Raw genomic sequence first — 56446 nt, 5'->3', positions numbered from 1 at the left:
CGAGGATGTTTCGACACTGCTTCATTGAATTTTTTCATTATTTCGGTGTTATGTTTGGCAGGGATTTCCGGGTCTGCGACACTGCCTCTTGCCAGGACATTATCGGCAGCAATCAGTGCTCCCGGTTCGGCCACTTCTATACAGCGTTCCAGGTAGTTCTCATAATTTCCTTTGTCGGCATCAATGAAGAAGAAATCGAATCGCCTGTTCTCACCCGCCAGTTTTTCCAGGCTGTCCAGAGCAGGGCCTGTCAAATAGGAAACCTGGCCGCCAAACCCTGCTTTTTCAAGATTGCCGCGGGCGAGTTCTGCGTACTGATCCTCCAACTCAAGCGAGGTCAGTTTGCCTTCAGCGCCAAAGCCCCTTGCCAGGCAGATTCCGCTGTATCCCCCAAGAGCCCCGATTTCCAAGACATTTTTGGAGCCTGAAATGGACACCAGCATGGTGAGAAGTTTTCCGGATGAGGAGGAGACCGATATGGACGGCATCCCCTTTTCTTCTATGGATGCGAGCACCTCTTCCAATAACTCATCCTGATATCCAAACAGTGAATCGATATAATGGTTGATTTGTTTCATCCGTTATCATTCCTTTCTTGGTGAGCGTATCTTTATTAAAGACTGTTTTTCACATATATTGCTATTTTCGGTACAAAGGTTTTACTCTCGAAAAAAACGAGCAGCTCTTTTCTTTCCTTCTCACCGGGGTTTTTTAGACGATATACAAGGATGTTAGTTGAAATTTATATTGAATAGCAACAAAGTTTATGAAAAGAGCCTTATTAGACTTCTACCATGTTTCCCTTCGTTGTAATCATTTCAACTTTTTCTTCAATCGGGGTCCTTGGCCTTGCTTCCGGCACCTTCTCCGGATATCCGGTATGGATCAGGCCGACGATTTTTTCACCAGGCTTGACTCCGGCCTGGTTCCTGAAGAATGGCGAGTGGATGAACGGGCTTGTTTTCCAGATGGTTCCGATGCCCTTTTCCCATGCCGCCAATTGGAAATTTTGAATGAAGGCACTGACTGCGGCATAGTCTTCTTCCCATTCTTTCTGGCGCGGGTCTTCATTCATGACGACCAGCATGGATACCGGGGCGTTCATGATATTTTCCCTGATCATTTCCGGTGTTTTCTTTTTTCCGCCAGGATTGTTGATGATCGCTTCTGCAAGCTGCTCACGGCCGTCTTCCATGAATAAAATAAATCTCCAAGGTTCCCTGAGCCCATGGTTTGGTGCCCATGAGGCTGTGTTCAAAAGCTCAAACAAAACTTCTTGCGGGACGGCATCGCTTCTAAACCGTTTAATGGACCTGCGTCCTTTGATTGCTTCAGTGATACTCATATTTGTCATGGTCATTAATCTCCTTTTTTTCATCGGATAAAACAAATACCCATCAAGAAATGGGCATTTGTCTAAAAGAATTTACTGCTCAAGGCCTGCTTTCACTTCATCCACCTGCTGGGCAACTGAAGTCAAACCGCCGCCGGAGAGGTACCATACTGTCGGATCCAGGTAGATCATTTTTCCTTCTTTCGCAGCATTGGTTTTGTTCACGAGGTCATTATTGAACACTTCGCTGGCTTTCGCTTCTTCGCCGATTGCCTGGTCGCGGTCGATGATGAACAGGTAGTCGGGATTCTTCTCAGCAATGTATTCGAATGTAACATTCATGCCATGTGTGGAAGCTTCGATTTTTTCATCAGCCGGCTTTACACCAAAGACATCATGGACGAGACCGAAACGGGATCCGGGACCATAAGCGCTTACTTTCCCGCCTGTTGTCAGTGTAAGCAGACCCTTTTTGTCATCCGCTTTAGTCATTTCCTGAATTTCCGCTATCTTGTCATTGATTGCTGCAAGTTCTTCCTCAGCGGCATCTTCCTTGCCGAAGATTTCACCAAGAAGCTCCACATTATGAGTGAAGGACTCCATGTATTTTGCGTTATCGACACCGATGAATACAGTCGGAGCAATCTTATTCAGCTCTTCATAGGCAGCAGATTGTCTGCCGGAAATCAAGATCAATTCCGGCTCCATACCGTAGATGGTTTCGAAATCAGGTTCTTTCAAACTGCCGACATTTTCGTATTGATCATCTTCATATTTTGATAGATAGCCAGGGAGTGAGCTCCCTTTCGCCACACCTGCTACGTCAACGCCGAGCTTATCCAAGGTATCCAGTGCACCAAAGTCAAACACAACGACATTGTCAGGATTTTTGGGTACAACTGCTTCACCAAGTTCATGCTTCACGGTGATTTCTGCTTCTTCCGTATCCGTTGAGGATGTTGCTGATTCTGTACCTGTTTCTACGCTTTCTGTATCACCGGATGCTTCCTCGTTAGTACCGCAAGCTGCCAAGACGAACATCAGCATCGCTGCCATTAATAAACCTAGTAGACCTTTCTTCATGTATACCACTCCTAAAAATATTTTTTTGATATATGTTTAAATTATTTTAGATGGCCGGTTTCTGCAGGCTGCCGCTTCAATCTTCTCTGCTTACGGGGGCCATCAAAATATTTAAGACCTAAGTAAAATAGACACAGATACGGTTGCCGTTGATTTCTTCAATATGAAAATCCATCCCGAAGACTTCTTTCAAGACTTCATTGTTGATGATCTCCTCGGTTTTGCCTTCCCGGATGACTTTGCCGTGCTTCATTGCGACGATATAATCCGAATAACAGGAGGCAAAATTGATGTCATGGATGACGATGACAATTGTCTTTCCCAGGTCATCACTCATTTTCCTCAACGCTTTCATGATCTGGACGGAGTGCTTCATGTCCAGGTTATTGAGGGGCTCATCCAGCAGGATGTATTCGGTGTTCTGTGCCACGACCATCGCGATGTATGCCCGCTGAAGCTGGCCCCCGCTTAATTCATCGATGAACCTTCCCTGCAGTTCTTCCAATTCCATATACCGAATCGCTTCATCGACGAATCCTTCATCTTCTTTTGTCAGCCTGCCCTGAGAATAAGGGAAGCGGCCGAAGCTCACCAATTCACGGATCGTGATCCGCACATTCACGTTATTGGACTGCTTCAGAATCGAAATCGTCTTGGCGAGATCATTGCTTTTATAAGAAGTGATCTCTTTTCCTTCCAGGAGGACGGATCCTTCATTCCTGGGAATCAGCCTGGACACAATGGACAGCAGGGTGCTCTTGCCCGCCCCGTTCGAACCGATGAACGAGGTGACCTTCCCTTTTTGGATATTGATCGAAACATCTTCAACCACCTTCTTTTTTCCATAAAGCTTTGAAATGTTTTTCACTTCTACCATGATTTATTCTCCTTCAGCAGCAAATAAATGAAGTATACGCCGCCAATAAAGTTGATGATCACGCTTACAGTTGTCGAGAACGTGAAGACTCTTTCGACAATGAACTGTCCCCCCACAAGCGCCACAATGCTGATCAGAATCGAACCGGTGATCAGGACAGAGTGCCGATAAGTTTTTAAAAACTCGTGGGCGACATTGACGACGAGCAGCCCCAAGAATGTGATCGGCCCTACGAGCGCAGTCGAAATTGCCACAAGGATCGCAACGACAATAAGCAGGCGCTGGACGACAAAGTCGTATGGCACACCCAGGTTCACTGCCTGGTCCCTGCCCAGGGAGAGGACATCCAGATACTTGATGAACCGGAAGAAATACAGCGTGACCAGGAGCAGCAGGATGACCGACACCCACAGAAGATCTGTATTTACATTGTTAAAACTCGCAAACATTGAATCTTGCACGACGAGAAATTCATTTGGATCGATGAGCAGCTGCATGAAGGATGAAATGCTTCCGAAAAATGTCCCCATGATGATGCCGATCAGCAGAAGGAAGTAGATGTTCCGTCCTTCTTTTTTCATAAAAATGAACCGAAATAAGATGAAGGCGAACAAAACCATCAGCCCTACAGACAAGAGGTAGTGATACCCCCTGCTCATCATCGCAAGCGTCGCTCCCCCGAAAACAAATACGATGACCGTCTGGATCAGCATGTAAAGAGAGTCAAGGCCGATCAAGCTCGGTGTCAGGATCCGGTTGTTCGTTATGGTCTGGAACACCACGGTTGAAAAGGCAATGCAGCTCCCGGTCAGGATGATGGCAAAGATTTTGACAGCCCGCTTCGGAAGGATGTATCCCCAATGCTCGCCGATATCCCAGAACAAGAACAGCGCGGATAGCGTTATAGATAAGATTAAGAGAATGATAAGTTTTGGTTTATAGCCCATGCGCTCTTCTCCTTATCAGTAAGTAAAGGAAAATCCCGCTCCCGATGACACCGACAGTCAAGCCGATCGACACTTCATACGGGAAGATGATGACCCTGCCGAAAATGTCGCAGATCAAAACGAACACGGCACCCAGGAGCGCTGTATGATGCAGGCTCTTCTTCAGATGATCTCCCTGGTAAATCGTCACGATGTTCGGAATGATCAAACCCAGGAATGGCAGGGAACCCACTGTCAGCATGACGCATGAAGATACAAGAGCGACAATGACCAAGCCGATATTCACTACCTGTTTAAAATTGAGCCCGAGGTTCGTCGCAAAATCCTCGCCCATCCCGGCAATGGTGAAGCGGTTTGCAAATATGTAAGCCAGAATGACAGCAGGGATGCTGATATACAGAAGCTCATACCGGCCTTTGATGATCATGGAAAAATCACCGTGAAGCCAGGACCCGATGCTTTGGATCAGGTTGTATTTGTAGGCAAAGAACGTTGTGATCGACCCGACGATGTTCCCGAACATCAATCCGACAAGCGGAATGAAGATGGCATCCTTGAACTTGATCTTGTCGAGGATCTTCATAAAGACAAACGTCCCCAGTAAGGCAAAAACAAAAGCGACGGCCATTTTCTCCAGCATTCCGGCAGCCGGGAAAAGTATCAGCGCCACCAGGATCCCGAGCCTTGCAGAATCCATCGTCCCCGCAGTCGTCGGGGATACAAACTTGTTCCTGCTGAGCTGCTGCATGATCAACCCGACGATACTCATCGCCATCCCTGCAATCAGAATGCTGATAAGCCGCGGAAACCGGCTGATCATTAAGATTTCAAGCTGATCTTCGCTGAGATGGAAAATATCCAGCGGAGAAACGTTGGACACCCCTACAAATAAAGAGGTGATGGACAGGATCACCAACATGACCACTAAATAAATTAATTTCATACTCTTCTCCACATCTATTCATGATCTTGTTCTAATCATTAATGATAATCATTATCAATAATGATTATAAAAAAATTAGTGATCACTCACTAATCATTACTTGATTTTACCAAGTATCTTGCTTTCGAGTAAATGATAACAATTATCATTATCACTTGTCAATAACTAATTGGAAAAACTTTTCACTCTTTTCCAGATTTTCTGATTATGAAAAAACCCTGGAACGGCTTTGTACAAACTGCCGTTTCAGGGCCTTTTCATGATGAATGGTTTCGGGATTTGTCTTTCCGCAGGGATCAGAAGATTCGTTGAGCGGCGTTAGAAGAATTGGATTTTCGTAGGAATTGAGGATTTCTGCTGCTCCATGGAACCCATGGCATCATCAGCAAAATAATACTTTGACGCTTCCCTCCCTCTGAGCGGTGTTCAAGCAGTTGCAGATGAATTTATTGATCTGCTTTCCATCCCAATCGTCTGCCCCGTTTCTTGACGCAGAGTGGGTTCCATATATCTTTTTCCAAGAGGTAAAAGCCTTCTCGATCTGCAGAGATGAATAGTCCAGGCTCCTTCCCGACCCGCTGACCCCTGCATTATATGCGTGGGCATCAAGCAGCTCATACAAAACCACCGCATTGTAATTCCCCATACTGAAGCGTGCATACGCAACTTCCTCTCCTGCTTTATTGCATCCAACCATTTCGTGACTCATCAATCATCCTCCTTGATTTTAAATTTTTGCATAGAAAAAAAGAGTACTGTAATTTTGGCTATCACCCCTTTCAGGTACTATCAAAAAGAGAGTTAAAAAGGAAAGGCAAACAGACTTGGAAGGTGGGATAAAACGGAATGCACCCCTGGTTTGGAAAGGGTTTGGAAGTTTGCATTGAGAGGTGAAAAACGGCGGCGGATGAAACAAAAACTGTAACGAGGTTAAGATAATTGTTGCATAATTTATCCAGCTTGTCAGCAACTATCATTCGACAAACTGGAACCGGAGGGGGGCTTTCTTGGGGCTGGAGTTTATCTGCCTAGCGCGAGATTTTTTTAATAGGGATTGGTGTCCGAATCACCTCCGGATTCGGACTCTTTTCCTGCTTTTCCAGCCATTTTGTCCGAATCACTGCCGGATTCGGACTCTTTTCCTCTTTTTCCTGCTTTTTTGTCCGAATCACTGCCGGATTCGGACTCTTTTCCTGTTTTTCCAGCCAATTTGTCCGAATCACCCCCGGATTCGGACTCTTTTCCTGCCTTTCCGGGCCAATTTGTCCGAATCACCCCCGGATTCGGACTCTTTTCCTTTTTTTCGGGCCATTTTGTCCGAATCACCCCTGGATTCGGACTCTTTTTCTGCTTTTCCAGCCATTTTGTCCGAATCACCGCCGAACCTTCGGACTTCACCTGGATTTCTGCCCGACCCGGAATCCTTCCAATCTTGAGTCCTTCTCACACTCCCCCCACCAACACGGCCTTTACAACAGCCAACCGAATATCACCGTAGAAACGGCCACCATGACTATGGCAATCAGGATTTCGCAGGGCAGGGCCTGCAGCCGCTCCTTCATGTTCATGAAGAGACTCTCTCGTGATATATGGAAGAGCGGCCCATGAGGAAGGAAGTCGAAAGCGGCAGCGCCAGCGTTGATCATGGCCGCGCTGGCCAGGGCCGTGACCCCATGTTCCAGCAGCATGCCTCCAAATACGTTGCTGGAAATAGCCGAAGATGAAGTTGCAGAGGCGGTGGCCATCGACATGAACGCCCCTGAGAGAGGTGCAATGAAAGATACAGGCAGATGGAACATTTCCAGTCCGCTCCTGATCATATCATTCAGCGATGAATGGACAATGATCCCCGCGAGTGTCCCAGTCCCCAAAATGACAATGGCGATGCCGGACATCTTTTGGAGTCCGCTTGAGATATGGGGCTTCAATTCTTTGATCTTTCCCATCACGAGAAGACCGAATATCCCCCCAGCAGGCAAGGCAACTAACGAATCGATTTTAAGACCAAACAAAGGCTGCAAGGAAAGCAGCAGGATCGTGAACAAGGGACCGGAAACCGCTCCCCAAAGGGATGGTTCGTCTTTTTCATCCTGCTTTTCTTTTTCCGCCATCGTCACCCGGCTTCCCTTTTTACTCACCTTCTTTGCAATAAAATATGTAACCACTGCCCCGGCGGCAGCCGGACCGATTCCAGCTGCCATCACGGACGTCAATGGCAGCGAAAAGCCATCTGCGGCCGCGATTGTACTCGGATTGGGTGAAATGACATTTCCCGCCCTTCCTCCGCAGATGACGGCAATCAAAATACTGATCCGGGATATTCCCGTTCGTTTTGCAATCAATAAAGCAATCGGCGAAACCGTCAAAACGGCTGCCGCAATAAATACACCGACTGCTGTCAGCACCATCGAGGATAACGTGATCGCCAGCAGCGCTCTAGTCTCGCCCAGCTTAGACACGATTGTATTGGCAATCACCTTGGCTGCACCGGATTCAATCAGCACACCCACCAAAACACCTGCGGCTAATATGCGCAGGACGGCCGGAGTCAGCAGCTGGGCGCCGCCGATCATATAGTCAATTGTGACCGGCAGATCCAGACCTCCTATGATCCCGCCTGCACAGGCACCTGCCATCATTGCATAAGCAGGATTGATCTTTCTAAAAATCAAAATGATGGTCAGTCCCATCGCCAGGAATACACCCAAAATACTAACTTGTAACTCTATCATGTTCACCGCCTTTTGCATCCAGAACTCATAAAGATGTTAATACATACCCTTTTTCAACAAATGATACTGTGATTCCTTCCTCTTTTTTCCTGTACGGAAATACTCCGCCATCACGAATAGAGCGCTGCCGAATCCAAGTCCGGCAGCGCTGCTGATTTTGTTGATTCTTTTATTCATGGCTCGCATTTCTCAAGCATTTTTCACACTGGTTAAAATAAGCAAACTGGCTGTTATCAATCATCTTGCCGCAATCTGAACATTCCTTTGAACCCTTTTTAAGGTTATGGCCTTTCATAGTGAATTCCTCCTTTAAAATTTTCCTTTTCCTTGTGCAAAAATCCTGGTGATTTCCACAAAAAAGAATTTAGAATCAAGTTCAAGTACATGATACTGAGGCAATCTGGATAAAAGTGCCTTAAATTAGGTTTTCAAGGACATCACACCAGCTAAAGTCCACCAAAACTGCCTTGAACTCCTCTTTCAAGGACATCTCACCAGCTTAAATCCAACAAAACTGTCTTGAGAACTTCTTTCAAGGACATCTCATCAGCCCAAATCCAACAAAACTGTCTTGAGAACTTCTTTCAAGGACATCACATCAGCCTAAATCCACCAAAAGTGTCTTGAGAACTTCTTTCAAGGACATCACATCAGCCTAAATCCAACAAAACTGCCTTGAACTCCTCTTTCAAGGACATCACATCAGCCCAAATCCACCAAAACTGCCTTGAACTCCTCTTTCAAGGACATCTCACCAGCTTAAATCCCCCAAAACTGTCTTGAACTCCTCTTTCAAGGACATCACATCAGCCCAAATCCCACAAAACTGCCTTGAACTCCTCTTTCAAGGACATCACATCAGCCCCAACCCGGCAAAAGTGTCTTGAGCTCCTTCGATCACCCAGGCTTCAACTCTGAAATTGAGCCGTCTCCGTCGATCCTTTCAGTGCAGTTGTCGAGGAGGTGCCGCCTGTGATGACTTGGGTGACTTCATCGAAGTAGCCGGTACCGACTTCCCTTTGGTGCCGGGTTGCGGTATAGCCGTGTTTTTCTGCTGCAAATTCTGCCTGCTGGAGTTCGGAATAGGCGCCCATCCCGCGGGTTTTGTATCCGCACGCGAGTTCAAACATTCCGTAGTTCAAGGCGTGGAAGCCGGCAAGTGTGACAAACTGGAACTTGTAGCCCATTTTTCCGAGTTCGATTTGGAAGGTTTCTATGGTGTCTTTGTCGAGGTTTGCTTCCCAGTTAAAGGATGGAGAACAGTTATAGGCAAGCAGTTTTCCAGGATATTTTTCATGGATGGCATCCGCAAAGGCTTTTGCTTCTTCGAGGCACGGCTTGGATGTTTCACACCAGATCAAATCGGCGTATGGCGCATAGGCAAGACCGCGTGCGATGGCTTGCTGGATGCCTGACTTTGTGCGGAAAAAGCCTTCCTGCGTCCGTTCACCCGTTATGAATGCAGCATCCACTGGATCGATGTCGCTAGTGATTAAATCTGCAGCATCTGCATCTGTACGGGCGACCAAAATCGTCGGCACCCCGGATACATCCGCAGCAAGGCGCGCGGAAATCAGGTTTTTGACTGCTGTCTGGGTTGGAAGCAGTACTTTACCGCCTAAGTGCCCGCACTTCTTTTCTGATGACAATTGATCTTCAAAGTGAACACCTGACGCTCCTGCTTCAATCATGCTTTTCATCAATTCAAATACATTCAGCTGGCCGCCGAATCCCGCCTCCGCATCGGCTACGATCGGGGCAAAGTAATCAATATTCCCTTCGCCTTCCATGTGCTGTATCTGGTCGGCCCGGGTCAGGGAATTATTGATGCGCTTGACTACCTGCGGGACGGAGTTGACCGGGTACAGGCTCTGGTCCGGATACATCTGGCCGGCCACATTGGCATCTGCCGCCACCTGCCAGCCGCTTAGATAAATCGCCTTCAGTCCGGCCTTCACCTGCTGGACGGCCTGCCCCCCAGTCAGTGCGCCAAGGGCATTGACGAAAGGTTCTTCATTGATGAGTTTCCATAATTTTTCCGAGCCTTTTTGAGCCAATGTATGCTCGACCTTCAGCGATCCCCGCAGACGCAGCACATCCTCAGGTGAATAAGGACGCTCCACCCCTTTCCATCTTGGATTCAGTTCCCAATCTTCCCTTAATTCCTTTGCCTCACTTGCCTTATTCATTCTTCCAGCCCCTTATTTTCTTAATTTACTGTATTAATACAGTTATAGTTTAATTGGGTTTATTATATAACAACAAAATCTATTATACAACAGTTTATTTTTAAAAATTCAGAATTTATTTTCATCTTTGATTCCTTTAATATCAATATTTATGGCTTAACACCTGTTATATAACAAATTAATACAAAAAACTGCACCTGTAATTATCAGGTGCAGTCTTCATTTCATTTCATTACTTTCTTCGCACTGGCTTTCGCTTCTAACCTCCGGCGGTGCAGGATTGGTTCAGTGTATCCATTGGGCTGCTTGTATCCTGCAAAGATTAATTCGGCAGCGGCCTGAAACGCAACCGAGTTTTGGAAATCCGGCGACATTGGCTGGTAATGCGGATCGCCTTCATTTTGCTTATCGACCACTTCAGCCATGCGCTCCAAGGTCTCTTTTACCTGCTGTGCGGAACACACATTGTGATGCAACCAGTTGGCCACATGCTGGCTGGATATCCGTAGTGTCGCACGGTCTTCCATAAGCCCCACATAATGGATGTCCGGTACTTTTGAACAGCCGATTCCCTGATTCACCCAGCGTACAACATACCCGAGGATCCCCTGAATATTGTTATCGAGTTCCTGCTGAATGTCTCCCTGTGACCATGCTGGCTTTTCCACGACCGGGACCACTAACATTTCCTCTCTATTCCCGGACCTTTTCTTCAAATCCTTCTGGACCTGTCTCACATCAAGCTGATGATAATGGAGGGCGTGCAGTGTGGCAGCTGCAGGAGATGGGACCCAGGCTGTGGTGGCTCCCGCTTCAAGGTGGACAATCTTCTGTTCCATCATTTCGGCCATCCGGTCAGGCATCGCCCACATTCCTTTTCCGATCTGGGCCTTTCCTTGGAATCCGGCAGCCAGTCCGGTATGAACATTGGACCACTCGTAAGCCTGCAGCCATCGAGTTGTTTTCATCTCATTTTTCCGGCACATGATCCCCGCTTCCATGGATGTGTGGATTTCATCACCTGTTCTGTCCAGGAATCCTGTGTTAATGAAAGCTACCCGATCCTTCACTTCTTTTATACAGTTTTTCAAATTCAACGATGTCCGCCTCTCCTCATCCATGACCCCGATCTTCAGTGTATACCGCTCAAGTCCCAATAAATCTTCAATTCGATTGAAAAGCTTATTGGCAAACGCCGCCTCCTCCGACCCGTGCATCTTCGGTTTGACAATATAAACGGATCCCTTGGTTGAATTCTTGAAATCACCCTTATGAAGAAGTTCATGTTTTGCGATCAGACTGGTGATCACCCCATCCAGGATCCCTTCAAGAATCTCGTCGCCATTCTGGTCCAAAACAGCATTTGTTGTCATCAGATGGCCGACGTTCCTCACAAACAGAAGAGAGCGTCCGCGCAATGAAAAGGGGCTCCCAGTCATGGAAGTATAAGTTCGATCCGGCTCAAGTGAACGGACGACAGTCCTGTCCCCCTTCTGAAATGAAGTGGTTAATGTTCCGGTCAGCAGTCCGAGCCAGTTACGATAAACCTCCACCTTATCTTCCGCATCCACGGCCGCAACGGAGTCTTCACAATCCATGATGGTCGTTACAGCAGACTCCATGACGATATCTTTCACCCCTGCTTTGTCCCCGCTTCCAATCGGATCATTTCGATCGATGACCAATTCAAGATGAAGATTGTTGTTTTTCATCAGCAGCACACTCGGATCTCCAGGCGTACCGTTATATCCGGTTAACTTCAGGGGATCCATCAATTCAGCCATACTTCCATCCTCAAGATGTGCCTGCAGCTTGCTGCCAACAATCCGATAATTCACCACCTCGCTATGCGATCCTGCTGTAAGCGGTATAGTGTCATCAAGGTATTGTTTAGCAAACGCGATGACCTCTTCTCCCCGTCTGGGATTGTAGGATGCGCCACGTTCATACCCTCCCTCTTCAGGAATGGCGTCCGTCCCATAGAGTGCATCATACAGGCTTCCCCATCTGGCATTGGCAGCATTGATTGCATAACGCGCATTATTCACAGGGACCACCAGCTGCGGTCCTGCCTGGATGGCAATTTCGTCGTCCACATTTTCTGTCGCAATCGCAAAATCTTCTGCCTCAGCTTCCAGATAATTAATTTCCTGTAAAAATCCCCGATACTTTTCCTGATCAAATTGAGGATTCCCCAGGTGCCATTCATTCAAGCGCATTTGAATATCATCCCGCTTCTGCAAGAGAGCTTTATTCTCAGGAGTCAGCTCCTTTACAAGCTTTTCGAACCCAATCCAAAAGTCCTCGACCCCTGAACCCGGCAGGACTTCAGAATTGATAAAATCATAGAAAACACCCGCCACTTTAAACTCCCCGCAATTAACGTAGCCTTCCATTCCGTTTCCTCCTTTGTTATAAATAAATCCATTCTGTTTTAATACAGTGTTGTTATACTCCAAAACTATTATATAACAGAGTGAATTTTCAGACAATATTAAAATACAAAAATGTCAGGTGAAACAATTGTCTTCTTCCGAAAGACAAACATCTTTCATCCCATCGGGTAATACGTTAAACTAATGGAAAATTCATACTCCGAAAGCAGTGATGTTGTGAGGCTTAAAATACAAATCCCTTTCTTCCTGTTGGGTCTGATCCTTTTCAGTTACGGGATAGCTGTGGCCATTAAAGTGCAATACTTGGGCGTCCACCCTTGGGATGTCCTGAACCTCGCCCTTCATGAACGATGGGGTTTGACCATTGGCACATGGAGCGTCCTGGTTGGCATCGTGCTTGTCCTTGTTTCACTGGTGATTGACCGAAGCTATATTAATGTGGGCACTTTTTTCAATGCGATTATGGTCGGGCCGATGGTAGATCTTTTTCTGTGGCTGGATGTCCTTCCCCAGCCGTCCATACTTCCGTTGGATATTCTGATCCTCTTTAACGGAATTGTCATTATGGGAATCGGCGGGGGAATGTATAATGCATCCCGGATCGGCGCGGGGCCAAGAGACGGCTTCATGCTTTCGATTTCCGACAAGCTGGGATACTCCATAAGCAAAGTCCGAATAATCGTTGAAAGCGCAGCCCTCCTAATCGCTCTTTTGCTTGGCGGACCGGTTTTCATCTTCACCTTCATCTTCACTTTTATACAGAGTCCTATTTTTCAAATCTCTTATAAAATATGTACGAGATGGATCGAGGCACTTTCACGGATTACTAAGAAGTATGAGAGTTCGTATTCTGAGGAGAAGAGGCAGCGCCGTCTTCCTTGACTGCTGCTTTTGACTTGTTCAAAGCGGGATACAAAAAAGGCCCTAGTTTATTAAAAACTTGGCCTTTATCTTTTCAGGTTCTTTTTGAAACACAATATTCGCTTGCTCCAGTTAAAAACAAGACCATAATAACTCTGTTTTTGTTAAATCTTTATTACCTTCTTATTTCGTTAGCGCCACCGTTGGTTGCACAACATAATTTCAATGATGGTCTATTTAGTCTTTGGGGTTAATTTTGATCCTTCCATTTCTTCAGGAGTGGAACTAAGTCATCACCGTGTATTTCTTCGGCAGTCTTTCCATCTAATGAATAACAACAACCGCCGATGCCCTCACCGACAGGATTTGAAATACCTCCAATTACCTCACCATTGGAGATAAACACCCTTACCTCAACTTTCTCAGTAAAACCTTCCTGATGTCCGTAAATTTCACTCAAAGGGTGATTCTTAACGACAAATGCTTCCTGGGCTATCTCTTTTCCTATATATGGTTCAGGCGAAACGGGTTGAACTGACCACATTGAATTGTGTGGGATATCGCCTAGTTCTGCTCTGGTAAAAGAGTAATCCTTGTTACCTTCATAAGATTCTATATCATAACCTTGGTCTAAAAGATATTGCTTCGCCAACTCACCGTCAGAATCCATTTGAGGTCCACAGCCAACAGGAAAAAAGATTACAGTAAAAAATATTAATCGCTTCATATTTACTCTACTCCGCCTTTAAGAGTTAGACGAATACCAAAATAATTAAGTTTCCGATATTCCATTAACCTGCAATAATTGAAGATAGGCAATAACTGGTGATCAAGTAGTTGATGTACAGTTATTGCCCCTTTTTAAAATAAACAACTTATACATAAAACGTTAAATAATACCTGAGTTTTTTGAAAGAACTTCTCTCGGTGGGTACTTTGTTAAACATGAAGGTGAAAATTCTATTACACCTTTTTCTCAAAAAAATAATATTCACTAAATACTGGATCATCTCCTGGTACAAAATTCACCTTAATAGTGTCCCCTTGATCCATGTATTTTAACTTTCCTTTGATTTTCTCAAGAGCATCTAACCTCAAACTATTATATATAGATTGAACCTTTTCTATGGGAATAATTTCATTAAAGAGTTCCAAGCGAGCTTCAGAACCAGATTGCTCAAACATTAACTTTTTAACATCCTCATTAGAATCAAAATGTTCAATAATATTTTGTATTGCCTCCTTATCATTGAGCTCCATTGAAAGCATTTTTAGTTTCTTTTTAACAGGTTTATTTTCTATTGCATTTTCTAAAATCTCTATCCATTCCCAATCGCTTTCATCTAATTCTTCAGGTATACTAAATTGTAAATTATAGTATTTCTCAATTTTGTATAACCTTTCAATAAACATATGATCTTTCTCCAGGTTTTCGAAGTCCCCCTCAAAGCTGAAGTTGGGAGCAATGATAATATCTTTATCTGCTTCAAGATTCTTAAAAGCTATAATTCCTTTATCATTAGATACCTGCATTAAGAATTTTAATAGTAAACGATTGGCTTCCACATTAGATCGGAAATCCGGTTTGATTTTCACATTTATTTTAGCTTCCGTTGACTTTCCATACTCCTTGTCAGTATCCCAATACAGAGGGAGCTTTAAGGTAATAAGTAATTTTGAATTATTTTGACTGCTATTATCAATTAATATAAATTTACCATCTTCTTTACCGGAAACACCCATTTCAAGATAATCTACAATAGAAGTATCTGATTCCCCTTTGAAATAAAATTTCATTTTCATCGGCTCAGGTAAGGCCTTTGGAACAATTACCCACTTGCCATTCTCAAAAGATTGATCCAAGTTTGGAGTCTCAACCATTTGATCACCTAACCAGGTTGAAAAAGACTGCATATTAATTTCAATTTCTTCTTGTTTATAATATGCCTCTTCTATCACATCACGAATATCTATATGCTTTTGCTTTTCGTGATTAGCTAGTTTAAAGCGGCCACTATAAGAAAGCGGATATTTCTCATATGCTTCTTTTGTTAAAGCCTCATGTTCCAAAACTGTAGTATTACCTACGCGAGCAGGTTTATAACGATAGTGTGGGAACAAGGGATGCTTAGTTCCTACAAAATCAAGAAGTTTTTTAATTCTATCAGCTACTTCATTATGTCTACCTTCATTTGCCAAACGCTCTATTTCATCATAGATAGATACAGTAATGTGAATATCTGAATTTTGTACAGCCAAATTAGTTTGACCTCTTTGTTTAATTAAACTTTTTTCTAACAAGCTACTTGTCTCCCTTGTTTTCATTTTTAGTATTTATGTTGATTGAAGAGTCCATGAAAGCTGTGTTTGTGCGTCCCTTTTGCTTTATACTTTTTTTATTATTTTTAATTACTATTTTATAAGTTATTGCGCCACCTATTAATAATGCTGCGATAATGCTTGCTAATATTGATAAACCAAAGTCACTAAGTGTCATTTTATGCCCCCCCTAAAGGTTAATTTCTAATACCAATTATTTCAAAACTAGTTATTTTCAGCAAGTGTGTTTTTCCATTTAATGGCCCTTTAAAGGAACACCCCGACATAAAGCCGCTCCACCCAAAAAACAAATCACCGATTAATTCTAAAGGCATTAGACCAAAACAAAACCCCCTCAGATCAACTTGAGGGGGTTTCACTATTTATATTTAGTTCTCTTCAATCTCTTTACGATTCTTCTTCAACATTTTAGAAAGAAGCTCATATACGATCGGCACGATCAATAATGTTAGGATCGTTGATGATGTGAGACCGCCGATTACGGTGATGGCCAGCCCTTTGGAGATGAGGGCAGATCCGGCACCGCCGAAAACCATTGGTGTCATGGCGCCTATTGTGGCAATGGCTGTCATCAGGATTGGACGAAGTCTTGTCGCTCCTGCTTCAACAATTGCATCACGCAGCGGCATTCCATCGCGTTCCATATGGATGATACGGTCCACGAGTACGATTGCGTTCGTTACAACGATACCAATCAACATCAGGAGACCCATCATGACCGATACGGAAATGGTTTCGCCTGCAATATATAGTCCTGCGAAGGAACCGATCACAGCAAATGGAAGCGAGAATAGTATCGCAAATGGTGCCAATCCTTCACCGAATGTTACAACAAGGATGAAGTAAACAATCAGAACGGCTGCAAGCATTGCGATTCCAAGCTGTGTAAATGTTTCCTGCATATCTGCCGCAACACCCGCGACTCCAACTTCGACACTTTCCGGCAGATCAAGCTTATCAATCTTCTTGTCTGCTTTGGAGGTTGCTGCCGAAACATCGTCCGTCGTCACAGTACCAGAAACCGTTGCGTAGTACTCCCCTTCACTCCGGGACAAGGTGTTATACGTTGTACCCTCTTCTGTCGTGACCAGTTCAGACAGCGGCATCGTCGTGCCCGTTGCAGTAGGGATTGGTGTTTCCAGCAATTCATCAATGGATTTTGCATCCGTCTTTTCTTCACGCTGGACGATTACATCTATTTCTTCACCGTCATTTTCCACCGTTGTCAGTACTTCTTCAGAGCCTGAAGCGGTCAATGCCCCGACGATTTGGCCGGTTGTGAGTCCATACTGCATGATATTTTCATGATCCACATTCAATACATGCTCTACATATGGATTTTCCATGTCGGATTCCACATCTTCAAGGTCTTTGACGTCCTTCAAAGCATCTTCAATATTGTTAACAGCAGTATTCAGATCATCCAGATTCTCACTGTACAATGTGTAGCTGACTTCATTCGTTGCCATGCCTCCGCCCATCATATCCTGGGACTTCCATTCGCCGGAGTGGCCAATGTTAAAGACGTAGTCTTCCACTTCTTCTTTTACTTCAGAGAAGTTTTCCGTATCATCTTCAAAGAAGAGATACATCAACGCTCCATTGCTTCCTCCCATCATCATGGTGGAGGCGTCTGCGCTATTGCTGTTGTTGAAGGACAACTGAACCGTCTTAAGATCATCACGCTTCATTAATTCCTGTTCAACTTCTTCAAGATTTTCAAGTGTTTCATCTTCAAGTTCACCAGCTGCTGGTGTATACGTCAGGTAAATCGTTTTCTCCTCTTCCGATCCCATGAAGCTGAAACCGATAAGAGGTGTCAATGCAAGTGAACCGGCCAGCAAAACAATCGCCAGGATGGAGGTGATGATTTTGTGGTTCAATACTTTAACCAATACACCTTTATACCAGTTAGCAAGTTTTCCTACTTCTTTATGTTTCGATTCTTTCTTCTCTCCGTATAGAGACTTACGGAATAAGAAGTGAGAAAGTGCCGGTACGATCGTGATCGCAACAAGCAATGATGCACCCAGCGCAAATGCCATCGTCAAGGCAAACGGCCTGAACAATTCGCCAACCATTCCGCCTACAAACATAAGCGGCGCGAATACAGCAACCGTTACAAGAGTCGAAGACAGGATCGGCTTGAACATTTCGATCGTTGCTTCACGGATCAACGCACGGCCGCGCAGCTTCTCTTCTTGTAAATGCATCCTTCTGTATATATTCTCCACTACAACAATCGAGTCATCGATTACCCGGCCGATTGCAACCGTGATCGCACCCAATGTCATGATGTTCAATGTTATATCAAGCCAGTTCAACAACAGGAATGCCATGAAGATTGATACTGGAATCGATATGATTGAAATGATTGTCGACTTGAAGTCACGAAGGAAGAGCAAAATGATGATGACTGCGAACAAGCCGCCGAATAATGCTTTTTCGATCATGGTGTTAACGGAGTCTTCGATTGGTTCTGCCTGGTCAAGTGTGACATCAATAACCAAGCCGTCGATTTCATCTTCTTGTTCTGCAATTACATCTTTAACAGCTTTCACGACATCCACTGTGTTTGCCTGCTGCCCTTTCGTTACCTGGACAGCAATCGCTTCTTCCCCGTTTGTACGGGAGATGGATTGAACGTGTCCGACTGTTTCAATTGTGGCAATATCCCCTAATTTTACAAAAGGATTTGGATTTGCCTCTGATGGTGTAACAGGTATCATCAGTTCTTTCAATTGATCAATCGTTTTGATGTCGCCATCAATCGCAAGGGCTTCTTCCCCTTCTTCAAACTCCTGAAGGCCAAGGGATAATGCCATGTCACTTGCTTGAACCATTTGCTTGACCGTATCTTCCGAGAGTCCCAATGATTCCATTTTCGCCTGGTCATAAGTAAATTCTACTTCTTCTACATGCTGCCCGGTGATCGTCGATGAGCCTACGCCCTCAATCTTTTCAATCTCCGGCAGAATTTTATCTTCAACAGTTGCGGAAAGATCAACAATGTCTCCCTCTGTACTGCTGACGGATAATGCCACGACCGGCATCATATTCATGCTGATTGCCATGACCGTAGGTTCTTCGGCTTTTTCAGGCAGTGAAATATTATCTATGGCTGCTTCCAGCTCACGTTTTTTCTCATCCATATCCACGCCGTATTCATACTCGATTTGAACCTGGGAGACGTTTGCTGATGAATTTGAATACACAGCTTTAACATCTTCAAGTCCGTCAATCGACTGCTCCATCGGCATGGATATTTCGTCCATGACCTGTTCAGCAGTGGCGCCCGGATACACATCCATAACAATTAAGTACGGAATTGAAACATCCGGTATACTTTCCATCTTCATTTTAGTCCCGGAATATAAACCCGCTACCGTAATGATGATTGTCAATAACCATACTGCAAGTTTATTTTTGAGGACAAAATTAACTAAGCTTTTCACTAAAAGACACCTTCCTCTTCCCTTTTGAATAAGGTTGACAGCTTTGGTATAATGTAAATGACCGGTTAGTCATAACCCCAATAGCAATAAATCAAATATAACTGACCGACCAGTCAGTAGTCAATCTTTTTGTTACTTTTTACACAGTTATTTACGATCACCGTTATCAAAAGTTTCACATTTCGGATATACTATAAGTTGAACACGGGGTTCCGGGGGGATTTACTATGAATGAAAAAGAAATGCAGATAATTGAAGTTGGGATGAGGCTGTTTGCCAGCAAGGGGTTTTCAACCACCTCCGTCCAGGAGATTGCCACTGAAAGCGGGATTTCAAAAGGAGCTTTTTATTTACACTTCAAATCAAAAGACGACCTATTACTGGGGATCCTGCAATATCATTTCGACATGATCAGCAGTGCAATCCGCGAAGAAATAAAGGATATTCAGGATCCCAGGGAAAAGCTGATCCGGGAACAAATGGCAGTCTACTCCCATTTCATCACCCACCGTGACCTTCTTGTCATGCTGGCCAAGGAGCAGGCCATCCCAAGAAATGAGACTGTTAAGCAGCTTATTTTTGAAAAACAAATGTCTACACATCAGAATTACAGAAAGAACATTATAGAAATCTACGGTCCGGAAATCGAGCCCTTCTCATGGGATATCACGATCATCCTTGAAGGCATCATTAAATCATATATGGGCATCCTGCTGTTCTCGACACAAAATTTCGATCTGAGGAGCCTGACGGAATACATGCTGAACAGGCTGGACAGCATCGTCAAAGATATCCATACGGACAAGCCCTTCTTTACAAAAGAAAAAGCAGAAACGGTTCTGTCCAACATGCTATTTTCGGAACAGCCGAAGCTGGCCACCGTCCTGAAAGACCTGGAAGAAGAAGTCGAGAAACTGGGTTCGGACGAACTGGCCGTCACCTTCCAAGTCCTGAAAGAGGAAATTGGCAAAGAGAACCCGCGGGTGCCGGTCATCCAGGGCATGCTGTCCAACTTCTCGGGCTACCCAAGCTTAAATTCCTATCGGGAGTTCATCTCCCAGTACTTTTCGGATAAATGATTGGGTTTTCCCAAAACCATCCTGTTAATCAAACGTTTAATCAACAAGAAAAAAGGACAAGGCCGCTGCCTTGTCCCTTTTTAACACTATTTGCAGTGATCCTTGCTCCTATCTACGCACGCAGTAATGCTCCATTTGGTTCCGGTAAATCTTGCTCAACAATTTGATTCATCTTACAGAAATGATCCAGGAATTGCTGTGCCAGTTCTTGTTCCTCGGTGCCGCTTCTCAATGAAACGATGTCGCGCAGGATCTGGGCCATCCATGAGTTATCAAAATATCGGTATTTACCTGTATTCCACGTCGTCTTCAGAGGGGATTTTTCATTCGCGTAATACTTCCAAAAAGGCATCTGTGCGGATTCCTCTTCTGTAAGCTGAAGTCTGTATTCGGAATGAGCAGGAATGTTTCCATCCTCACAAAGCTTCCCGATGAAATTATCTTTCACCATATAGACACCCAGGATCTCCCTGTCTTTTTCAGGCGAATCGGAATCAATCGCTGTCAGCAGGACCGCGCTGTTCTGATGCAGGCGGATGGGTTTGTTAGGCTTCCCCTTATTATTCCCGCTTTTGATGACACCTGAAGACACCTTCCATTCTGAAAAGGCAGTATTCCGTTCTTCGGCATCACACCACGAAACCATCTGGGATTCAGGATGAAGCGTATGATTTTTCATAAGTTTTTCATGGCCGAGGCGAAGCTCCTGGTATTTCCTTTGCAGCTCCTTCTCCTCTTCCTTCTTCCTTTCTTCCTCTTTCAGTTCCATTTCCTTCTCGTGTAGAATTTTCTCGAGTGAATCCGCAATTTTTTCATCATGCAGTTTCAAGTGCTTTCCAAACACATCCGGGTAAACGAATTTCTTACTTTCCGAGGCGAAGTGTATTTCAACCACCGCATCGCTATGATTGACGATACTTCCCATACCAAACCGCTTATGTGTAACTTTCTTATTGATTAAATTCAATATACTAGTCCTCCTTGTGTTATGACTCGGGTACTATTGCTAAAAAGCTCACAAAAACTGTTTGAATTTCCCTTTGGTGTTATCAAATGTTGATTTAAACGTTCGGTCAAAAATTAACTGATTATAATTATAGCATTTTTTGTAATGGATCACAACTTTTCTCTTGACAACACATTTTGAACCGATGTAAAATGAAATTTTTATTTAAATCAATTGAGAGGCATCTCACTTTTAAACCATAGAAAAAAGGACAAGCCGTCAGCTTGTCCTTTTAGTGGTGAATCATTTATTGTGTTGGCGTTCTTACGGAATTCCATTCGCAAACCATGGTCAATCGATTCCCCTTTAAGTCTGCAGAGATTTTCCCATTCATTTTCTCCATCAAGCTTTTCCCAATCGGCAGCCCCAGCCCGGTTCCTTTTCCTGTCCGGGTCTGATCCGCCTTATAAAAACGGTCGAACATGTGATGGACATCCTGTTCACTAAGCTTATCGACGGTGTTGGATATCCTCAGTTGGACCGCTTCATCCCTTTCTTCAAGGCAGATGGCCACATTCCCCATTGAGTACCGGATGGCATTGACCACCAGGTTTTCCACTACTCTTTTAACAGCAGATGCATCGGCCATTGCCATGACATCATTGTCCGGAATATGCATTTCCGGCTCTATTTTCCTCTTATTAAATTCCTCATAAAAGCCGAGCAGTGCCTCAACAATCAAATCGTTGAATCTGACCCTCTCCATCTTCATCGGATATTCGGTTTGTTCAATAATCGACAGCTCGAAGAAATCCTCAAGAAGCACCTTTAACCTTCCTGCGCTGTTCTTTATCGTTGCGATGTATTCTTTTTTCAGCCCGGGACTAACCTCATCTGATTCCAGAAACTGAATATATCCGAGGATCGAGGTCATGGGCGTACGGATATCATGCGAGATATGAGAGATCGCCTGTTTCAACTCATTTTCCGTTGAGCGCTTGACTGCCTCTGCTTGTTTCGTCAGGTCAATCTGATTATTGATTTCCTTTGCCAGCTCCTCGAAATGGCGGTCATTAAAGTTTATATCAATCTTCTTGCTTGTTTGATTCTGATTGAATTGATGAAGCTGCCGGGTTGTACGTTTGATTTCTTTTTTCAGCAGATAGAAACGAGTGAGGACAATGGCGAATGCTATCATGACGATTATGAACAAATAGAACATTGGACCTCACCCGCTTTCTTGGTTACTTGATTTCTTTTCGTTTAAAAATATAGACGCCTATTCCCCAAAACAGCAGGAACGTCAGAATCGGAATCACTACTATGAAAACCATGTCACTGCTATTCAAGCTCTCTATGATGCTGATTTTGTAAATCAACATAAAAACAGAATGATTGAGTATCGGTTCAAAAAACGGCACTTTGGCTGCCAGCATTTGCAGCGGCCAGTCAGCAAACACAAAGAACATCAGAAGAAATCCTATCGTTTTTCCACTGTCAGTAAACAGAATCGAAAAGATTGCCATGATCGAGGCAAATGCTGCTCCGTATAAAACAATCAGCCCTAGTGTTTGAAGATAATAGGAGATTTCCGGCATGCCGTCAAATCCAAAGTAGACAGCACTCGCCCCTGTCATCACGACAGGTAAAATCAATGATATGATGACTGCTCCAATGGAAAACACAAGTAACTTCGCAGAGTAGATACTCAGCCTGCTTTTCCCTGAAGATACGATGCTTTTCATTGTTCCCATGGAGTATTCACTCGTGATAAAGAAACCGGCGAGGATGCTGGGGATCAGCTTCACAATATTCGCATGCGGTCCAAGTATGCTTTCCTTGTAGTAATCACTTACTGCAGGCAGGCTTGCAGCACCATTGTCGAATTCTATAAGAGGAAACAGCACAGCAAGCGCAAGCAGCATCCAGCTCAAGAAACGGAATGATCGATCTTTCTTTAATTTATACCACTCTGTCCTCATTAAGTTACCCATGCTGAACACCTCCGATGCGATTGCTGAAATACGTTTCCAAATCTTCCCCCATCGGCATGAATTCTTCGATGATCATGCCTTCATCGGTTAACATTTTGGAAACTTTTCCTGGTGCATCAACAGAGGCAAACAGTTTGATCGTTCCGTCCGGCATCACTTCAAACTCCTGTGTAGTTAACCGGCTTTCTATTATGGTTGCCGCCTTGCTCGGATCATCAACTTTGATATGCAGGTACTGCTGGCATTTTTCTTGAAGCTCTTTCGCAGATAACTGTTCCAGCAGCTCGCCTTTATGGATGATGCCATAGTGTGTGGCCAGCAGATGCAGCTCGCTTAAAATATGGCTTGAGATCAAAATCGTGATCCCGTATTCCCTGTTCAGTTTTTTCAGAAGTTCCCGGATTTCCACAACCCCCATAGGATCCAGTCCGTTGATAGGTTCATCCAGAATCAAAAACTCGGGATCTCCCAATAATGCAATGGCCAAACCGAGGCGCTGCTTCATTCCCAAAGAAAAATTCTTCGCCTTCTTTTTTCCTGTATCCTGCAAACCAACCAGCTTAAGCGTTTTGTCGATGCACTCCCTGCCCGGTATGCCTTTCAAAAGACGGTGTGCTTCCAGGTTGTCCTTGGCTGTCATCTGGGGATATAATGCAGGTCCTTCAATGATCGTTCCGATTCTCTTCCTTGCTTCGATGATATCCCGTTCACTATTTTTCCCAAACAATTCATATGTTCCCGATGATGGATAGGCAAGGCCGGTCACCACCCGGATCAACGTTGATTTCCCGGCACCGTTCTGACCGATGAACCCATAAATAGAACCTTTTTCTATCTTTAAACTCACTTTATCAAGCGCCATATTCTTTTGATATTTTTTCGACAATTGGCCCGTCGTCAATACATAGTCACTCACGATGAGTTTCCTCCTTACGTCTACATTTAAATTCGAACACTTCTACACTATAAGAAGGAAACCATAAGAAACCCTTAAGTGAATTCTTAAGAAAACCTTAAGATTTGAGTTTGCAGCCCATTCCCCAGACGGTTTCAATATACTCTTCATCCCCATTTGCTTTCGCCAGCTTGCTCCTGATATTGCTCAAATGGACATTTATCGTATTTTCATCTCCGTAGTATTTTTCATTCCAAACGCTCTCGAACAAGTTCGCCTTGGAAAAAACCTTATGGGGGGACGACATCATCAGAAGCAATATTTCATATTCCCTGGCCGTCAATTTGAGCTGGATCCCGTTCACTGTCACAACCTTAGCGTCCACATCCATAATAATGTCCTTATGTGTCAATTGATTCGTTACCGGTGGACCCGATAGATCACGATATCTTCTCAGGCATGAATCGATCCTGGCAGAAACCTCTTCAATATCGAAGGGCTTGGTTATGTAATCATCAGCCCCCGCCCTTAACGCATTGATCTTTGATTGTGTCTCAAGCTTCGCCGAAATGATGATAACGGGGATATTGCTCTCATTCGTTACCTTTTTTAAAATTTCCTCACCCGATAAACCCGGGAGCATCAAGTCAATCAGGACCATATCCCATTTTTGAGAATCCAAGTATATTAATGCTTCCGTTCCGGAATACGCCGGCTTTGGCGAATAGCCGCTCTTGCTCACAATATTGCACAGCAGGCGGTTGATGTCCTCGTCGTCTTCTATTATTAAAATATTTACTGTATCATTCATTGCAATCATCCTTATATTTATTAACCCTATCATTTATTGAAAATCGGGGAATGTCAAGTTGAGCAAAGCCAGCAGGGAATCAGACGCTTTGACCGGATGGCTGCATTCCATTTACAAAAAAAAAGACCGAAGATCACTAATTGAATCTTCAGCTTTTCCTCTCTATTTTTTTGCACCCTGTTCTACCCATACTTCATTCAGCTTTCCTTATATTTCTCCTTAACGGCACCTGAACCAATACCGCCCCCAACCATCAGTATCAACGGACCAAAGTTCCAAAGGAAAGACCCGCCAATAAAAGTGATATCAAAAGACAAAAATTTGTTCAGAAGAAGAACGCCGATTTTCATGACCAAAAGGACAAACCCAATCAAGAACAATACATCAAAGAAAAACTTTACCTTGGGGTAGGCTAACTGCTTACTATCCTTGATCACCTTCTCCTGCAGTTCTTCATCACTTCTTAACAGTTCATCGATGGTAATGCCAAAGAGGTCACTTAAGCGGATGATCACTTCGATACTAGGATAATTCTGGCCATTCTCCCATTTAGAAACAGACTGCCTGCTCACAAACAGCTGCTCCGCCAACTCTTCCTGAGACCAGCCTTTGTTCTTTCTCTCCGTTTTCAACTTTTCACTAAAAACCATTTCCGTAACGCCACCCTTTACTAATCTATAATTCAATAATGTGTGAGAATAGCATAAAAAGTAAAGATAATTATCGTTGCAACCCATTGCAACTGCTGGTTGCGGGGAGGTTAGAGCACGGTTTAGAGGGGATTTGCTGCTTTTGTGGCTGATGTTGTTTTTCGGGAATTCGGATCACAAACCTAAGACAGCTGCAGGCATGTTTACTTCATCCAAGCCATAAGAAAAAGGACAAGGTGTCCCCTTTGTCCCTTTTCCATCTTTTATCTTAAAACCAACTGCGCCACACACTCCACATGCATCGTCTGCGGAAACATATCCACCGGCTGGACTTCCAGCGTCTTGTAGCCTCCGTCTTCAAGCACTCGCAAGTCGCGTGCGAGAGTGGCCGGATTGCAGGATACATATACAACCTTGCGCGGTTTCATTTCCAATATTGTATTCAAGAGTGCTTCATCGCAGCCTTTTCGCGGTGGATCGACCACTAGCACATCTGCTTTGATGCCTTCTTCGTACCATCTTGGGATTACGGCTTCTGCCGGTCCCGCTTCGAATTCCGTGTTCGTGAAGCCATTCAGTTCGGCGTTTTTCTTCGCGTCTTCAATTGCCTGCGGGACGATTTCGACTCCATATACCTTCTTTGCTTTTTGAGCAAGAAACAGAGAGATGGTTCCGATTCCGCAGTAGGCATCGATGACGTTCTCATCTCCGCTCAAATCTGCATATTCCAGTGCCTTTTCATATAGCACCTTTGTCTGATCAGGGTTGACCTGATAGAAGGAGCGTGCTGAAATCGCAAACTTAACGTCGCCGATGAAATCATAGATGACTTCTTCTCCCCAAAGCACCTTCGTCTGGTCTCCCATGATGACATTCGTGCGCTTGGTGTTCACGTTTTGGATGACCGATTTAACCCCTTCAATGGAGCTCACGATTTCCTCAACGATTTGGTTCTGATTCGGAAGATCTGCCGTGCGTGTCACCAGGACGACCATCACTTCGCCTGTCTGGTAGCCGTAACGGGTCATGATATGTCTCAGCGTGCCGCGGTGCTTTTCTTCATTATATGGGCGTATGCCGTACTTTTGGCAGATTTCTTTTACCTTCTGGATGATCTCATCATTTTTCTCATGCTGGATGATACAGCGGTCCATGTCGATGATTTCGTGGCTTCGCTGCTGATAGAATCCGGCGACCAAGCCGCCTTCCCTTTCGCCGACCGGAACGGCCGCTTTGTTGCGGTATCTCCAAGGCTCTTCCATTCCAAGCGCCGGGTGGACCGGAACTTCCGGAAGCTTGCCGATCCTTGCCATGACATCGCGGACATGCTTCTCTTTCGCCTTCAGCTGGCCTTCGTAAGAAATATGCTGAACCTGACAGCCTCCGCACTGATGGTAAATCGGGCATGGGGGCTCCTGGCGGTACTGGCTTTCCTCATGAATTTCGATCAGTTTGCCAAACCCATAATTCTTGCTGGCCTTGACCACTTTGACTTTCCCTCTTTCACCAGGAAGGGCATTCGGTACGAACAATGGATAGCCGTCTATTTTCGTGACCCCGTTCCCGTCGTGGGTCAGGTCTTCGAAATAGGCATCCTCTATATAATCGTTTTTGTTAACGGGTGCTCTTTTGCTCATCGTATTACTTCCTTCGCTCATTTTGTCGTAACTGATTGTACCATAATTGAACCGACGATTGCGAAAAGCTGTAACAGCCCCGGAATGGTAATTTTTACGGGGTGAAAAGAAGGATGCTGTTTTAATAGATCGAGAGGCAAAATTAAGAGTCGAATCATTCTCTTTTCTCAGGAAAATTTCCACAAAAATAGCTAATATCCGCTATTAATATATCTATTATTTCTCGTTCTTTCCCAACCCTCAAACAGCAGGATAACAGGCTTTTTCTCCGAATTTAGTAAGTAATCTATCAGAGGAGGAATGAATTTGAAAAAATCAAAAATTGCCGCTGTCACTCTTGCCCTGTCCCTTTCTGTCGCTCCAGCCTTCAGTATCGCAAAGGATAAAGCGATGGAAACAGATCATCACCATGACCACACTGTCACTTCCACTTATGTTGATTCTCTTCCAAAAGCGAAGGAATTCGCCCCTGATAAAGGGCCGGCCGTCGTTGAGAAATCAACCAACGTGGTGGAGCTAGATGAAAACGGGAAAGTCAAAGCATCCATGAATACAGAAAAAACGCTCTCTTCCAAAAATACTAATAAAGCCCAGGCAAAAGCTGCTGCAACCAAAACGGTCACTGTTCTGGCTGTAGCGGATGAAGAATACCGTGCTGCTTACAGCGACTGGCAGACACGCGTCCAGCAAATCGTTGAAAAGGCAGATGATGCTTTCACCCGTGACCATGGCATCGACTTCCAGGTCCAGGCTGTAGCAAACTGGTCTTCACAAGGCGGAAACAGCTCGCAGATCCTCTCTGACCTGAGCAGGGACTGGAGCGGCTACAATTATGACTTCGTCGTCGGATTCACCAGGGATGCAAACTTTGAAGCCGGCGGAATCGCCTATGTGTATCCTTCCGCACCTGGCGGCAGTGCGTTCAGCGTCAACCTTGACCAAGGTGTCACCAACACTGCGAAAGCCGCGCAGCATGAATTTTCCCACAACTACGGCCTGAGCCATGACGCCCAGGGCAGCGGCATCCGCTGTGTCATGAACTATGATTATTCTTACTCCGTCGATTACTGGCACCCGGGTCATAATACGCAGATCCAGAACAATAAGAGCTGGTACGGAAATTAATAGATTTGGAGAAGAGGGCGGGTTTCGTCCTCTTTTTTTGTTGATTTCATATAATCATTGGTGATTATCAATCATTGATAACAAAAATTATTGCAAGCCACAGTTACCATTTTTTGTGGTATGTTTAGATTGTTAGCGGAAAGGAGAATTTCTCATGCCGAAACCAGTGGAAGTGAGCGAATTATTAAATCGTGTGGGGAAGAAAATCTTTATTGAATACTACTTTGATTTTAAACAGTTAAGAGATACATATACTTCAAATGCAGATGTGGTGAATAGAATCAATGAAAGCTTCACCTTAAAGTCTAAAAACTCCCGAACAGCTAAAGCCAAAAGAATCTTTATGGAGGGGCTGGAGATCGAAGCATTACGAATAATCGTGAACTCGTCTCATCCAAGTGTCGATTCAGTTAGAGAGCAAGCAAAAGATATTCTTGCAAAAGAAACGCGGCATACAGAGGAGAAGATTTATGTCTAAGAAACTACTCAACTTTTCCCCGTTCCAATGGATTTGGGACGAAACGGAGAGGGTTGATTTTGAACAGTGGCGGGGTTCCTTTGTGAAAAACTTTATCCCCCATAGATACAGCCATTACTGTAAAATCATGCATCCCATTCACAAGGACCTTTCTATAACAGACAAAAACCTTCTGTGGAGCCAGTTCAGTCCTGATGATGAGATTGTTTACGGCAGCCGCGAACGGATCTCTTTTAAAGACCTGGCTTTAAACTATAATCTGAAATACACAAAGGAATTCAGCAGCCGCACCATTATCAACCTCCATGGAATAAGCGGTCCCCGGTACTTGCTTTTCCCTGCTGAAGGAACTCTGGACGGAGAAACCCTTCAAGCATTGCTCCCTATCTTGCAATCTTTCACAACAGGAAGCTGTTACTTTCAGTATGACTTAGTGGCTGTGAATAGCTACAGCGAAAAGCACGGAAATGGTTACTTGTATTATGGAGATCTTGGAGAAGTGTCAGCACTATCCGAGAGTGCGGACCATATCGGCACTCCCAATTATTGGTGGCCAGAAAACCGGGACTGGTGCCTGCATACAAACCATGACCTGGATTTCACACTGTTTGGCGGAAGCATACAGATGATACAGAAATTGAAGGATGATGATTCCTTGGAAATTATAGAAGTGGACCGGGAAACACGGGTGGACCCCAAGGCTGACGTGAAGAATGAGAGTGGGAATAGATAGTGAAAGATCTTCCTGAAAACTAGACGATTGCTCCAATTACTGACCAACTGGGACAAAACCTTAATAAAAAGCTCTCTTCGCAAAGATTGTGGTTGAGTAAAAAGAATGGATTTCCGCTCCAGGTGCATGACTCCGTCCAGGTTCAGGAAAAAGCGGTATATAACCTTAAAAACAACATCTTTTATATAGAGCCTAATAACATGAATGAACCGCATAATATCAAGTATATAACCTTGACATCATGCGGTTTTATTTTCGTTTATTTCGACTTTAAATCAATTAGTTTTCAACTGATCTCCCAGCCTCTTGTGCATTTCTTCACCAATCACCGTCTCAAATTCTCCTTGTCCTTCAGCCTGTTCTGCTGATCGGGCACCCTGCTCTTGTCTTCCACACTTTCATTCTTCTTTTCTTCCTGAAAGCTGCGTTCTGTTTCTTTGAGGTTTTCATTCTTTTCTTGTTTGCCTGACATGAACTATCCCTCCTCTTTTTTATTTGTTTTCCCTCCTATTTATTTGTAAAACAATCATTTGGTGGTAATATTTTTCCAAAAGTGAGATGGTTTCCCCCGGCCGTTTCAACATGTTAGTCAAACGTTTGATTAATAACAAAACCCGCCGGCATCAGCGGGTTTCACTCATTAAGGTTTCGGATTGATCACAAAGCCAAAGAAGAAAATCGTCACGATGCAGATGAGCATAAAGCCGTACAATCCCAATGCCCACCAGGCGAAGGTTTTTCGATGCTGTATCCTGATGAAACTAAAGAGCGCCAATCCGACACCGATCAAAGGGAGAAACATGAAGAAAATATCAGAGAGGCGGCCGATATCATCCATCCGGATCAAAAAGATGTTCAGATAGGCCAGTGAAATCAAGGCACAGATAAAAGAAGCGATGCCAAGCCTTGTCTCTTTCGTCTTTACCGTCTTCTTCTTTACCAGTTCCATAAGCGGACCTCCCCTATCTGTATTTGGCGGACCGAGTCATTGTCCTTCAGTTTCAATATTTCCTTGACCGGGCCGGTAAGCACTCCTCCATATGAATAGAGGCCATTGGCTTCAAGGTGCTTGATTCGATAATCAAGGTCAAGCCATTTCCCATGTGAGATCTTCACTGCCTGCTCCTCATATTTTTCAAGGAATTTCAAGCTGTCCATAAACTGCTCTTCGTTCGGTTTTTCGCTGTGGTAAGGTGACCATGCATCCGGATCTGTCTGGGCAGGATACCCGATCGGCGGCAGGTATCCGCCTTCAAGGCTTTTTCCTTTTGCCTCAAGCCCGGTATCGATGGCATACCATCTCCATTCAACATCGGCATCCTCTGTCAATTCCGGCATGTCGGCAGGTTCCCTTAATTGATTCAGTGAGATGTACACTTCAGCCACTGTACCCTCCGGCAGCTTTTTCAGCGTGCCCCATGGATCATTATCGCTGTTTGAAATCGTGGAATCAGGATGATATAGTTTTTTCGAATCGAAATAAGGGATGTCGTCAGGCGGATTCTCCGTAATGTAATTCCGTTCAGGAAAATCAGGGCTATCCAGGTCGTAGGAAACGGTCCAGTCCCCTAAGTTGATATCCTTTTTGCCGACTCTTTTATAAAGATCCATGTAAACATCCAATGAAAATAAGCCGACTTTCTCCTCGACATCCATTTCCTCCAGGCTTACATTCGGCTCTGTAACATAGATGGTCTGGGCCGCTACATCAATCAGTTCATTCGCTCGGCCGCCCCACCCATAGTAAATATAGCTCATCATGGTCATGAAAGGATATATCAGCAGGAGGATCATCGTGACATAGGCAATTAAGGAAAACCGGGCATTCCGGACACTTCCTTTTAATATTTCGCCGATCTTTTCAGGAGGCAGTACATCCTTCTCCGGCTCCGCTGCTCCCATTTCATCAGCCATGATATCCTGATAGATTTCCAGCTTTTCGAGTTCCTTTTCCACTTCATCCGCTTCTTCTTCGGAAAGGCTGCCCTCATAATACTCTTGAAGTTTCTTTCTCCATTCTTCACTCATTCCATGCCACTTCCTTTCTTGTAGAGCAGTTTGAGCCGGCTTCTGCCCCGGAAGATATGGGACTTCAGTGTGTTTTCCTTGACCCCCATTATTCCGGCTGCTTCTTTATAGGAATAACCTTGTATGTCACAAAGGATGATTGCCTGCCTTTGAAGGGATTTCAGCTTATCCAGCTTTTGATGAAGCTCCTCTTTGGCGGCAATCTCCTGGTACTCGTCTTCGGCGGAGCGCCCTTCTGTCATGCCTGTAAAATACTCCGGCTCTTCAAATGTCACCTTTTTGCTTCTCCTCATGTAATCAATGAACGTGTGATAAGCAATTTTCAGCAGCCAGGATTTCATAGCTTTCGGCGGGATGTTCCCCAGTGCAGTATAAGCCTTCATAAATGTATCCTGCGTAAGATCTTCCGCTAATCCTTTATCCTTGCACAGCGAGAGAAGATACCGGTAGACATCATGGATGTACAGCTTATACAGTTGTTGTATGTCCAATATCTCCCCTCCCTTCACTTTAAAAACGGTTGGACGCTGATAAAAGTTGCAGGCATTTTTCATAAAAAAAGATGATTATCCTGCTTTCGGTTTGAGCAGGCAATCACCTCATCATTTATATCACTAGTCATATTTAGGATTCGGGCCATATCGGTTGCTTCCCTCTTCACTGTCAAGGCAGGCAAAGACAAACAGCACAAGCGTCCCAACTACCGGAACAAAACTTATCAGGATCCACCACCCGCTTCTGCCGATGTCATGGAGGCGGCGCACACTCACTGTAATGGCTGGAAGGAAAACAAGGAGCCCGTAGATCCCCGTCAAAAGGGTGCCCCAATCTTTATAGCTTTCCGTGAACTTCAACACCCAATAAACGAGTAAATTTATGAATTGGAATACCCAAAATTCTGTCCGTCTCGCTCGTCCCTCATAAAATAAGTAATTCCTCCAGACCCTCCAATACCACTTCATGTCCTATCCCCTTTTTTATATGGTATATACTTCCTATCATAACACAAGGCTGTTCCGGAAAAATCACAAGAGCCGGTCTTTCCCTCCTTAGGTTCTCTCTGAAAAACAGGATGAGCTGCTCTTTTCTCACAAAAAGCCCAATACAAAAAGGACGGTCCCGCTCTCCGAACAGAGTCTGCGGGACCTTCCCTGATTTTTTTAAAATCACGTGAACTTCAAGCTGCGCGTGCACAGTTAAAAAGAAATCAGCCTTTTAAAATCTGACCCTGTCTCTCAGAGCCGGGAAATTCAGCTGTCCACATACTCCACGTCCCCCGTAACGGCAACATTGGAAGGCACCCGCAAGTAAATGATCTCCATATTATGAAAGAAATCCGTTTCTCTTCCAAACATACTGTATCCTTCTGTAAATTGATAGAACGGATAAGGGTATGCCGTCCTGGCCATTTTGATTTCAACTGGTTCCGGCGGAATAATCTCCAGATGGCCTTCTACGATAGAGAGATCAGGTGAAGGGACTTCCTCTGTGACATCAATGTTGGCAAGGAAGGATTTACTCGTATAATGGGCCGCTTCAATGACTCCATCCGCTGTATCCTTTCTCTCTACAAGCACAGATATATAGTAGTCCGATTTAGTATACGGGACCTCCAACTCATTCCCTTCTATCGGCAGCTCCCATTCTTTTTTCAATGGGACCCCTTCTGCTTCCGCGATGTTTCCTGCGCGCACGAGTCTGAAGAACTCATCACTTTGATGCTGTTCCTGTTTCATCCGTTCGTCTGACACTGGCTCTCCCCCGTATGAAACGGTGTTCGGAATCATATAGGAAATGACTGCCGCAATGAGTAAAATCGCTGTGTATCCACCGAATAACCAATTCCCTCTTTTACCCCTGAAGAATCTTACCCCCAAAGCCTTCAGTCCAAAGAAAACCAGGGCAAGGATCCCGACAAAAAATAGAAGCGAAATAATGCTGGCAAGAAACATCTTACTTCACCTCCAATTTCATTGAAACGCCCGCAGCAGCTGAGAGCGAAAGCCCTGATACGATAAGGACCTTCAGGACAAACAGCCAGAATGATTCTTCCATCCCAAAGAAGCTGAAAACATCGGGCACAAGTGACGGGTTTCTGGTCAACAGTGTTTCAAGAAATACACTGCCTATAGTCACAGCCGGCAGAACTACAATGAACAGCTTGCTTACCTGCACAAGATTTCCGGCAAGATACCCCACTGAAGCGAGGAGAAAGATATATAAGGTCATGGCAATGATACCGGTTATACCCGACAGGAATGCAGGTGTCTGCGCCGTGAGATTCACGTTATCCTGCATAAAGTAAATGATCAGGATCACAACCCTGTTGGCCAGTACTGCGGTGATCCCTGCTGCAAAACTTGCTGCTAATAAGAACAAAACATTGGAAAGATGGCTGGTCATGCGGTCGGTGACAAAGGAATAATCATCAAACCTGTATGCTTTCGTCGTGATCAGAATGGCGGATATGAATGCCCATATCATCACAAAGGCAAATATGATATTACCGTTATAATAGTTCAGCCTGTAATCAAGAAATTGGGATGAGCCGCCGCCTGAGCCGTCCCCATTCAGAGACAGGAAGATTCCGATGATTTGCAGCACAATCAGTGAGGTGAACATTCCCTTGAACGACTTCAGTTTGAATCGGAACTGCTTTTTTACAATGGACAGCCTGTCAGCCTCGGTTAAATACATCATCAATTCCCCCTTTCGTCCTGGTGGTGAGGAGTGTGCAGATTTCATCGGCACTGATTGGTGAAAACTCCAGCCCCGCCCGCCTTGCTGTTTCTATCTCCCTGACAGGAAAATCATGGCGCACCACCGCATATGTCCCGGCGATTTCCTGGCTCGATTCATGGATGACCTCTTTATCTTTCAGCCATTCCTGCATGACAGAGTCTTTTCCTTTGACGCCGATTGCATATTCTCTCAGTTCTTCCACCGGCAGATGAAGGAATTTCTCACCGTCTTTTATCAGTAAAATATCCTCCAGTATGTCTTCGATCTCATTCAATAAGTGGCTGGACAAAATAATGGTCCTCGGGTGTGCGAGGTAATCCTTCAAAAGGGCACGGTAGAAATCCTTCCGCACACCGGCATCCATCCCTGTTGTCGGCTCATCGAAAATCGTCAGCGGTGTCCGCGCCGCCAGTCCAAGGATCATATTGAACGTGCTTCTCATCCCTTTCGAAAGCCCGTTGTGATACTGGTAAGGCTTGAAGGAAAAATAGTCGAACAGGCGCCTGGCCAGTTCCCTGTCCCAATTGGGATAAAAATCTTCTGCTGTCTGCAGGATTTCTTCTAAATTCATGGTCGGCGGCAAATTCATTTCATCATCAATGAAAATCATGTTTGCCGATACTTTGAGATTGTTGAACGGCTTTTCCTCGAAGACACGTATATCTCCTGATGATTCTTTGATATAACCGGCGATGATTTTTAACAAAGTTGTCTTCCCAGCGCCATTGCGGCCGATCAATCCTGTGATCTTGTCTTTTTGAAGGATAAAAGAAACCTCTTTCAATGCCGTTTTCCTTCCATACTTCTTTTGCAGCCCCTTGCATTCCACTACATTCATTTCCGATCCCCCTCAAGCTTGTGTTTAGCGCTCCTGATCATGTCGAGAAGTTCCGTTTCCCCGACTTGAAGATGCTCTGCTTCCTTGACCAGATCCTCCACCAGTTTCGCCAGCGTCTGTGTTTTCCGTTTTGAGAGGATGATGCTCTTCGCTTCTGCTGATACAAACATGCCCAGCCCCCGCTTTTTGTATAAAATATGTTCTTCTGCCAGAAGGTTCAGTCCCTTGGCCGCTGTAGCCGGATTGATGTTGAGCATCTCGGCCAGCTGGTATTGGGAGTAAACCTTCGCATCGGTTTCTATGCTCCCGCCGAGGATTTCTGTTTCCAGCCACTCGGCGATCTGGATGTAAATCGGTTTGATGCTATCCGAATTCAGGATCAAACGCGCACCTCCTCATTTTGGGTAGGTTCATTAGTGCATTACTGATGTAATGTACTATATGCCATTTGGATCGATTTGGCAAGGGTTTTTTTGGAAAAAGTTTGTTGGTTTTGGTTGGGGTGGGGATTTGGGCGATGGTCTGCTATTGGATTTGGGGCTTGCAGTTTACTAATTCAGCGGGGGTTAGCGGGGGTTGTGTGGCGAATATCGACGATTGCGGGTTGAACATCGGCATCTACGGCAAATGCAGGGGAATACCGGTCATTTCCACCGCCGGTATTCCCTGCTCCAGCTGAGGTATCGGCGATTTTGTGGATTTATCAGCGATTTTTCTTTTTTATCGGCGATTCTGCAGATTTATCAGCGATTCTTCACTTTTATCAGCGATTCCGGCAATTTATCGACCAAACGACAAAATCTGACACAGATGAACGCACCCACCGCCTTCCCACCACCAACCACACAACAAAAAACACCGAACCCCTCTGGGTCCGGTGCCTCCATCACTCTATGTATTTTTACAGAACAGGACGGTCGATATCTTCCGTTCCATCGCTGTCTTCGAGTGCATTTATTGCCTGGTGCAGGTGATCGGCGAAAGCATCTCCATTCTCCACTTCCGGCGATGCTTCAAGGGCAGTGATGATGCTGCGGAAATTATCGATCAGATGATCGGTGGACATTCCGCGGCTGACGAGGACGCTGTTCAGCCAGAGTGCGTAGTCAATGAAAATCTTCGATGAACCGAGGCCTGCCGAGGTCTCGAGATATTGAAAATGATAGACATTGTCCTCATAGCATTTTTGGCGGCCACGCTCTCCGTACTTCTCATCAAGCTCCGGGTACTTCACATAAATTTCTTTTACAGCCCGCTTGATGACCGTCTCATATTTTTTCCCGATATCGATCATGTTGCCACCACCTTGAACTTGTGGATGGATGGTATGATGGATGCCAGGTCCTGGTCAGGGTATTTCTTTTCCAGTTCATGGATGCGCTTGTAGTCTTCACTCTGGATCCATGTCATGAACTGTTCCTTGGACTCCCACTCCATATGGACGGTGATTTCACCGGGTTTCTTTTCGTTCTGCAGCAGCAGGAAACGCTGGAAGCCGTCTGCTTTATCTACTAAACGGGAACGAGAATGATAGATTGATATCACTTCATCCGCCTTTTCATTCGGCACGACAAACGTCGAGTGTACGATATACATGCTTTTCTCATCCCTTTCAATGTAACTGAATCTATCATTAACTTTACCATACAGAAACAGCTGCGGGAAACTCCGCCACCGCTTTAGCGCTTTAAAGCACCCGGGGACTGTCCCCGGGTGCTTTAAAGCGCTAAAGTAATCCTGCACAAAAAGGGCGGGCCGGTTTCCCGGCTCGCCCGCTATGGCGTGAACCTTATTCTTCTACTTCATCCACGTAATTTTCATTCAGATACGAGTTCTCGGTTGTAGCGAATTTTGCGGACTGCAGGCTTTCCTGCTTATCCAGTCCGAACAACTCATCACGTGTCTGCGGCTGGCTCGATTCGATTGGCTGCTTTTCCTTCATGTTTTTCACCCTTTCTTAATTTGATATTCATCAAACGCTGAATTCTATCTCTACTCTATTACTTTCAATATCTCAAGCTGAATACCCACAACATTGAGTGCTTCTGCTTTGAATGATATGTTCCCAGTATTTTGATTTTCTAAACTCTGTTTGGCAGTTTCGGACGCTGTCTGTATTTTCCAGTAAAAAGGACCCTCTTATCACTAAGGGTCCGGCTCTCTTTACTTTATTTATCTCCCTCATCGTTTCGGATATCCGGTTTGACAGGACTCAGTTCTTCCGAAGCCTCTGTTTGAAACTGGAGATTTCCCCGGGTTCTTACTTCTTCTTCCCTTCCCAGCACATTCCTGGCAAGGTACTTATGATAGAAATACTCAAAGACAGCTATTCCTGCAGCTGAAATAAGGGAAGGCACCAGGACATTATCTACCGGTGTCATATTGGCTGTCATGGCCCATATCAGAAGAAAGGCGAGGCCGAAGTCTGCAAGGGACGCGGTAGTGTCATTCGATCTTGGCAGCAGGAATAAATCACCCGCAGCGTAAGAGATGATGCCAAGCACTAATGAAATGACGAAGACATCGCCCAATGTAATTCCATAGATTCCTCCAAGTATAATGGCTAGTAGTGCAAAACAGGCGACAAATTTTATGAGAAAGGCCTTCAGATGTCTCATTCTTTCACTCCTTTTGGGTTAGGTTTCCTTAAGCACCCAAAAGCTATTCATAAATTCCGGGGCACATGGCCATATCCAAACTTCCCCATTTCAATATACTGATTAAAAACGAAAGGAGCTGCTCCATGCGCGTTTTTTTCCAGCCGCCGTTTATCCCTCCCTTTATTCCGCCGCCAGTTTATAAATATTACTTTTTGCAGCAGTTCAAAGATATTGAAAAGATGAAGAATTACCCTTATTACCAAACGCCCTCCGATTCGTATGTAATGGGAGAGTACTCCCCTTACGGCCCCCTTACGCCGACAGGGCCTACAACCCCTGCCAATGTCAGACCGTTTTAGAAAGGCTCTCTTCGGAAACTTTGCTGCTATTTAATATATATTGGTAATTCCCCGTGAAAACCCTGGAATGTAATAAAGAGAAAAGAGCGCTTTCCCTTTTCGAGTCAAAACCAGGGATTTTTCGAAAGCAACAATTGATGGGAAAAAAATTTTTAGAAAAAATAAAAGAGGAACCTCCTGGATTAAACAGGGGGTTCCTTTATGTCCCATCTTTTAAAAATCTTCGTCTCCCAATCCAATGCCCCGCTTCCCAGCCAATCCAGGGCCTTCATAACCAATGGGGATGCATTGTCGATGGAGGCTTCTTCTGCCGATACCCACTCCGCTCCGAGGGAGTCCTGGCCATCAAACTGCAGCGGCTCAATCCGTTCGCCGCCGGTCCTTTTCACGGAATAAAAAACGGCAATGTGATGGACATGCGTGAAGTCCTTCCAAGCGCAAGGAAAAATGAAATCAGCAGTGCCGATCTGATCAGCAATCGAACAAATGAATCCGGTCTCTTCTGTAAACTCCCTCTTCAGGGCCTCGATCAAGCCTTCCGATTCCTCCAAGCTGCCTCCAGGAAGATCGAACCTGTTGATATAGGGTCCCCTGCTTTTGTTGATGACCAGCAGCCTGCCCTCTTCATAACAAACTCCATAAACGCCGAATGCACGGTGTGTCTTCATTGGCAAACTCCTCAATTAGATCTTTCTGTAATAGCGCAGGGAAATGTACTCTTCCCCAAACGGGATGCCCAAATCGTTTCCTTTCTGGACCGAAACCCACTGCTCTTCTGCCTGGTATTCATCTTTCTGCTGCTTCGTAATCGCGTCCAATAATTTGGTGCCGATCCCCTCATTGCGTCTGCGGGGATCCATATAAAGCACAAACAGCTCCGCGGTTGTCTTCCCGGTCATTCCACCGCCGCCTGCCCCGACCACGAGATCGTCATCCCCCGCCACGAAGTAGCCGCCCCAATGTCTGTCAGAACGGCTGACTTCATCAAGAATTCTCTCCCGATTATAAAATTCCCTTATGACACGTTCGATATAATCCTCGGTGTTTGTATCTCCATAAGTTGCCCGGTAGCCGTCTGAGCAAACCTTGGAAATGCCTTCGACGTGGCCCGGATTTGCTTTTACAATTTTGATCATGTAAGCTTACCCCTTTAATTCGAAAATGAATGGAAGAACCCCTGGAACAAAGGGGTAACTATTTTTGAAACTTTAACTTCAATCCTTCGTGTGTAGCTTGAAAGCCCAGTTTTTCATAAAAGCGCAAAGCTTCCGGCCGCTGTTTGTCCGTTGTCAGCTGCACCAGGTGGCAGCCGCGCTCCTTGGCGCGCCAGACCGCGTATTGGATCATTTCCGTGCCCGCTCCCTGGCCCCGTACAGTGGAAGCCGTCCGCACTCCTTCGATTGTCGCCCGCCATCCCCCTTGATGGGTAATATAGGGAGTGAAAGTTATCTGCTGCACGCCGACCACTTCCTCTTCCACGCATGCGACAATCAATTCATTGTTGGGATCCGCCTCAATAGAACGGAAAGCTTTCAGGTAACTCTCCGGAAGCGGCTGTTCATAGCGCTCCCTTTTGCTTCCGAGCTTATCATCCGACAGCATTTTGACAATACTGTCCAAGTCCTGTTCTCCTGCTTCTCTAAACGTCAATTTCATGGGCATTCCCTCCTCTTCTTCATTTTAGCGAAACACCGAAAAGGGGAAAATGTCCGTTTTGTTATAACCGGCGATCAGAATTCGTTATGACTCGAGGAACTCGTCCCGTAGGATGCTCATTCTCAGCCTGTCCACGTACCCGTCCCCGCGAAGCCGGTCCTGGCGGAGGACGCCCTCTTCAACAAACCCCATTCGGCGGTAGGACTTAATCGCCTGGTCATTATCGACTTCCACCCTCAGCCAGATCTTGTTGAGGTGCAGCTTCGTAAAACCGTACTCCAGCATCGCCTTCATGGCAGCCAGGCCGTATCCTTTTCCCCAGTACCTTCTATTTCCGATGGCAATGCCCAGTTCGCCATGCTTATTCAGCTTGTCGATATTCTTTAAATCAATCCAGCCGATATGGACGCCGTCCCCGGTTTCAATCGCCATTTGCTCATACCCGTTGCTGCGGCTGATGCACATTTCCACCCACTGCCGGGTTTCCTCCCTGCTGAAGGGGGGATATTTATTGGGCATATTCAAATGCCTGGTAACATCGACATCAAGGCACCACTGGTAACGGTCCTCCACATCAGCCGGTGTCAACTCCCTCAGACTCACTTTTGGCAAGGTGCTTCGATTCATATTAAGGAATTCCCTCTTTTTCCCGGAAGGTGTATTCTCTTTATCAATCATCAAGGCACCCAAATTCTTTCAAGGTTTTCAAAAGCTCTACAGTCAGATGACCCTGCCAGTCCTTTTCCGCATGCACCCACTCTTCTTCATATTTCCCGAACCATGACCAGTTCGGGGAAGCATATCCGGCTTCACGCAGCTTTTCCATTTCATAATGAAGGTTCTCTTTTACTTCATCTTTAAGCAAAGGGAAAAATGGAGAGGCTGGTGAATCGGCTGCCTGCAGAGGTTTCATGCCATATCCCTCCCAATCACCCGGATTGAGCTTCGTGATTTTCCGGACCGCCTTCTTCAGCTTTTCTTCAATTTCTTCCTTGAATGGTGACTGCACGCTCTCCATTAAGCGTTTGTAACACAGGAAGTCATGCATCTCCATCTCTTCCGGAAGAGTTCCCAGCTCCTCTCTGGCTTTCTGCGTCACCTTTTCGATCAATTCATTGGGGACATATCCTTCATATTCATGAAGATAGCCCGTGATTTCAGCATTCGGATTGGCCCAGGTTCCATGGACCCCGCAATGACCTTTTTCATGATCATATGACCACCAGGGTGCATGGGGATGATCGTTGACTTCTTTCCCCAGCAAATGCCATCCGGTGATGGATTCATCATATTCGCTGTTCAGGTATTCCAGCGCCTTCCGGACAATGCGGTGGCCCCCTGTCAGTTTCAGCTTCCTTGCATATTGAAGACCGACAGTCGTAGCGATCGGAGAAGAATCCGGCATACGGATATCCGGCTCAATTCCGTGTCCGAAACCTCCATCTTCATTCTGGAACTTCGCCAGCTCTTCTGCCGCCTCTTTCTGGCTCCCATTTTCAAAAAGGTACGCAAACACCCTCACATCCAACGCACGTGCGTTCTCCATGATAAAATTCCGCACCCGGTTATAATCAACAGTTGATAAGACGTTCACTTTATCATTCCTCCTTATCATTCAATGCCTCCGCCTTGGTGCCTGGTACGAAAACAGAGTTCTCTCCCAGGCACACCGATTACGTTGTAAAATAATAGATAACTTACTATTCGAGTTTTGGCACCTGATTGCCTTTATTTTATAAAAATTAATTCGTTGAAACGTTTAGCTGCGGATCGATGTCTAACAGTTGTACAGAAAGGGGGATCCCGTAATGCTGCAGCTTACAAAAGTTAAAAAAGCAAAAAAGGGCAACGATAAGGCGTTTCAGGAGCTTATTGAAGAAGAAAAGAACAAGCTTTACCGGATGGCTTATCTCTATGTAAAGAATGAAAATGATGCGATCGATATTGTCCATGAAACGATTTATAAAGCATACATTTCAATAAAAAAAGTAAAAGAGCCGGATTACTTTTCAACTTGGCTGTCCAAAATCCTCATCAATACAGCTCTTGACTTTATAAAGAAAAACAAAAAAGTGATACCTTTTGAAGAAGTCGAGCGCCTGGAAAGCAGCGAGGACCTGCATATCGCCGAGAGCCTCGATTTGGTGGATGCCATAGACCGCCTGGAGGAGAAATACAAGACGGTGATCATCCTCCGCTATTACAAAGGACTGCAGGTCAAAGAAATTGCAGATATGCTGGACTGCCCTGAAGGAACAGTCAAAACTAACCTGCACCGGGCGATTAACAAACTGAGAGCAGACTTACGAGAGGAGTGTTTGTAATGAAAGATTCCTTCAAAAATCAAGTGGATCAAATTCCTGTTCCAGAGAAAAGGCTGGATGCTGCCATAGATTCCGCCATCCGGCGCGGAAAAAAGAAGAGGTGGAGCTTTGCAAAAAAAACCGGGTTTTCCGCTGGAGCCGCAGCTGTCCTCTTCTGCCTATTCATCGGATCAGCTTTTGTTTCGCCTACCATGGCAGAATTTGCATCAAAGTTGCCGTTTTTAAATCAAGTCTTTGAATCAAAACCGATTCATGAAGTTGTCAGCGAGGCGCTGAGGAAAAATTATGAGGTGGATGGTATCGGCATGAGCTACTCGCCTAAGAAGGAGTTTTTCGTAACGGTTGTCGGTTCCGAGGATTACTACGAAAGCGTAAAGGCCGATATTCAAGAACAAGTCGAAGGAATCCTTGCTTCAAGAGGCTATGATGCCTTCAAGGTAAAAGTCGAGCGCCCGCCAAACAGGGATCACGCAATCGACCCTGAAAGCGAGGAGATGGAAAGAAAATCAGAGACACTCATGCAAGCTCTGCAGGAAAAACTGAAGGATTCCGATTATGCCATCCTATCTTACGGCACATCCTTTTTGGATAAGAAACCGGCTGTAGAGCTCGATATCCCGAATACTGAAACCAGAACAGACGAAATTGAACAAATCATCCAGGAAATCGCCAATGAACAGCAGCTCGGTGAAGTTCCCGTCAATTTTCACAAAATCGATATGGCAAAACGCGAACAGGAAGGCCGCTGGCAGCAAGTGATCACCACAATCGGTGAAGGCTTGATGGGTAGGAAGGATTACCAAGTCAAAGGCGTTGGCTATTCCAACCATCCTTCTCCAATGACCGTTTTCGTCACCCTTCAACTCCCTGCTTCTGATAGCGCAGCCAAAGATCTCGCCAAAGAAACAGAACAAACCGTCAACGAATTCATTCGATCGGATGAAGCCGAAGAGATGATAAAGGATGATCCTTATAAGATCGTCATTTACAGCAAAGATAAAGAAGTACTGCTGGAAACCGAGTATTGATGATTGTTGATGGACGCTGTTTCGAGTGAATTCTGTTTTGGATCAAGCATTAGTGAACGTCCTGTGCATAGGCGCAGGACGTTTTGTTGTGGTTTCGGACCCTCTATCTCTTTCGGGACAGATTATTAGTGTTGAATTTCTACCTCGTTGGGTCATTCGGATTATTGGGCCGGGGACTCGCTGAGCTTAGTTTCTCATTGGCCCATTTAGGAACTAAATAGACCGATGATCCTCTGTTTCTCGCATCCCCCTGGCACATTTACACACTAATTGGGCCAGCGACACTCTGTTTCTCTCATCCCCTTGGCCCATTTACACCCTTATTGGGCCACGACCTCTCTGTTTCTCTCATCCCCCTGGCCCATTTACACACTAATTGGGCCAGCGACACTCTGTTTCTCGCATCCCCCTGGCACATTTACACCCTTATTGGGCCGGAACCCCTCTCTTTCTCGCATCCCCTTGGCCCATTTTCACTCTTATTGGGCCGGCGACACCCTGTTTCTCACACCCCCCTGGCCCATTTACACGCGCATTGGGCCAGGACCCCTCTCTTTCTCGCATCCCTGTGGCCCATTTACACACTTATTGGGCCGAAACCCCTCTCTTTCTCGCATCCCTGTGACCCATTTACACACTAATTGGGCCTGAGCACCTCTGTTTCTCGCACCCCCCTGGCCCATTTAGTCACTCATTCGGCCGCCTCCAAGCAAAACCTCGATTCTGATCCACCGATCACCCTGTTTTTTCAAAATACCAAAGAGGACTCATCGATGACGAGTCCTCTTTGGCGTTTCTGATATAAACCCAGGTTATTTCTCCTGTTCTATCGAAAAGACATTCACACTTTTCTCGCCAAGCACAATCACCTTCTCGAGATGCATGCCGATTCTTTCCGCCACTTTTTCAGAGGCAGTATTCTCCGGCTGAATCAGCGAGATGAACCTGTGCCTTCCTAGTGCATTGCGGCCATGATCCAGAAGGGATGCGGCAGCTTCCGTTGCATATCCCTCTCCCCAATGTCTCCTTGCAATCCAGTATCCGATCTCAAGCTCATTTTCCCCATCGATCTTCTGGGGTACAAGGCCTGCATGCCCAATCGGAACACTATCTTCTTTTCGTACAAGCACCTGCAGGCCCATATTTCTGCCTGCTTTATACGTATTGTAGATCCAGGAAAGAAAGTCCCTTCCTCCTTGTTCGTCCCTGACTTTTCCGGATCCGATGAATTTTACCACCTCCGGATCTGCCAGCAGCGCCATGAGAAAATCAAAATCCTCTTCCGTATAGGGGCGGAACGTAAGTCGCTCAGATTGAATGGACACCGCAGCGCACCTCCCTTCTCTTAATCAAACGTTTGATTAAATTTATTTTTCCTGGTTTCCTTACTATCCCTCATAGAGAGATGATGCGATTTTTAAAAGAATCATAATCTCGTATTGTTTTCATCATTTCGCAAAATTCGATGGCGCATACCTGCAGCCTCTAATCTGTGATGGTTTGGAGCTCCCTGAATTTCTCAATGTAATCACTGCCGTTGATTATTTCAAGCGGGAGGAGGCTGGTCCACTCTTCAATGCCGGCTTCCGGGTGATTCCGCAGGTAGCTCTGAGTGATTTCATATCCCAGCTTAAAATTGGTCCAAGGCGGAATGCCCCTCCTGGCACTGCCCTCGAACTCCCAATAATGATCCAGGTCATTCCCGCTCTCTTTCAGTTCTTCAAACATCTGAACCATTAACTCGTCTGATAAGGGTTGGGTCCAGGAAACAGCTGTTTCAGGATAAACCTGATGGGCGAATGCAGCCGCCTTCCCATCCACCACAAATGACTCCATCAGTGTTTCATACATATCAGCCATGTACTCCGTTTGCACAGTAGTGTGATATAACATAGCCACCGTAAATTTGAGGATGTCCTCATCAAAGGAGGGGGAGACTTGGAGAAGGATTAAGTTCTCGCTCAGTGCCAGGCCATTGACACCTCCCCTACTCTCAATTGTCATGACATCCAGTGGATTCACAGGCATGGCTATAATCGTTTTATTTAAACCAGGCAGCATGCCTGAAGAATCTTCCAGAGCTTCCTCGATTAGGTCCGCAATGTCCTCTTCCTTGACCATGAGCTCTTTTGTACTGACTTCCAGCTTTTGCGGATTGGTATTGGGGAAGAGCAGGGATTCCAATTCATAATAGGTTTGGGCGCCGGAGTCGGCTATCCTTTGATATAACGGATCAATTACCTTTTCGCCGTAGACCTCTTTTATCACTAATGAACTGTCAGCCTTCACTGTCTTTGCAAAGTCCAGGACCTCATTATGAAGGAAGCTGAGTTGAAACTCCTGCCCGTCTATTGAAAACCTGCTTGTCCTTTCATCAGAAAGACTCGAGACGGTTTGAACCTGCGGCTTCTCGGTCTCCGCTGAACCGCTCTTTGCATTATCTGTCTGAACTTCAGTGCTTGTACAACCGGCTGTCAAAAGACATACCGCTCCAAATATAATTGAAATGACTCCCCGCTTCACTTGTGCCCGACCTCCATTAAGAAATTTTTCATTAAAAAGGCTCTATTCGTAAACCTTGCTGCTTTGCTGTAATCATTCCGGAAGATAATGCTGTAATGAATCGGTTTTCCGAAAGCAGCTTTATATGCGAAAACAGCCTTACTAAAACAACGAGGCAGGCCCTATAAAGGTTTCAAAATCCGGCCGGCCATTAAGCGGCATTCCTGATCCTTCGCACGCTCATCCATATACTGATGCCGACCAGCGCCCAGATAATGGGATGGCCTAGAGCGATGCCCACCTTGGAAACACCCCCAGCCAGATCAAAAATGACCACGAGCGAGAACAGGAAGAGCGTCGTTACGAGAGAAAAAATACCTGTTCTCTTCGCGGACTCATCCCGTTTTGGAATATAGGACAACAGGATGCTGGCCACAATCACCGCGAACAAAGTGGTAATCACCCACTGCGGCGTGCTGTGAGCGAAAAAGTCGATGTATAAAAGTCCCGCAAAACAAAGGAGATAGACCAGTTCTAATATTTGGCCAGCATTCTTTTTCATGTTCGTCAGCTCCACCTTCTTCTCACTTCCTCCACCACTGTACCGGGATTGTCCCAATGCAAAAGATGAGTGGCGCCGGAAATTGGCTTAACTTCCGCTCCGGTTCTCTGCTGGAAACGGCGGGCTTGTTTCCTTCTGTCTTCCTCCAGGTGCCCGGGCAGGGTCGACCTCAATAAGAGGATATTCTTTGGCATGTCATCAAAGACATCTTCAATATCATCCTTATGCATCGCACGGATGATGTTTGCGCCGGTCACTCCACGGGCATGCCAGTAATGCTTGCCGTCCTTTATCAACGCCAAATCTTCCGCCGCTTTTTCCTTCAATGGCGACCATGTCAATGTCTCGCTTTTCACAAGCTCACGGAATTCTTCCCAGTCAGCCCATGTCTGCTCAAAATCTTCTTGATAATAGGCCATTTCCTCTTCTGCGGATTTACCGGAATGCCTTTTGCTCTGATAGCCGCCGTCTATAAGGATGGAATCCAGCACTCTATGTTTGTAGTTTTTCAGGTAAAATAAGTGAACAAAACTGCCCCAGGAATGGGACAGAAAATAGAATCGGTCGATTTCAAGGTGATCGATGATACCATCGATCCACTCAGCCATCCCCTGCATCTCGTACTTCTTTGGATCTTCAAAAGCAGGCGTCTTGCCATGCCCCGGTGCATCCACCGAAATGATCCGGTATTCATTTTGCAGTTCCTCGGCTGCCTCAATAAAGCTCAGGCTTGTGCTGCCCAGTCCATGGAGACAGAAGATGACCGGAGCATTCTGGCTCCCCCATTCAGTGACATGAACGGGCATTGTGCCGTTTTCTATGTAATATCGTTTCAAAATTTAGTTGCTCCTTTCTCGAAGGGGATGCACCTTTACGAAATTGCACCAGGCACTCATCCCCCGCTGTCAATCTATTAATAATCCCTGAATATCAAATCACTCGAAACAGGTTTCCGGCCGATTTCCCTGGCCCAGATGGACAGCTGGCCAATGTGATGAATTTCGTGCGCTATTAGATGCTTGAGGATTTTTTCATAGGAAAAGACATAGTCGCTTCCGTCCCTGCGTTTCTTTGTCAGGGTTTGACTTGCGGTCTCCTCATTCCAGGATTGCAGGAAGTGTTCTGTGACCGGTCTAGTCATGTTGGTGAACTCAACGGTCTCGTCCAATGAAGATACCCCTTCTTTCATTAAGACTGTCGTGCCCTGCATCTGATTGACCCAAATCTGTTCCCCGTTCGCAACATGAAAAAGCGTGGCCAGGATGCTGCCCATTCCGCCGGTCCTCTCCTTCGTAAGCTCTTCTTCCGGCAGATCCCTGCACCACTCAAACCAGTCCTGCCTCACTTGCCAATTATATCTGAACATATCAAGCATCTTCTTTTCCCCTTTGATTCGGGTCGTGCCAGTCACACCCCGTTTTTTGTCGAATAACCTTTTTAGAGCCCTTATGTATCTATCGGGAAAACCTCTCCTAATCACACACCGTTTTCTTATCGGGATCCCGCAAAAATTCGAACAGCAGTCTGATCTGGGAAGCTGTATTGCGGTCAACCGATAAATCCGGGAGCGCGTCTTCCTCAAAAAAACCGATCTCGCTCGTTTCCAATCCGGCTTGCGGGTTTCCTCCAGTTATTTCACACTGAATGAAGATTTTATAATAGTGAAATGGCTGCGGAGGATGAGGGTGTTTGTAGTAATCGAGCAGTGCGAGCAGTTTTTTGTACCTGACCTCATATCCCGACTCTTCCTTGATTTCTTTTATCACGTTTTCTGAAGGCGACAGGCCGACATCGCAAAATCCGCCGGGCAGGGACCACTTGTTATTGATTTTTTCTTTGACCAAAAGGATTCGGCCCTCTTCAAAAACGGCTCCCCTTACGTCCGCCTTTGGCGTTTGATAACCTTTTTCCTGGGCAAACAGTTCTTTGATTACGTCCTTTTCGACTGTGGTATATTCCGACATGATTTCAGCGCTTAAGTCCTTCAGTTCTTCATACCGCTCAATATCATATACATCCTTCGAAAATGCCAGTCCGGACTGTGATATCGATTGAATCTGCTGCGCCCACTTCATCCATTTGTGCTCCATGATCTCCCTCTCCCCTATTCAAATGCTCTTTTTCTAAAACTTTGCTGCTATTTAAAATGATTCCGAAGAGTTTTCGTCCCGTTTCACTCACCCTAGCTTCCCTATGATCATACCGATCTCGCATTCTCCGGAATCGACAACCTCATAGCTTCCCTTTGGCCACACCGATTTCGCGTTTTCCGAAATCGGCCTCTCCATTGCTTCCCTTTGACCTCATCGATCACACGTTTCGTAGAATCGACAACCTCTTAGATCCCCTTTGACCTCATCGATCACACGTTTCGTAGAATCGACAACCTCATAGCTTCCCTATGATCATACCGATCTCGCATTCTTCGACATCGACACCCTCATAGCCTCCCTTTGACCTCATCGATCTCGCATTTTCTAGAAATCGACAACCTCATTGCTTCCCTTTGACCTCATCGATCTCGCATTCCCCGAAATCGACAACCTCATTGCTTCCCTTTGACCTCATCAATCTCGCATTTTCTAGAAATCGGCAACCTCATAGATCCCCTTTGACCTCACCGATCTCGCATTTTCTAGAAATCGACAACCTCATAGATCCCCTTTGACCACATCGATCTCGCATTCTTCGACATCGACACCCTCATAGCCTCCCTTTGACCTCATCGATCTCGCATTCTCCGAAACCGACACCATCATAGCTACCCTAAGGCCAGAAACCTGCCTCTTACAAATAAAAAACGCTGCATCCCGCTAGCAGGAGCAGCGCCAAACTCTTAAAAAAACCCGTCCCTGTAATCTAAACGAACCTCTGCTCAACAGTTCCCTTTCCATCTGCCACATCAACAATTGCGTGAGCCCCATTGATGAACGTCACTTGGGGAGGCATATGGCCGCAGTCGATATCATAAACAATCGGAATCCCCAGTTCATCCGCCATGGCCTGATAGACATCCTCTGCGGTATAATTACCGACTGGTGCATTGGCATCGCTGCGCCCAAAGAGGATCCCGGAGCAATTTTCAAACCAGCCTGCATATTTCATTTGAACCAGCGACCTGCGCAAATCCGTTGCATTCATGTCACAGTTTTCAAGAAACCAGATCACCGGTTCACTCGGAATGTGCTCCTCCCGGAATGCTGCCACATCTCCATAGTCCGTACCGACCAGATGGCGGAGAATATCGATGCAGCCTCCTAAAAGCCGTCCCTCCAGCTTTACAGGATTATCCCCGACTGTCTTCCATTCCGTCTCTTCTGTTAAATCGAACACACAAGGCGCGGGTTCTCCATGTTTCCACTCTTTCTGGTACTGAGGAGATGAATGCTGGATGACGGTTCCGCCCGGCTTCGTTGAGAGAACTTCCTGCCACATCGCTGTCGTTTCATCCCAGTATTCGCCTCTCAGGTCGACAAAATTGGTTCCATGGGCGGTAGCGATCCCCGTTTTTAACGTGATGGCTAGCATCAGCGCACTTATATCTGAGTATCCTAACAGCCATTTGTTTTTTATCGAAGAGAAGTCAATATCCTGAAGTACTTCGATCAGCAATTCTCCTCCCCATGGCGGGATGATGGCATCTATTTCTTCATTCCTCATCATTTCATTGAATTCTTCTGCCCGGTTTCTGCTTGGAGCCGACTTCGCTTTGTCCTGTGTCCAGGCTGTATCACCCGTCACGACATTGAAGCCCCTTGAGCTCATCCGTTCGATGGCAAGCCTGAACATGTCATGAAGCGCTTCCTGGACTCCGGAAGATGGGGCGGTCACCCCTATTGTGGCTTCTTTTTTTAAGGTTGGGTAGCTAATCATGTTTTATCAGTCCTCACTTCTCGTCTTGATGAGTAATTCGAGATTGCTGTCCGGATTCCTTCTTTAAAATAGGCTGTTTTCGCATATATTGTTGCTTTCGGAAAAATCCCAGGTGCCGGATTTTTCCCCTGTATTCAAAGTTTTTACTCTCGAAAATGGACGAGCAGCTCTTTTCTTCCCTGCTCACCGGGGCTTTTACGACGATTTACCAGGACTATATTTGAAATTTATAGTGAATAGCAACAAAATTTAACGAAAAGAGCCTTTAAATAAAATCAACCCATGGATGGCCATCAGGAAACTGCTTTATCAGGGCAGCCGCAAGCCAATCTTTTTCAGCGGCTGTCAAAAAGGGAAAAACCGTTTGAAAATCCCAGGAATCCTTTTGCCTCAGTTGTGAAGATCCTCCTTTATAGAGCAGCTGTATTTCAGGTCTCAGATAGGGAATTCCCTGCTTATTATTCAGCATGATGTTTCTGCTTTTGATTTCTTTGTTCCTCTTGTATAGCCATTCGCCGCCCTCAAACTCCACAACCAGGATTTGAAACCGGAAAGGAGCTTCAGGATTTCGGCTAGCCCAGATATTATTGATTGCTTCCAGGGAATCTCCTTCACGCCATATTTCCAACTTTCCGCCGGCTGCCTTGTACAGCAGCCAGTCTTGTGAGAGATGGCTGTACAGCGCGGGAAGGTCCTGTTGTGCCGTCACGATATCGATATCGGCGTGGTCCCTGATCTGTTTTCCGATATGAAGGTCCAGTGCCCAGCCGCCGGCAATCCCCCAACTTACCGGGATTGAAGTGAAAAGGCAAGCTGTTTCAGCGACAGAGAGGGGGCTCCAGTTTTCATAGTCCTTCCTCATGTGACTGCTTCCTTTCTGCCACGCGACTTGCCAGTCATTCCACTCCGCTTTCCAGGAAAGTGATACGCCCATTGCCTGCATCCATTTCCGCTTCAATCCCGATTGGGAATACATGGGATGGAAACGTGTGGCCGATATCGACATTAGCCAGGATAGGAAGCTCGCTGCCCCCCAGGATTTCGAGCAGCAGTTCCTCAAAAGTGAACGGGGCATTGCAGTCATCAAAGTGTTCATGCTTACCGACAATCAATCCAGACACAGAATCAAATATGCCAGCTAACTTCAGCATACTTAGCGATCGTTCCTGGATTGCCATATCTTTAAACGAGTCTTCTATAAAAAGGATGGCGCCTGTGACATCGGGAAAATATTCCGATGCCAGGATGCCTGACAGGGTGTTCAGATTCCCGCCAATCAGCTTCCCGCGGACTTTGCCTTTCCTGAGTGACTTCCAGCCGGCATTAGGGACCATCTTCTTCTCCCTGTCCTGAGTCCGCCAATCAATCATTTCTTCTGTCCATTCACCGGGTATTTCCAAGGTATATGGAATTTCCTGCTGATGCATGACTGATTTCTCAAAGTACTCTCTGCCCTTTGGCAGCATCTCCGGGTATTCCCCAAATGACGGTACAATTGCCGGTCCGTAAAAGGCGGGCATTCCCGTCTTTGTATAGACTCCCAGCAAAAGCGCGGTTACATCACTGTATCCCATGAGGATTTTCGGCTGCCTTTTTAACTCCTCATAGTCGATATAAGGCAGCAGAGAATTGGAGTTAGTGCCTCCAATGGTGCTTATGATCGCTTTAACCTCTTTATTATGGATCAGTTCATTTATTTCTTCGGCTCTTTGCTGGATGGAGGCTGAACGGTATCCTTGATTGGATTGAGCACACTTTCCTTTTAAAACGTTGAATCCCATGGATCTTAATTGGGCAAGGCCTCTTTCATACCTTTCCTTAAATAAGACAGGAGCCGGCGTAGAAGGTGTGATGATCCCAATCGTATCCCCTCTCTTCAATTTCCCAGGCTTTATCATTTTCTCAAATCCTGGACAAATGCGACTTGATATGGAAACAGTTCTGCTGTCATGATGCCCTCTTTCACAGCAGGGTCTCCATTCATCAAGGACAATGCTTCCTCTTCAGTTTCCGCTTCGAAAATGACAATGCCAAACGTGTCCTCGTCCAATCCTTTTGTTTTTCCGGCAAGGATCAGTTTCCTGTCCTCATGCATTCTCTGAAGATAGGAAAAATGCCTTCCAACGACGGCATTCTCTTTATCTGTCCAGTTCTTGTCTTGAGTCAATTTCTCTGTCAGTTGAAGTTTATACAGGTATTGTTGTCTTTCCATAGTGTGGTCTCCTTCAGTATTAAGTTGATAGTTTCTTTCTATCACACTATCATATTTCCAAGTTTGTTGTCTGACTTTTTCGTCATTTAATACACGCCATACGAACACAGAATCTCGACATGATTCGAGGGTATAGTCATAATTTGGAATAATTAAGTCGAAATGCCTTTCTCCATTTATATCCTCATGTATGTTATGATAAAGATAATAATAAAATATCTAGGGCCCTTTCGACTTCTCTTGGTATCCCTATTTACGGGAAGGAGCAATAAGAAATGGAGAAAATAAGTGTTTTCCTAGATGACATTCGCGAGGCACCTGATGGGTACGTCCTAGCAGAAACTATGGATGAATGTTTGAATCTATTGAAAAACTTTGAAATTGAACATCTTTCTTTAGACCACGATCTATTGAACAATACGAGAAACGGTACAATGCTCGTGGAAATCATGGTCAGTGAAAAACTGTTCGCTAACCGCATTACGATACATTCAGCAAACTCTGTCCGCCTTAGGGAATGTACAATTCCCTAAGGCAGGCACAAAAAGATTTAGTCATGCCTGCAGCCATTATCCTATCCCTTCGCCCTCTGCCTTTATACTTTTACCCGCCTGGATTCTTGAAGCATTATAACGACACACTTTAACCCAACTCTCTCAAACATGAAATCACATATAATCAACCGTTTAAATATATTGTTTCGACTGATAACAAAGGGCAGTTATGACAGGCTGCCCTTTATAAGCACGCCTGCACTTTAACACATTAACGCGCCGGGGGACTGTCCCCCGGCGCGTTAATGCGTTAAAGCTTGGAAGATTCCTCCACGTTTAACCTGCTGATGTTGTGATATATAGGATTTAGAATATAAAAAAGGCGGGGTTTGGATTGGAAGAAAACTCTCTTGTTAATTTCATTTTGATCGGGTGTGTCATCCTTGGTGTTTTACTGACATTGAAATCACGTCAGTTATGGGTTCCCTATATACATATAGTCGCAACCATCTGGATATTGGCAGGCGGATTTGGCTACTCTATTTTGTTTGATAATGAAGCAGCAATCGGATATCTTTTCGTCTTTGTCATCGGCCAGATCTTTTGGGCATTTCTGTTCGTGTTCATTGCCCAGGTCCTTTCCTGGATGGTCCGCTCTCTCCCCCTGCGCCACAAACAGGAAATCGGCTGGATGTTTCTCATTGGATTCCCAGTAACGTTTTCCCTGGCGATTTTATAAGCCTCCAGGCAAGCCATCACTCTTCAGATTGATGGCTTTTAGTATGCGCGGAAATCGCCCGCCCTCTCCACGAAGCCTGCACCCCTGCAAAAAATCCATATATTTGAAACCTTCTCCCCGTTTTATCCGTAGTATAAATAAAGGGAGTGATTTTGATGGAAGCCATGATCAGCCTCGGTATTTTCATTGTAGTGTTTGCGGGCGGCCTTTTCCTTTTTAATACACTGATGGGTTACAAAAAAGGGAACATCACACTTGATCTGGACGACCGTTATATTGATTACAAAGAATATACCCAGGCCATACAAAGGGAATTGGAGAATAAAGGTCATAATGTGAAATACGAGGGCAATGGGACTTTCACAATTGATGGAAAGAGATATCTTTTTATGGAAAGAAACGTCAGTATGGGCGGTGCCCCGCTGCAAAGGACCATTTTAAAGCCCGAAAAAAAATAACCTCCCGCACTCGGGAGGTTATTTCCATTTTAAGCCGTAGCCGGTTTCTTTCTTTCGTCATCTTTGCCCTTGATGAAGATTTGAAGAGCAAGCATGGCAACAAACAGAACCAGACCAAAGACATCCGTCATTCCCTCAGGGTAGATCAGCATGAGACCGGCTGCCAAACAAAGGATACGTTCGATGACGGTCACTTTGCGGAACCAGAAACCAATCATAGCTGCCCCGATGGCCATCATTCCGGTGATGGCTGTGAACACGACCCATATCAGATAAGGTATGGTTGTATCAATCATCAGCAGTTCCGGTGATAACACAAACATATACGGAATGATAAAGGCCGCAATCGCCAGTTTGGCGGAATTGAAACCTGTCCGGATTGGTTCCCCTCCCGATACCCCTGCGGCGGCAAAGGCTGCCAGAGCAACAGGCGGCGTGATGTCGGCGATGATGCCAAAGTAGAACACGAACAAGTGAGCAGATAAATCAGGTGCTCCAAGTAAAATGATTGCCGGAGCCGCAATCGTTGATGTAATGACATAGTTTGCCGTTGTCGGTGAACCCATTCCCAGGATGATGGATGCCACCATCGTGAAGAACAGCGTCAATAGCAATGTACCTTGAGGAGAGTCGCTTATTCCCGCTGCAAGATCGACAAGCCCATTAGCCATCTTCAGGCCAAGTCCTGTCTTGGTTACCACCCCAACGATGATACCCGCAGCAGCCGTAGCCGCCGCGACAGAAAGGGCTGTTCTTGCCCCATCCACAAGGGCATCAACCGCATCCTTGAAGTTGATGCGTGTGTCCTTTCGGATCGCACTGATGGCGATAGTCGCAACAATCGACCATAATGCAGCACGCATAACACTCATGCCAGTAAACAATAAGACAATGACCACGAGGATCGGAAGAAGGAGATAGATTTTCTTGAGAACTTCTTTTCTATTGGGCATCTCCTCATCGGATAATCCCCTTAGTCCGATTCTTTTCGCTTCGAAATGGGTCATGATCCAAATACCTGCGAAATATAACAGAGCCGGGATGGCTGCCGCTTTGGCAATCTCCCAGTATGTGACGCCTCCGATGAATTCAACCATGAGGAACGCGGCGGCACCCATGATCGGCGGCATCAGCTGTCCGCCTGTCGATGCGGCAGCTTCTACTCCGCCTGCAAATTCTTTACGGTAGCCAAGCTTTTTCATCATCGGGATTGTGAATGAGCCCGATGTTACAACGTTGGCCACTGAGCTTCCGCTGATCGTCCCTTGAAGGGCACTGGAGAAAATCGCCACTTTCGCCGGGCCCCCTGTTCGTTTACCGGCAATGGAGACGGCGAGGTCATTGAAATACTGCCCTACACCAGTCTTGACCAGAAAAGCCCCAAACAACAGGAACAGGAAGATGAAGGTCGCGGACACATATAATGGCGTCCCGAGGATCCCTTCACTTGTGAAGAACATGGTCCTGACAATCGCATCGAAGTCATACCCCCGATGTGAAAGGAAACCAGGCATGATCCTTCCATAGTACATATAAAGCAGGAAAGCACCCGCTATAATGGTGATCGGAAGCCCTACTGCACGCCTTGTAGCTTCCAGCACCAGAAGGACGGCTATGATTCCCACTGTAAAGTCAGCTGTGGTCATGATGCCGATCCTGTTAACGATTTCATCTTGCATAATCGGCCAGTAACTTCCTACGACAATCGAGAGCAGTGCGAGAATAATATCGTACCAGGCCACTTTATCCTTTCGTGACCTTTTTTTACTCGCCGGAAATAGTAGAAAGATTAGAGATAGTGCAAACCCTAAGTGAATTGATAGAAGTAATTGCCTTGGAATGAATTGAAAGATTGAGGCTGTCAGCTGGAAAAGCGAGAATGCCAGCAAGCCAAAGAATACGATCCATTTAACAATCCCCGACTTGAATTTTCTCGTGGAGGAATCGGGATCATATTTTTCCAACAGCTCTTGCTGTTCTTCAGCTGTCAGTGATTCGAAGTGTTTTGAGTTAGTACTCATTTGAGAATCACTCCTTTCCAAAATTGAAATAATGATTGATTTTGAACACTCATCCGTATCAGTGTCCCTTTTTCAAAGTAGTCTGCAAGCGGATATACTTTTTCATTGTATATGAAGCGGTGATTTGCCGCTACTTGTCCTATGGAAATATCGACGTAAGGAAAAACACGGTTCATATTGGAGATCTTATATTTACCGTCCTGTGTCCTGCTGAAGACCTCTTCCCCTGCCGCATCACCCGGCATACCGATGGCCGTGTCCTCGTAAATCAACGTCGTCTGGACGATATTGAAATCAGCATCCGCTTCGTACACCTCCAAAACATCAGAGAGATGGATGGAATGTGTGTAAAGGATGGAGAACTCATCCTCCATTCCCCGCAGTGGGATCAGAACATCCTTGCTTTCGTGTTTGAGCGATTCCAGGACAACACATTGTTTGAAAGGAACAAAGGGCAGAAGGCACATAATTCCTGCTGCAATAATGGCAGCGGCTCTCTTCCATTT

The 56446-nt window shown here is 45.5% G+C and carries 66 protein-coding genes (2 of these 66 only partly in view); 11 read left to right on the top strand and 55 right to left on the bottom strand.

Features of this window, described 5'->3' with window-relative positions; all coding sequences use genetic code 11:
• The 14 genes from D3H55_RS10690 to D3H55_RS10635 all read right to left on the bottom strand — a co-directional run.
• Positions 1-578, bottom strand: partial view of an O-methyltransferase gene (locus D3H55_RS10690; protein ID WP_119546897.1) — the 5' portion only. Its footprint begins 61 nt before the window's first position; only the first 578 of its 639 coding nucleotides appear in the window; the start codon lies at positions 576-578; its stop codon lies beyond the left edge, outside the window.
• A 203-nt stretch (positions 579-781) separates the two neighbouring features.
• Complete coding sequence (locus D3H55_RS10685) at positions 782-1354, bottom strand: nitroreductase family protein (protein WP_420808743.1); 573 nt, start codon at positions 1352-1354, stop codon at positions 782-784.
• A 72-nt stretch (positions 1355-1426) separates the two neighbouring features.
• Positions 1427-2416, bottom strand: a complete 990-nt coding sequence (locus tag D3H55_RS10680) for a siderophore ABC transporter substrate-binding protein (protein ID WP_119546895.1) — start codon at positions 2414-2416, stop codon at positions 1427-1429.
• 118 nt (positions 2417-2534) lie between these two features.
• A complete protein-coding gene (locus tag D3H55_RS10675; protein ID WP_119546894.1) occupies positions 2535-3293 on the bottom strand; it encodes an iron ABC transporter ATP-binding protein in 759 nt (252 codons plus the stop codon).
• A complete protein-coding gene (locus D3H55_RS10670) occupies positions 3287-4240 on the bottom strand; it encodes an iron chelate uptake ABC transporter family permease subunit (protein ID WP_119546893.1) in 954 nt (317 codons plus the stop codon). Before D3H55_RS10670 ends, D3H55_RS10675 begins: the two co-directional genes overlap by 7 nt.
• Complete coding sequence (locus D3H55_RS10665; protein ID WP_119546892.1) at positions 4230-5183, bottom strand: ABC transporter permease; 954 nt, start codon at positions 5181-5183, stop codon at positions 4230-4232. Before D3H55_RS10665 ends, D3H55_RS10670 begins: the two co-directional genes overlap by 11 nt.
• Positions 5184-5565: 382 nt before the next feature.
• The gene (locus D3H55_RS10660) at positions 5566-5892 is read right to left on the bottom strand and encodes a hypothetical protein (RefSeq protein WP_240628550.1); all 327 of its coding nucleotides are present in this window, start codon (positions 5890-5892) and stop codon (positions 5566-5568) included.
• A 335-nt stretch (positions 5893-6227) separates the two neighbouring features.
• Positions 6228-6392, bottom strand: coding sequence for a hypothetical protein (locus D3H55_RS24225; RefSeq protein ID WP_168413042.1), 165 nt, complete (start codon positions 6390-6392; stop codon positions 6228-6230).
• Between the two features lie 10 nt (positions 6393-6402).
• Entirely contained in the window at positions 6403-6630 is a 228-nt protein-coding gene (locus tag D3H55_RS24220; protein ID WP_119546891.1) for a hypothetical protein, read from the bottom strand.
• Between the two features lie 22 nt (positions 6631-6652).
• Positions 6653-7912 (bottom strand): GntP family permease, encoded by a 1260-nt coding sequence (locus D3H55_RS10650; RefSeq protein ID WP_119546908.1) that lies wholly within the window; start codon positions 7910-7912, stop codon positions 6653-6655.
• Positions 7913-7951: 39 nt separating this feature from the next.
• Entirely contained in the window at positions 7952-8092 is a 141-nt protein-coding gene (locus D3H55_RS24215; protein WP_168413041.1) for a hypothetical protein, read from the bottom strand.
• Positions 8085-8210, bottom strand: a complete 126-nt coding sequence (gene yhfH, locus D3H55_RS10645) for a protein YhfH (RefSeq protein WP_119546890.1) — start codon at positions 8208-8210, stop codon at positions 8085-8087. The genes D3H55_RS24215 and yhfH overlap by 8 nt, the downstream gene beginning before the upstream one ends.
• Before the next feature lie 613 nt (positions 8211-8823).
• The gene (gene aceA, locus D3H55_RS10640; protein ID WP_119546889.1) at positions 8824-10104 is read right to left on the bottom strand and encodes an isocitrate lyase; all 1281 of its coding nucleotides are present in this window, start codon (positions 10102-10104) and stop codon (positions 8824-8826) included.
• Positions 10105-10328: 224 nt separating this feature from the next.
• Positions 10329-12500, bottom strand: a complete 2172-nt coding sequence (locus D3H55_RS10635) for a malate synthase G (protein WP_119546888.1) — start codon at positions 12498-12500, stop codon at positions 10329-10331.
• Positions 12501-12716: 216 nt separating this feature from the next.
• Between D3H55_RS10635 and D3H55_RS10630 the strand changes: the two genes are divergently transcribed.
• Together D3H55_RS10630 and D3H55_RS24210 are read left to right on the top strand one after the other, a co-directional pair.
• Positions 12717-13382 (top strand): YczE/YyaS/YitT family protein, encoded by a 666-nt coding sequence (locus D3H55_RS10630; protein WP_119546907.1) that lies wholly within the window; start codon positions 12717-12719, stop codon positions 13380-13382.
• Positions 13379-13615 (top strand): hypothetical protein, encoded by a 237-nt coding sequence (locus tag D3H55_RS24210; RefSeq protein WP_119546887.1) that lies wholly within the window; start codon positions 13379-13381, stop codon positions 13613-13615. Before D3H55_RS10630 ends, D3H55_RS24210 begins: the two co-directional genes overlap by 4 nt.
• Here D3H55_RS24210 and D3H55_RS10620 read toward each other — a convergent pair.
• The 4 genes from D3H55_RS10620 to D3H55_RS10605 form a co-directional block, all read right to left on the bottom strand.
• Positions 13612-14088 carry a hypothetical protein gene (locus D3H55_RS10620; protein WP_119546886.1) on the bottom strand — a complete coding sequence of 159 codons (477 nt, stop codon included), beginning with the start codon at positions 14086-14088 and terminating at the stop codon, positions 13612-13614. The two genes, D3H55_RS24210 and D3H55_RS10620, sit on opposite strands and share 4 nt — an antisense overlap.
• Before the next feature lie 236 nt (positions 14089-14324).
• Positions 14325-15662, bottom strand: coding sequence for a hypothetical protein (locus D3H55_RS10615; RefSeq protein WP_119546885.1), 1338 nt, complete (start codon positions 15660-15662; stop codon positions 14325-14327).
• Position 15663: 1 nt separating this feature from the next.
• The gene (locus D3H55_RS10610) at positions 15664-15858 is read right to left on the bottom strand and encodes a hypothetical protein (protein WP_119546884.1); all 195 of its coding nucleotides are present in this window, start codon (positions 15856-15858) and stop codon (positions 15664-15666) included.
• Between the two features lie 211 nt (positions 15859-16069).
• Complete coding sequence (locus tag D3H55_RS10605) at positions 16070-19156, bottom strand: efflux RND transporter permease subunit (RefSeq protein WP_119546883.1); 3087 nt, start codon at positions 19154-19156, stop codon at positions 16070-16072.
• 227 nt (positions 19157-19383) lie between these two features.
• Between D3H55_RS10605 and D3H55_RS10600 the strand changes: the two genes are divergently transcribed.
• Positions 19384-20235, top strand: a complete 852-nt coding sequence (locus tag D3H55_RS10600; RefSeq protein ID WP_119546882.1) for a TetR/AcrR family transcriptional regulator — start codon at positions 19384-19386, stop codon at positions 20233-20235.
• A gap of 112 nt (positions 20236-20347) precedes the next feature.
• Here D3H55_RS10600 and D3H55_RS10595 read toward each other — a convergent pair whose 3' ends face one another.
• From D3H55_RS10595 to rlmD, 7 genes are all read right to left on the bottom strand, one after another.
• Positions 20348-21202 carry a malate synthase gene (locus D3H55_RS10595; RefSeq protein ID WP_119546881.1) on the bottom strand — a complete coding sequence of 285 codons (855 nt, stop codon included), beginning with the start codon at positions 21200-21202 and terminating at the stop codon, positions 20348-20350.
• A 286-nt stretch (positions 21203-21488) separates the two neighbouring features.
• Positions 21489-22403, bottom strand: a complete 915-nt coding sequence (locus D3H55_RS10590; protein ID WP_119546880.1) for a sensor histidine kinase — start codon at positions 22401-22403, stop codon at positions 21489-21491.
• Positions 22404-22425: 22 nt separating this feature from the next.
• Positions 22426-23175, bottom strand: coding sequence for a DUF2705 family protein (locus tag D3H55_RS10585; protein WP_119546879.1), 750 nt, complete (start codon positions 23173-23175; stop codon positions 22426-22428).
• Positions 23168-24091 carry an ABC transporter ATP-binding protein gene (locus tag D3H55_RS10580; RefSeq protein WP_119546878.1) on the bottom strand — a complete coding sequence of 308 codons (924 nt, stop codon included), beginning with the start codon at positions 24089-24091 and terminating at the stop codon, positions 23168-23170. The genes D3H55_RS10585 and D3H55_RS10580 overlap by 8 nt, the downstream gene beginning before the upstream one ends.
• Positions 24092-24188: 97 nt before the next feature.
• Positions 24189-24881, bottom strand: coding sequence for a response regulator transcription factor (locus D3H55_RS10575; protein ID WP_119546877.1), 693 nt, complete (start codon positions 24879-24881; stop codon positions 24189-24191).
• A 197-nt stretch (positions 24882-25078) separates the two neighbouring features.
• The gene (locus D3H55_RS10570; RefSeq protein ID WP_119546876.1) at positions 25079-25531 is read right to left on the bottom strand and encodes a helix-turn-helix domain-containing protein; all 453 of its coding nucleotides are present in this window, start codon (positions 25529-25531) and stop codon (positions 25079-25081) included.
• A 263-nt stretch (positions 25532-25794) separates the two neighbouring features.
• Positions 25795-27168, bottom strand: a complete 1374-nt coding sequence (gene rlmD / locus D3H55_RS10565; RefSeq protein WP_119546875.1) for a 23S rRNA (uracil(1939)-C(5))-methyltransferase RlmD — start codon at positions 27166-27168, stop codon at positions 25795-25797.
• 306 nt (positions 27169-27474) lie between these two features.
• Here rlmD and D3H55_RS10560 point away from each other — a divergent pair, with 306 nt between their 5' ends.
• From D3H55_RS10560 to D3H55_RS10550, 3 genes are all read left to right on the top strand, one after another.
• The gene (locus tag D3H55_RS10560) at positions 27475-28293 is read left to right on the top strand and encodes a zinc-dependent metalloprotease (RefSeq protein ID WP_420808742.1); all 819 of its coding nucleotides are present in this window, start codon (positions 27475-27477) and stop codon (positions 28291-28293) included.
• 154 nt (positions 28294-28447) lie between these two features.
• Positions 28448-28771, top strand: coding sequence for a hypothetical protein (locus D3H55_RS10555; RefSeq protein WP_119546873.1), 324 nt, complete (start codon positions 28448-28450; stop codon positions 28769-28771).
• A complete protein-coding gene (locus D3H55_RS10550; RefSeq protein WP_119546872.1) occupies positions 28764-29504 on the top strand; it encodes a hypothetical protein in 741 nt (246 codons plus the stop codon). The genes D3H55_RS10555 and D3H55_RS10550 overlap by 8 nt, the downstream gene beginning before the upstream one ends.
• A 325-nt stretch (positions 29505-29829) precedes the next feature.
• Here D3H55_RS10550 and D3H55_RS24205 read toward each other — a convergent pair whose 3' ends face one another.
• From D3H55_RS24205 to D3H55_RS10465, 18 genes are all read right to left on the bottom strand, one after another.
• Positions 29830-29976, bottom strand: coding sequence for a hypothetical protein (locus D3H55_RS24205; protein WP_168413040.1), 147 nt, complete (start codon positions 29974-29976; stop codon positions 29830-29832).
• Between the two features lie 168 nt (positions 29977-30144).
• Positions 30145-30453 (bottom strand): hypothetical protein, encoded by a 309-nt coding sequence (locus D3H55_RS10545; protein ID WP_119546871.1) that lies wholly within the window; start codon positions 30451-30453, stop codon positions 30145-30147.
• Positions 30441-31532 (bottom strand): anti-sigma factor, encoded by a 1092-nt coding sequence (locus tag D3H55_RS10540; protein WP_119546870.1) that lies wholly within the window; start codon positions 31530-31532, stop codon positions 30441-30443. The genes D3H55_RS10545 and D3H55_RS10540 overlap by 13 nt, the downstream gene beginning before the upstream one ends.
• Entirely contained in the window at positions 31529-32023 is a 495-nt protein-coding gene (locus tag D3H55_RS10535; RefSeq protein WP_168413039.1) for a sigma-70 family RNA polymerase sigma factor, read from the bottom strand. Before D3H55_RS10535 ends, D3H55_RS10540 begins: the two co-directional genes overlap by 4 nt.
• A 123-nt stretch (positions 32024-32146) precedes the next feature.
• Positions 32147-32494: a DUF805 domain-containing protein gene (locus D3H55_RS10530; protein ID WP_119546868.1), complete on the bottom strand. Its 348-nt coding sequence runs from the start codon at positions 32492-32494 to the stop codon at positions 32147-32149.
• Positions 32495-32782: 288 nt separating this feature from the next.
• On the bottom strand, positions 32783-33484 hold the full coding sequence (locus D3H55_RS10525) for a hypothetical protein (protein ID WP_119546867.1): 702 nt from the start codon (positions 33482-33484) through the stop codon (positions 32783-32785).
• Position 33485: 1 nt separating this feature from the next.
• Positions 33486-34229, bottom strand: a complete 744-nt coding sequence (locus tag D3H55_RS10520) for a hypothetical protein (RefSeq protein WP_119546866.1) — start codon at positions 34227-34229, stop codon at positions 33486-33488.
• Positions 34210-35112, bottom strand: a complete 903-nt coding sequence (locus tag D3H55_RS10515) for an ABC transporter ATP-binding protein (RefSeq protein WP_119546865.1) — start codon at positions 35110-35112, stop codon at positions 34210-34212. The genes D3H55_RS10520 and D3H55_RS10515 overlap by 20 nt, the downstream gene beginning before the upstream one ends.
• The gene (locus D3H55_RS10510) at positions 35109-35495 is read right to left on the bottom strand and encodes a GntR family transcriptional regulator (protein WP_119546864.1); all 387 of its coding nucleotides are present in this window, start codon (positions 35493-35495) and stop codon (positions 35109-35111) included. Before D3H55_RS10510 ends, D3H55_RS10515 begins: the two co-directional genes overlap by 4 nt.
• A 518-nt stretch (positions 35496-36013) precedes the next feature.
• Entirely contained in the window at positions 36014-36406 is a 393-nt protein-coding gene (locus tag D3H55_RS10505; protein WP_119546863.1) for a globin family protein, read from the bottom strand.
• Positions 36403-36708, bottom strand: a complete 306-nt coding sequence (locus D3H55_RS10500) for an antibiotic biosynthesis monooxygenase family protein (RefSeq protein WP_119546862.1) — start codon at positions 36706-36708, stop codon at positions 36403-36405. Before D3H55_RS10500 ends, D3H55_RS10505 begins: the two co-directional genes overlap by 4 nt.
• Positions 36709-36901: 193 nt before the next feature.
• Positions 36902-37054 carry a hypothetical protein gene (locus D3H55_RS24200; protein ID WP_168413038.1) on the bottom strand — a complete coding sequence of 51 codons (153 nt, stop codon included), beginning with the start codon at positions 37052-37054 and terminating at the stop codon, positions 36902-36904.
• Between the two features lie 226 nt (positions 37055-37280).
• Complete coding sequence (locus D3H55_RS10495) at positions 37281-37730, bottom strand: YndM family protein (protein ID WP_119546861.1); 450 nt, start codon at positions 37728-37730, stop codon at positions 37281-37283.
• 523 nt (positions 37731-38253) lie between these two features.
• Entirely contained in the window at positions 38254-38739 is a 486-nt protein-coding gene (locus tag D3H55_RS10485; protein WP_119546859.1) for an NUDIX hydrolase, read from the bottom strand.
• A gap of 15 nt (positions 38740-38754) precedes the next feature.
• Complete coding sequence (locus D3H55_RS10480) at positions 38755-39207, bottom strand: GNAT family N-acetyltransferase (protein ID WP_119546858.1); 453 nt, start codon at positions 39205-39207, stop codon at positions 38755-38757.
• Between the two features lie 58 nt (positions 39208-39265).
• Positions 39266-39733 (bottom strand): GNAT family N-acetyltransferase, encoded by a 468-nt coding sequence (locus D3H55_RS10475; RefSeq protein WP_119546857.1) that lies wholly within the window; start codon positions 39731-39733, stop codon positions 39266-39268.
• A 78-nt stretch (positions 39734-39811) separates the two neighbouring features.
• Positions 39812-40354, bottom strand: coding sequence for a GNAT family N-acetyltransferase (locus tag D3H55_RS10470; protein ID WP_119546906.1), 543 nt, complete (start codon positions 40352-40354; stop codon positions 39812-39814).
• A 43-nt stretch (positions 40355-40397) separates the two neighbouring features.
• On the bottom strand, positions 40398-41321 hold the full coding sequence (locus tag D3H55_RS10465; protein ID WP_136035682.1) for a hypothetical protein: 924 nt from the start codon (positions 41319-41321) through the stop codon (positions 40398-40400).
• A gap of 214 nt (positions 41322-41535) precedes the next feature.
• Here D3H55_RS10465 and D3H55_RS10460 point away from each other — a divergent pair, with 214 nt between their 5' ends.
• Together D3H55_RS10460 and D3H55_RS10455 are read left to right on the top strand one after the other, a co-directional pair.
• Positions 41536-42051, top strand: coding sequence for a sigma-70 family RNA polymerase sigma factor (locus D3H55_RS10460; RefSeq protein WP_168413037.1), 516 nt, complete (start codon positions 41536-41538; stop codon positions 42049-42051).
• Entirely contained in the window at positions 42051-43079 is a 1029-nt protein-coding gene (locus D3H55_RS10455; RefSeq protein WP_119546854.1) for a DUF4030 domain-containing protein, read from the top strand. Before D3H55_RS10460 ends, D3H55_RS10455 begins: the two co-directional genes overlap by 1 nt.
• An 812-nt stretch (positions 43080-43891) precedes the next feature.
• Here D3H55_RS10455 and D3H55_RS10450 read toward each other — a convergent pair.
• From D3H55_RS10450 to D3H55_RS10405, 10 genes are all read right to left on the bottom strand, one after another.
• Positions 43892-44404: a GNAT family N-acetyltransferase gene (locus tag D3H55_RS10450; protein WP_119546853.1), complete on the bottom strand. Its 513-nt coding sequence runs from the start codon at positions 44402-44404 to the stop codon at positions 43892-43894.
• A 160-nt stretch (positions 44405-44564) separates the two neighbouring features.
• Complete coding sequence (locus D3H55_RS10445) at positions 44565-45602, bottom strand: DUF2268 domain-containing putative Zn-dependent protease (RefSeq protein ID WP_119546852.1); 1038 nt, start codon at positions 45600-45602, stop codon at positions 44565-44567.
• Positions 45603-45792: 190 nt separating this feature from the next.
• Positions 45793-46143 carry a hypothetical protein gene (locus tag D3H55_RS10440; protein ID WP_119546851.1) on the bottom strand — a complete coding sequence of 117 codons (351 nt, stop codon included), beginning with the start codon at positions 46141-46143 and terminating at the stop codon, positions 45793-45795.
• Positions 46144-46148: 5 nt separating this feature from the next.
• Positions 46149-46979 carry an alpha/beta fold hydrolase gene (locus D3H55_RS10435; protein ID WP_119546850.1) on the bottom strand — a complete coding sequence of 277 codons (831 nt, stop codon included), beginning with the start codon at positions 46977-46979 and terminating at the stop codon, positions 46149-46151.
• 77 nt (positions 46980-47056) lie between these two features.
• Positions 47057-47518 (bottom strand): DinB family protein, encoded by a 462-nt coding sequence (locus tag D3H55_RS10430; protein ID WP_119546849.1) that lies wholly within the window; start codon positions 47516-47518, stop codon positions 47057-47059.
• Positions 47519-47615: 97 nt separating this feature from the next.
• Positions 47616-48233, bottom strand: coding sequence for an NUDIX hydrolase (locus D3H55_RS10425; protein WP_119546848.1), 618 nt, complete (start codon positions 48231-48233; stop codon positions 47616-47618).
• A gap of 769 nt (positions 48234-49002) precedes the next feature.
• Positions 49003-50016 carry a S66 family peptidase gene (locus D3H55_RS10420; protein WP_119546847.1) on the bottom strand — a complete coding sequence of 338 codons (1014 nt, stop codon included), beginning with the start codon at positions 50014-50016 and terminating at the stop codon, positions 49003-49005.
• 265 nt (positions 50017-50281) lie between these two features.
• Positions 50282-50878 (bottom strand): nucleotidyltransferase domain-containing protein, encoded by a 597-nt coding sequence (locus D3H55_RS10415; RefSeq protein ID WP_119546846.1) that lies wholly within the window; start codon positions 50876-50878, stop codon positions 50282-50284.
• Positions 50879-50912: 34 nt separating this feature from the next.
• Complete coding sequence (locus D3H55_RS10410; protein WP_119546845.1) at positions 50913-51914, bottom strand: S66 family peptidase; 1002 nt, start codon at positions 51912-51914, stop codon at positions 50913-50915.
• Positions 51911-52228, bottom strand: coding sequence for a YciI family protein (locus D3H55_RS10405; protein WP_119546844.1), 318 nt, complete (start codon positions 52226-52228; stop codon positions 51911-51913). Before D3H55_RS10405 ends, D3H55_RS10410 begins: the two co-directional genes overlap by 4 nt.
• 275 nt (positions 52229-52503) lie before the next feature.
• On the opposite strand from D3H55_RS10405, the gene D3H55_RS10400 reads away from it, so the two are divergent.
• From D3H55_RS10400 to D3H55_RS10390, 3 genes are all read left to right on the top strand, one after another.
• Positions 52504-52761 (top strand): cyclic-phosphate processing receiver domain-containing protein, encoded by a 258-nt coding sequence (locus D3H55_RS10400; protein ID WP_240628549.1) that lies wholly within the window; start codon positions 52504-52506, stop codon positions 52759-52761.
• Positions 52762-53116: 355 nt separating this feature from the next.
• Entirely contained in the window at positions 53117-53461 is a 345-nt protein-coding gene (locus tag D3H55_RS10395) for a hypothetical protein (RefSeq protein WP_119546843.1), read from the top strand.
• Positions 53462-53616: 155 nt separating this feature from the next.
• Positions 53617-53919, top strand: coding sequence for a hypothetical protein (locus D3H55_RS10390; protein ID WP_119546842.1), 303 nt, complete (start codon positions 53617-53619; stop codon positions 53917-53919).
• A gap of 29 nt (positions 53920-53948) precedes the next feature.
• Here the strand turns inward: D3H55_RS10390 and D3H55_RS10385 are convergent, their stop codons facing one another.
• Both D3H55_RS10385 and D3H55_RS10380 read right to left on the bottom strand, forming a co-directional pair.
• Positions 53949-55940, bottom strand: a complete 1992-nt coding sequence (locus D3H55_RS10385; protein WP_119546841.1) for a TRAP transporter permease — start codon at positions 55938-55940, stop codon at positions 53949-53951.
• Positions 55937-56446: the 3' portion of a DUF1850 domain-containing protein gene (locus tag D3H55_RS10380; RefSeq protein WP_119546905.1), read on the bottom strand. It continues 3 nt past the right edge of the window; the window shows 510 of its 513 coding nt (coding positions 4-513); its start codon lies off the right edge, out of view; its stop codon occupies positions 55937-55939. The genes D3H55_RS10385 and D3H55_RS10380 overlap by 4 nt, the downstream gene beginning before the upstream one ends.

The organism is Bacillus salacetis (genome assembly GCF_003581585.1).
Lineage (GTDB): Bacteria > Bacillota > Bacilli > Bacillales > Bacillaceae_B > Rossellomorea > Rossellomorea salacetis.
Note: the sequence above shows the minus strand (reverse complement) of the source record. Positions and strands in the feature narration are given on the sequence as shown.

Excerpts from the sequence above, each read along its gene's own strand:
- D3H55_RS10545 (WP_119546871.1), bottom strand. The coding sequence starts at position 30,453 with ATGGAACTGGTAAAGAAGAAGACGGTAAAGACGAAAGAGACAAGGCTT.
- D3H55_RS10390 (WP_119546842.1), top strand. The coding sequence starts at position 53,617 with ATGGAAGCCATGATCAGCCTCGGTATTTTCATTGTAGTGTTTGCGGGC.
- D3H55_RS10475 (WP_119546857.1), bottom strand. The coding sequence starts at position 39,733 with ATGCCCATGAAATTGACGTTTAGAGAAGCAGGAGAACAGGACTTGGAC.
- D3H55_RS24200 (WP_168413038.1), bottom strand. The coding sequence starts at position 37,054 with ATGAAGGAAAAGCAGCCAATCGAATCGAGCCAGCCGCAGACACGTGAT.
- D3H55_RS10400 (WP_240628549.1), top strand. The coding sequence starts at position 52,504 with ATGGAGAAAATAAGTGTTTTCCTAGATGACATTCGCGAGGCACCTGAT.
- D3H55_RS10405 (WP_119546844.1), bottom strand. The coding sequence starts at position 52,228 with ATGGAAAGACAACAATACCTGTATAAACTTCAACTGACAGAGAAATTG.
- D3H55_RS10540 (WP_119546870.1), bottom strand. The coding sequence starts at position 31,532 with ATGAGTGAAGAATGGAGAAAGAAACTTCAAGAGTATTATGAGGGCAGC.
- D3H55_RS10485 (WP_119546859.1), bottom strand. The coding sequence starts at position 38,739 with ATGAAGACACACCGTGCATTCGGCGTTTATGGAGTTTGTTATGAAGAG.
- D3H55_RS10420 (WP_119546847.1), bottom strand. The coding sequence starts at position 50,016 with ATGATTAGCTACCCAACCTTAAAAAAAGAAGCCACAATAGGGGTGACC.
- D3H55_RS10670 (WP_119546893.1), bottom strand. The coding sequence starts at position 4,240 with ATGGGCTATAAACCAAAACTTATCATTCTCTTAATCTTATCTATAACG.
- D3H55_RS10530 (WP_119546868.1), bottom strand. The coding sequence starts at position 32,494 with ATGAAGTGGTATTGGAGGGTCTGGAGGAATTACTTATTTTATGAGGGA.
- D3H55_RS10515 (WP_119546865.1), bottom strand. The coding sequence starts at position 35,112 with ATGAATGTAGTGGAATGCAAGGGGCTGCAAAAGAAGTATGGAAGGAAA.
- D3H55_RS10415 (WP_119546846.1), bottom strand. The coding sequence starts at position 50,878 with ATGAGGAAGGACTATGAAAACTGGAGCCCCCTCTCTGTCGCTGAAACA.
- D3H55_RS10505 (WP_119546863.1), bottom strand. The coding sequence starts at position 36,406 with ATGATCGATATCGGGAAAAAATATGAGACGGTCATCAAGCGGGCTGTA.
- D3H55_RS10600 (WP_119546882.1), top strand. The coding sequence starts at position 19,384 with ATGAATGAAAAAGAAATGCAGATAATTGAAGTTGGGATGAGGCTGTTT.
- D3H55_RS10585 (WP_119546879.1), bottom strand. The coding sequence starts at position 23,175 with ATGGGTAACTTAATGAGGACAGAGTGGTATAAATTAAAGAAAGATCGA.
- D3H55_RS10410 (WP_119546845.1), bottom strand. The coding sequence starts at position 51,914 with ATGATAAAGCCTGGGAAATTGAAGAGAGGGGATACGATTGGGATCATC.
- rlmD (WP_119546875.1), bottom strand. The coding sequence starts at position 27,168 with ATGAGCAAAAGAGCACCCGTTAACAAAAACGATTATATAGAGGATGCC.
- D3H55_RS10620 (WP_119546886.1), bottom strand. The coding sequence starts at position 14,088 with ATGAAGCGATTAATATTTTTTACTGTAATCTTTTTTCCTGTTGGCTGT.
- D3H55_RS10575 (WP_119546877.1), bottom strand. The coding sequence starts at position 24,881 with ATGAATGATACAGTAAATATTTTAATAATAGAAGACGACGAGGACATC.
- D3H55_RS10550 (WP_119546872.1), top strand. The coding sequence starts at position 28,764 with ATGTCTAAGAAACTACTCAACTTTTCCCCGTTCCAATGGATTTGGGAC.
- D3H55_RS10500 (WP_119546862.1), bottom strand. The coding sequence starts at position 36,708 with ATGTATATCGTACACTCGACGTTTGTCGTGCCGAATGAAAAGGCGGAT.
- aceA (WP_119546889.1), bottom strand. The coding sequence starts at position 10,104 with ATGAATAAGGCAAGTGAGGCAAAGGAATTAAGGGAAGATTGGGAACTG.
- D3H55_RS10480 (WP_119546858.1), bottom strand. The coding sequence starts at position 39,207 with ATGATCAAAATTGTAAAAGCAAATCCGGGCCACGTCGAAGGCATTTCC.
- D3H55_RS10590 (WP_119546880.1), bottom strand. The coding sequence starts at position 22,403 with ATGTTCTATTTGTTCATAATCGTCATGATAGCATTCGCCATTGTCCTC.
- D3H55_RS10455 (WP_119546854.1), top strand. The coding sequence starts at position 42,051 with ATGAAAGATTCCTTCAAAAATCAAGTGGATCAAATTCCTGTTCCAGAG.
- D3H55_RS10680 (WP_119546895.1), bottom strand. The coding sequence starts at position 2,416 with ATGAAGAAAGGTCTACTAGGTTTATTAATGGCAGCGATGCTGATGTTC.
- D3H55_RS24215 (WP_168413041.1), bottom strand. The coding sequence starts at position 8,092 with ATGAATAAAAGAATCAACAAAATCAGCAGCGCTGCCGGACTTGGATTC.
- D3H55_RS10665 (WP_119546892.1), bottom strand. The coding sequence starts at position 5,183 with ATGAAATTAATTTATTTAGTGGTCATGTTGGTGATCCTGTCCATCACC.
- D3H55_RS10385 (WP_119546841.1), bottom strand. The coding sequence starts at position 55,940 with ATGAGTACTAACTCAAAACACTTCGAATCACTGACAGCTGAAGAACAG.
- D3H55_RS10525 (WP_119546867.1), bottom strand. The coding sequence starts at position 33,484 with ATGTTTCTTGCCAGCATTATTTCGCTTCTATTTTTTGTCGGGATCCTT.
- D3H55_RS10430 (WP_119546849.1), bottom strand. The coding sequence starts at position 47,518 with ATGCTTGATATGTTCAGATATAATTGGCAAGTGAGGCAGGACTGGTTT.
- D3H55_RS10675 (WP_119546894.1), bottom strand. The coding sequence starts at position 3,293 with ATGGTAGAAGTGAAAAACATTTCAAAGCTTTATGGAAAAAAGAAGGTG.
- D3H55_RS10685 (WP_420808743.1), bottom strand. The coding sequence starts at position 1,354 with ATGACAAATATGAGTATCACTGAAGCAATCAAAGGACGCAGGTCCATT.
- D3H55_RS10635 (WP_119546888.1), bottom strand. The coding sequence starts at position 12,500 with ATGGAAGGCTACGTTAATTGCGGGGAGTTTAAAGTGGCGGGTGTTTTC.
- D3H55_RS10570 (WP_119546876.1), bottom strand. The coding sequence starts at position 25,531 with ATGGTTTTTAGTGAAAAGTTGAAAACGGAGAGAAAGAACAAAGGCTGG.
- D3H55_RS10460 (WP_168413037.1), top strand. The coding sequence starts at position 41,536 with ATGCTGCAGCTTACAAAAGTTAAAAAAGCAAAAAAGGGCAACGATAAG.
- D3H55_RS10440 (WP_119546851.1), bottom strand. The coding sequence starts at position 46,143 with ATGAAAAAGAATGCTGGCCAAATATTAGAACTGGTCTATCTCCTTTGT.
- D3H55_RS10660 (WP_240628550.1), bottom strand. The coding sequence starts at position 5,892 with ATGAGTCACGAAATGGTTGGATGCAATAAAGCAGGAGAGGAAGTTGCG.
- yhfH (WP_119546890.1), bottom strand. The coding sequence starts at position 8,210 with ATGAAAGGCCATAACCTTAAAAAGGGTTCAAAGGAATGTTCAGATTGC.
- D3H55_RS10520 (WP_119546866.1), bottom strand. The coding sequence starts at position 34,229 with ATGTATTTAACCGAGGCTGACAGGCTGTCCATTGTAAAAAAGCAGTTC.
- D3H55_RS10555 (WP_119546873.1), top strand. The coding sequence starts at position 28,448 with ATGCCGAAACCAGTGGAAGTGAGCGAATTATTAAATCGTGTGGGGAAG.
- D3H55_RS10470 (WP_119546906.1), bottom strand. The coding sequence starts at position 40,354 with ATGAATCGAAGCACCTTGCCAAAAGTGAGTCTGAGGGAGTTGACACCG.
- D3H55_RS10425 (WP_119546848.1), bottom strand. The coding sequence starts at position 48,233 with ATGGAGCACAAATGGATGAAGTGGGCGCAGCAGATTCAATCGATATCA.
- D3H55_RS24205 (WP_168413040.1), bottom strand. The coding sequence starts at position 29,976 with ATGTCAGGCAAACAAGAAAAGAATGAAAACCTCAAAGAAACAGAACGC.
- D3H55_RS10610 (WP_119546884.1), bottom strand. The coding sequence starts at position 15,858 with ATGACACTTAGTGACTTTGGTTTATCAATATTAGCAAGCATTATCGCA.
- D3H55_RS10495 (WP_119546861.1), bottom strand. The coding sequence starts at position 37,730 with ATGAGACATCTGAAGGCCTTTCTCATAAAATTTGTCGCCTGTTTTGCA.